Below are 50450 nucleotides of genomic sequence, written 5' to 3'. Positions count from 1 at the left end.
TACCCGGCTCCAGGGTGCCGATGCTGTCTGCAAGCGAGAGCGCTTCCGCGTTGCCGAGCGTCATGTAGTAATAGCTCTCTAGTGGGTTGAGGCGTTCGCCGAGCAACTGCTGGATCTTGTAGGCCTCATCCATCGTGCGCAGCATGGAATAGCTGGAGCCGCCGCCGATGTCGGTCGCGACGCCGATGCGCACGGACTTCTGGCGGCGCGCCAGTGTCTTCAGCGGAAAGAGGCCGGAGCCGAGGAAGAGGTTGGACGTCGGGCAGTGCACGGCAATTGAACCCGCCTCGCTCATCGCATCCGCTTCGCGGTCCGAAAGATGAATGCAGTGGCCAAAGAGGCTCTTTTCGCCGAGCAGGCCGTAGCGGGCGTAGATATCGGTGTAGTCGGTCGCTTCCGGATAGAGGCCGCAGGTGAACTTGATCTCGTCGTGGTTTTCCGAGAGATGCGTCTGGATGTGCAGATCGGGAAACTCGCGGGCAAGCGTGGCTGCGGCTTCCATCTGCTCAGGCGTCGAGGTGATTGCAAAGCGCGGCGTGATCGCCACGTGGTTGCGGCCCTTGCCGTGCCAGTCGGCAATCACCTGCCTCGTTTCATCATAGCTCATCTCCGGGGTATCGAGCAGGCCCTGCGGCGCATTGCGGTCCATCATCACCTTGCCGCCAACCATGCACATGTTGCGACGCATGGCCTCTGCGAAGAAAGCATCGGCGGAGGTCTTGTGCACGGAGCAATAGGCGACCGCCGTCGTCGTGCCGTGGCGGACGAGCTCATCGTAGAAGCGCGTGGCGATCTTCTGCGCATGCGCGCTTTCGACGAAACGGCATTCTTCCGGGAAGGTATAGGTATTCAGCCATTCGAGCAGGTCGGCGGCGTAGGAGGCGATCACCTGCATCTGCGGGAAATGCAGGTGCGTGTCGATGAAGCCCGGCATGATCAGGTGCGGGCGGTGATCGATTTCTTCCGTCCCCTCAGGTGCCTTGGCCCTGATCTCAGCATAGGCGCCGGTCGCGGCGATCTTGCCACCTTCGATCAACAGGCCGCCGTCGGTCTCGTAGCTGTAGCTGTCCGTATCGGTCAGGCTTTGCGGGGCGCGCTTGAACGAGAGCAGGCGCCCGCGCAGGAGTTTCGTCGTCATTGCTGTTTGCCTTCGACTGCGCTTTCGAACCAGGCGACGAGCAGCTTGCGCTCGTCCGGCGTGATATCCGTCAGATTGCCGGGAGGCATGGCATGGCTGCGGCCCGCCTGTATATAGATTTCGCGCGCGTGGGCGGCGATGTCCGCGTCATTGTCGAGGATCACGCCGTTCGGCGGGCGGGCAAGACCCTCATAGACGGGCTCGGCGGCATGGCACATCGTGCAGCGCGTCGAGATAAGCTGCTTGACGGCCGGAAAATGAGGGTCACCGGCAAATTGCTGGAAAGCGGGCGCGACGGCAGCAGTATCGCTTTCGCCGGTCAGCAGTTTCGGCACGGTGGAAAGCCACATGATGAGGATGAAGAGGATCACGGTCGCGATCCAGGTCCAGGTCGGCCGGCCCTTCCGCGCATGCGTGGTGTTGAACCAATGGCGGATGGTCACGCCCATCAGGAAGACGAGAGCGGCGATGACCCAGTTGAATGCGGTGCCGAAGGCCAGCGGATAGTGGTTCGACAGCATGAAGAAGATGACGGGCAGCGTCAGGTAGTTGTTGTGCAGCGAACGCTGCTTGGCAATCTGCCCGTATTTCGCATCGGGGGTGCGGCCGGCGATCAGGTCGGCGACGACGATCTTCTGATTGGGGATGATGATCATGAAGACATTGGCCGACATGATCGTCGCCGTGAAGGCGCCGAGATGCAGGAAGGCGGCGCGGCCGGTGAAGACCTGCGTATAGCCCCAGGCCATGAATACCAGGACCGCGTAGAGCACTATCATCAGCCCCCAGGTGTTCTTGCCGAGCGGGGACTTGCAGAGAAGATCGTAGACGAGCCAGCCGCCGGCCAGCGAGGCCAGCGAAATCAGGATGGCGGTGACCGGGCTGATGTCCAGCACATGGCGGTCGATCAGAAAGAGATCAGCACCGCCGTAATAGACGATGCAGAGCATCAGGAAGCCGGAGAGCCAGGTAAAATAGCTCTCATACTTGAACCAGGTCAGGTGCTCGGGCATCTGGGCGGGTGCCACCAGATATTTCTGAATGTGGTAAAAGCCGCCGCCATGCACCTGCCATTCTTCGCCGTAGGCACCGGGCGGAAGATGCGGACGTTTCACCAGGCCAAGGTCGAGCGCGATGAAATAGAACGACGAGCCGATCCAGGCGATCGCGGTAATGACATGAAACCAGCGCGCCGCGAAGGCCAGCCATTCCCACGCTATGGCATATTCATACATTGAGTTCCCCTGTCTTCCTCCGACTCGCCACATTGCAGAATGTTGACGCGAGAGGGAAGGGGCAAAGATGACTGTCGATTTGCTTGGCCGGCACCATGCAAAGACACGATCGCTCCCTTCGTCGCGCTGGCGCAGGTGGGGCTACAGCACGCCGCTTGTGGCGATTGTTACTTGAACAACATCCACAAGCACGCCCATGTGAATATGCTGCGCTGCACAATTTTGTGATCATTGAAATGTCAAGATTAGGCTACAGTTTCCATTGAAGGCCGCCGGGATGAGGTGGAAACCGCATTTGAGGCGGGGCATTCATCGACGGAGAATAGCCCATGCGCAGCATTCTGGCAGGTGTGATGATTGCGTTTGCGTCGAGCGTGAGTGCCCACGACGCGCCATCAGGTTGGTCTTACGATCCCTTTTGTTGCAACGGCGATAGCCAAAATGGCGATTGCCAGATGATCCCTTCGAAAAGCGTCCAGGTTACTCCCAGGGGATACCGCGTAACGTTGCTGCCTGGCGACCATCGGCTGGTGACGCGGGCGCATGTCTTCATGCTGCCGATGACGAAGGCGATGCAATCGGGCGACGGCGACTATCACCTTTGCCTGTTCCCGAACGAGGACACACCGCGCTGCTTCTACGCGCCGGAAATGGGCTATTGAGAGCGAGCCTCCTTGCCGTGCATTTCCTCCAATATCCAGTTGCGAAATGCCTTGATCTTCGGAACGTTGCGACGGCTTTCAGGATAGGCGAGCCAGTAGCCACGGCCATCGGTGCAGGCAAGCTCGAAGGGACGGATCAGCTTTCCGCTTGCCAGCTCTTCCGGGTAGAAGTCGGGCGTCAGGATCGCGACGCCCTGGCCGGCGACCGCAGCAGCTGCCTCATAGGCCTGCGCGCCATAAAAGCTCGTGGCCCTTGTCTTCAGGCTCGTCGTGGGCACGCCCGCCGCTTCGAGCCACTGGTGCCACCACGGGTCTGTGGGGTCGAAAATCCGGAGCTTCAATAGGTCTGCCGGTTCATGGATGCCACCGATGCTGTCGGCAAGTGCCGGGCTCAGCATCGGCGTGAAATAGACGTCCATCAGTTTTTCGGCGCGCAGGCCCGGCCAATCTCCCGTGCCCGAGCGGATTCCGACATCGAATGCCTCACGGGCAAAATCGACCAGTGTATCTGACGTGTTGATCCGCACGGCGATATTCGGATGGGCGAGCTGGAAAATGCCGAGTCTGCGAGCGAGCCATTGCGACGCGAAGGTCGCGAGACAGGTGATCTGCAGCGTCACCTCCGTCTCGCCGCGTGCCTCGGCCATGGCGAGCTGCAGCATCTCGAAGGCCTCGGTGACCTGCGGCGCCAGCCTTTCGCCGGTTTCCGTCAGGCTTATCTGGCGCGGGCGCCGCAGGAAAAGCGGCTCGCCGATATTTTCCTCCAGCAGTTTCACCTGATAGCTGACGGCGGTCTGCGTCATGCCGAGCTCTTCGCCCGCCTTGGTGAAGCTGCCGAGCCGGGCAACGGCCTCGAAGACGCGCAGCGCATTCAGCGGAAATTGCTTCGACAGCTTCATGGATAAGTTCTCTTTATGCATGCAGACGGTTGTTCGATTGGAATTGCAGCATTTCTTTCGGCAGACTGCAAGCCATAGCATCAAATGAACAAAGGTGATGTCATGGACTGCAATGCTATCGAAGAGAGCGCAAGGCCCGTCAGTCTCTCGAGTTCAGCGCTTGTTTCCAGTGTCGCGGACTGGGTCCGTGCCAAGCTGTTCCACCCGTCGCGGATCGACCTCGACAGCATGCCGGACCGCGTAAAGCGCGATCTCGGCTTCCTGGATGGGCGAGACCCGCGTTACGAGGACGAGTTTTGACGGTAGGCGAAAAGTGCTGCCAATATTTCCGCGGCGGTCATGGCGGCGATCACTTCGGGCCGCTTGTCCCTGACCGCCGACCCGCCGATCGGCAGTAGGAGGCGGTCGAGCCATCGTCGCTCGCCGCCCTCCTGCGATAACCAGCTTGCGAAGGTGGCGCGCTTCGTCGCGGAGCCGATCATGCCAACATAGGACAGATCGGTTCTCGCCAGCGCCTCGCGCGCGATCATGAAATCGAGCGCATGGTCATGCGTCAGGATCACGACGGCAGAACCCGCCCGCATGGCCTTCACCAGCTCTTCCGGCATTGGCGTAAGCCGTGTCTTCGTCTCTGGCGACAGGTTTGCGAGTTCCTCCTGGCGCGTCTCAACGACGGTGACGGAAAGCGGCAGGGGCGCGAGCGCGGCTGCCAGCGCATGGCCAACATGGCCAGCACCGAAGAGATAGACGTCCGGCAGATGCGCCGCTTCGTCCGCCTGCCTGGCCTCCAGTTCCGCCACCAGTTCATCCGTGATCTTCCGGAACCGCAGCTGCGTGCGCCCGCCGCAGCATTGTCCGATCGCCGGCCCCAGCGGAATATCCATGGTCTCGCGGCCGCCGCCCTTCAGGAGCTCACGGGCGTTTGCGATTGCCATGAATTCAAGCTGCCCACCACCGATCGTGCCCCAACTGGCGCTTTCGGAGACAAGCATGAAAGCGCCAGCTTCCCGCGGGGTCGAGCCTTGCGTGCCGGTGATGTCGACCAGGATGGAAACGGGGTGGGCGGTGAGGAATCGAAATAAATCTCTCATAGAAACCAATCCATGTCGTACAGCGGAGGCTGAGTATGCCGCGCTACCCCCTCATCCGCCTGCCGGCACCTTCTCCCCTCTGGGGAGAAGAGACTCGCGGCGAGTGCCGTATTCTCCCTCTTCTCCCCAGCGGGGAGAAGGTGGCCCGAAGGGCCGGATGAGGGGGCTTGGTTCGGGCGCGTCATCTATCAATATTCCTCGGGCGCACGATCGCAGGATAAAAGCGCAGAGTGTCATCCCGCTGAAATATCTGTCCTTCAAGCACAGCTAGGATTGTCTCCAGAACCGTCCGCCTTTCCCGTGTGATCTCGTGATTCCAAAATCGAAGAATCGAATATCCATTGCCATTTAGCCAATGCGTCCGCGTGGCATCAGCGGGATCGGCGGCATGCTGAAAGCCATCGACCTCAACAATCAACCGCATCTCTCGGCAAAGAAAATCGACGATGTAGGGTCCAAGCGGCACTTGGCGCATAAATTTGTGACCGTTCAGCCGCCGATTTCGAAGTTCACCCCAAAGCCGGTATTCTTCTTCGGTGTCACTTCGGCGCAGTCTGCGTGCCTGTTCGGTCTTGCCAGCTCGTCTCTTTGTTATGTCCTCTCGGTTAGGAGAAAGTCCGCCATCCGTTCTTTCTTTCGACGAAGAGAAGGGACGTTTCGCCATCGTCACACCCGTCGCAGCCGCTCCACTGCCATCAGCACCCGCTCCGGCGTTGCCGGCGCGTCGAGCCGCGGGCAGACCTTGTAATCGGCGACGCTCGCCACCGCCATCGAGAGCGCTTCAAACACGGAAATTGCCAGCATCAGCGGCGGTTCGCCGACGGCCTTGGAGCGGCCGATGGTGGCCTCGGTGTTTTCCGACCATTCCGCCAGCCGGACGTTGAAGATTTTCGGTCGGTCCGAGGCGAGCGGGATCTTGTAGGTGGAGGGTGCGTGCGTGCGCAGCCGGCCTTTCTCGTCCCACCAGAGCTCTTCCGTCGTCAGCCATCCCATGCCTTGGACGAAGCCGCCTTCGACCTGTCCGATGTCGATCGCCGGGTTCAGTGAACGGCCGACGTCGTGCAGGATGTCGGTGCGGTCGACCAGATATTCGCCGGTGAGCGTGTCGATCGACACTTCCGAGCAGGCGGCGCCATAGGCGAAGTAATAAAACGGCGTGCCACGGCCTGCCTGCCTGTCCCAGTGGATCTTCGGCGTCTTGTAGAAGCCGGCCGCCGACAGTTGCACGCGGGCGAAATAGGCCTGCTTGATGAGGTCCGGAAAGGGGATTTCGCTATCGCCGATCTTCACGCGGTTCGGCAAGAAGATGACTTCGGCGGGATCGACGCTCCATTTTTCGGCGGCGAAGGCGACGAGCCGCTCCTTGATCTGCCGGGCGGCGTCGAAGGCGGCCATGCCGTTCAGGTCGGAGCCGGAGGAGGCGGCCGTCGCCGAGGTGTTCGGGACCTTGCCGGTGGTGGTCGCGGTGATCTTCACGCGGTCGATATCGACCTGGAAGCTGTCCGCCAGAACTTGCGCCACCTTCGTATAGAGGCCCTGGCCCATCTCCGTGCCGCCATGGTTCAGGTGGATAGAGCCGTCCTGATAGACATGCACGAGGGCGCCCGCTTGGTTGAAGGCAGTCATCGTAAAGGAAATGCCGAACTTCACCGGCGTCAGGGCAATGCCCTTGCGGATATACCGGCTGTCGCGATTGAAGCCGATGATGGCATTGCGGCGCGCCTGATAGTCGGCGCTCTCCTCCAGCTCGCCGACGATACGTTCGAGGATGCTGTCTTCGACCTCCTGATGGTAGGGCGTCAGCGTAGGCCCCGAGCCCGGCTGGCCGTAGAAGTTCAGCTTGCGGATTTCGAGCGGGTCCTTGCCGGTGGCGTAGGCGATCTCCTCGATGAAGCGCTCGGCTCCAAGCATGCCCTGCGGCCCGCCGAAACCGCGGAAGGCGGTGTTCGAGACCGTATGGGTCTTGAGCGGCTTCGACTGCAGGTGCACATGCGGATAGAAATAGCTGGAATCGGCGTGGAAGAGCGCCCGGTCTGTGACCGGTCCGGAAAGGTCGGAGGAGAAGCCGCAGCGCGCGGCATAGGTCGCGTCCACCGCGTGGATCCGGCCTTCGTCGTCGAAGCCGAGTTCGTAGTCCACCAGGAAGTCGTGGCGCTTGCCGGTCGCGGTCATGTCCTCGTCGCGGTCGGGACGGAACTTGACGGCACGCTTGAGTTTCTTTGCGGCGATCGCGGCCAGAGCGGCGAACTGGTTGCCCTGCGTTTCCTTGCCGCCGAAGCCGCCGCCCATGCGTCGCACGTTCACCGTCACCGCATTCGAGGGAATGTTCAGCGCATGCCCGACGATATGCTGGATTTCGCTCGGATGCTGTGTCGAAGACCAGACCGTGACTTCGTCGTCCTCGCCGGGGATCGCCATGGCGATATGGCCCTCGAGGTAGAAATGCTCCTGACCGCCGATGCGCATCTGGCCTTTCAGCCGGCGAGGAGCTTTGTCCATTTCGGCCTTGGCGTCGCCGCGCCGCAGCGTCATCGGGGTGATGACCAGCGGGCCGCCGTTCTCGAGCGCGCCGTCGATATCGCTCCAGTGCGGCAGGTCGCGATATTCGATCCTGGCCTTGCGCGCGGCCTTGCGGGCGGCATCGCGGGTTTCGGCGATCACGGCAAAGATCGGCTGACCGTGGAATTCGACCCTGGCTTCTGCCAGCAGCGGCTCGTCGTGGCTGCCGTTGGAGGAAACGTCATTGACGCCCGGTACGTCCTTGCCGGTGAAGACCCAGACGACGCCCGGATGCTGCCGGACCTCGGAAAGGTCCATGCTGAGGATGTCCGCATGGGCGCGGTCGGACGTGCCAAGCGCGCCATGCAGCAGGCCTGCGGGTTCTGGAATATCGTCGATATAATCAGCGGTTCCGGTCACATGCTTATGGGCTGAATCATGTTTCAGCGAACTGTGCATCGGACCTGAGATCATCGCCTTGGCGTTATCGAAGGTGGATTTATCCATGGTGAGGCTCCGTCATGATATGCGGAGCGAGCCACCCCCTCATCCGCCCTCCGGGCACCTTCTCCCCGCTGGGGAGAAGGGGGAACGAGACGGTGCGGCACATCCCTTCTCCCCTCGGGGAGAAGGTGGCGGCAGCCGGATGAGGGGGCTTGTTGAGGCAAACAGTCAAGCGATCCATCACGCCACTCCCTCGAACCGCTTCAATTCCGCCGGCGCACTCATTGTTTCCAGGTAGAAGCGCTTCAGCAGGTTCTTCGCCGTCAATTGCCGGTATTCGGCGGTTGCGCGCCAGTCGGTCAGCGGCTGGAAATCGGCGTCGAAGGCGTCGCGCGCCTTGTCGACGGTTTCCTCGTTCCATGGCTTACCGATGAGATCTGCCTCCACCGTGCGGGCGCGTTTCGGGATTCCTGCCATACCGCCGAAGGCAATGCGAATGTCATTGACGTCGCCTGCGTCATCGAGCGTCAGATAGAAGGCACCGAGCACCGCTGTGATATCCTCGTCGCGGCGCTTGGTGATCTTGTAGACCGCGAACCGGCTACCCTCGGCCGGGTAGGGCATGAAGACGCTCTCGACGAATTCGCCGGGCTTGCGGTCCTGCTTGCCGTAGTCGATGAAAAAGTCCTCCAGCCGCAACATGCGCGTGCCGGCTGCCGAACGCAGTTTCAGCGTGGCGCCGAGTGCGATCAGCGGCGGCGGGCTGTCGCCGATCGGCGAGCCATTGGCGATATTGCCGCCGATCGTGCCCATGTTTCGCACCTGCTCGCCGCCAATGCGGTTGATGAGATTGCCGAGCGTGGGCACCTTCGCGGCGAGAACGTCGAAAGCCTTCGTGTAGGTCACGCCAGCCCCGATCGTGACGCCGCCGTCGGTCGCCTTGACCGTCTGCAATTCATTCAGGTGATTGATGAAGACGGCGGGGTTCAGCGTGCGCATCTGCTTCGTCACCCAGAGGCCGACATCCGTCGAACCGGCGACGACGGTCGCTTGCGGTTCATCGGCCAGAATGCGCGCGAGCGCCTCGACGGAACCGGGGACGATCAGCCGCTCTTCGCCGGATGTGATGGTGATCGTCTCGCGCGTCTGCATCGCCCAAAGCCGGGCGACAATATCCGAGCGCGTCTTTTCCAGCGGATCGAACAGCGCGCTCGGCCGCGCGCGGCTGACGGCCTCGGCGGCCTTGACGATCGGTTCGTAGCCGGTGCAGCGACAGAGATTGCCCTGCAGCGCCTTTTCGATCTCGGCCCGGCCGGGCTTTTCGTTCGCAAGCCAGAGACCGTAAAGAGACATCACAAAACCGGGCGTGCAGAAACCGCATTGCGAGCCGTGGTAATCCACCATCGCCTGCTGCACCGGGTGCAGCGTGCCGTCTCTGGCGGCAAGGTGCTCCACCGTCACGACATGCGTGGCGTTCATCGAGCCCAGAAAGCGGATGCAGGCATTGACCGTCTCGTAAAACAGCTTGCCGTCGACAAGCCGGCCGACGAGCACCGTGCAGGCGCCGCAATCGCCTTCGGCGCATCCCTCCTTCGTCCCGGTCAACCGGCGCCTCAGCCGCAGGAAATCGAGCAGCGTCTCGGTGGGCTGGACATCGTTGAGGGCGATGTCCTCGCCATTGAGGATGAAGCGGATGCAGTCTTTCATGGTACCCCTTATTCTTGTTTTTTAAATGGTTATGCCGCGGTCCAGCCCCCGTCAATCGAGATGTGGGTGCCGGTCACCTGCCGCGCGTCGTCGCTCGCCAGATAGAGCGCCAGGGCACCGATCTCCTCGGCCTTGACGAATTCGTGCGTCGGTTGGGCCTTGAGGATCACCTCGGTCTTCACCTGTTCCTCGGTCATGCCGCGAGCCTTGGCGGTATCCGGTATCTGCTTTTCGACGAGCGGCGTCAGGACATAGCCGGGGCAGATGGCATTCACCGTCACGCCGAACTCGGCAAGTTCGAGCGCCGCCGTCTTCGTCAGGCCCAATATACCATGCTTTGCGGCCACATAGGCGGATTTGAACGGCGAGGCGACGAGCGCGTGCGCCGAGGCGATGTTGATGATGCGGCCATGCTTCTTCGCCTTCATCAGCGGGATTGCGGCGCGCATCGTGTGAAACGAACTCGACAGGTTGATGGCGATGATCTGGTCCCATTTCTCGATCGGAAAATCCTCGATCTTCTCGACGTGCTGAACGCCGGCATTGTTGACGAGCACGTCGACCGTGCCGAAGGTCTTTGCCGCTGTATCGATAAGATCGGCGATCTCGGCGGGCTTCGTCATATCGGCCGGATGGTAGAGCACGCCGGCCTTCGAGAGCGATTCAAGCCGCTCCACTATCGCCTTGATTTCATCGGCGTTTCCGAAGCCGTTGATGACGACGTTGTCACCCTTTCCGGCAAAGGCGGTGGCAATCGCAAGGCCGATGCCACTGGTGGATCCGGTGACGACAACGGTTCTCTTCATGCTCTTCTCCTTGTGGCTTGTTCCCGACGCACTACCCGGAAGGTATGCGCAAAGCGGCGCTTCTGGCAATCGCGCGCGACATGGATTTGCAATTGAAGCGAGTGGCGAAGATGGCCGGGCGAGTAGCTGCTTGTTATTTCGCTTTATTTTCTTTTCACGTTCGCTTTGGTGCCTTAATGATTTTCACCGATAGAAGCGATGCGCATGGGAGGGACAGCGTGAGCGGATATGTTTTGGCGATCGATCAGGGCACGACGTCGACACGAGCGATCATCTTCGATGGCGAGATGAAGATCGCCGGAGCGGGCCAGAAGGAGTTCACGCAGATCTATCCGCGCTCGGGCTGGGTCGAGCACGATCCCGAAGAAATCTGGGCTTCGGTGGTTTCGACCATCAAGATGGCGCTCAGGGAAGCGAAGATCAAAGCCAAGGATATCGCAGCGCTTGGCATCACCAATCAGCGCGAGACCGTCGTCGTGTGGGAGCGCGAAACCGGCAAGCCGATTCAGAACGCCATCGTCTGGCAGGATCGCCGCACGGCGACTTACTGCGACAATCTCAAGCGCCAGGGTCTCGAGAAGACATTCACGAAGAAGACGGGGCTCATTCTCGATCCCTATTTCTCCGGCACCAAGCTTTCCTGGATGCTGGCCAACGTGAAGGGCGCGCGAGCGCGCGCGGCCAGGGGCGACCTATGCTTCGGTACTATCGACAGCTTCCTCATCTGGCGGCTGACCGGCGGCAAGAGCTTCGTCACCGATGCCACCAATGCGTCACGCACGCTGATGTACAACATTGTCGAGAACAGATGGGACGAGGAGTTGCTCGAAATCCTACGCGTCCCGGCTGCCATGTTGCCGGAGGTCAAGGACTGTGCCGCCGATTTCGGTGTTACCGATGCCTCTATCTTCGGCGTCGCTATCCCGATTCTCGGCGTTGCCGGCGACCAGCAGGCCGCGACGATCGGCCAAGCCTGCTTCGAGCCCGGCATGTTGAAATCAACCTACGGCACGGGCTGCTTTGCGCTGCTGAACACCGGCGCTGACATCGTGCGCTCCAAAAACCGGCTGCTCACTACCATCGCTTATCGCTTGAACGGTGAAACGACCTATGCGCTCGAAGGCTCGATCTTCATCGCGGGTGCGGCCGTGCAGTGGTTGCGCGACGGCCTCGGTATCATCGACACCGCTGCGAAAACCGGGGAGCTCGCCGAACTGGCCGACCCGACGCAGGAGGTCTATCTCGTCCCGGCCTTCACCGGTCTCGGCGCGCCGCATTGGGATCCGAAGGCACGCGGCGCAATCTTCGGCCTGACGCGCAATACCGGTCCCGCCGAATTCGCCCGCGCGGTGCTCGAAGCCGTCTGCTATCAGACACGCGATCTGCTCGAAGCCATGCAGAAGGACTGGAAGAACGGCAAGGAGGACACGGTGCTGCGCGTCGACGGCGGCATGGTCGCGTCCGACTGGACGATGCAACGCCTTTCCGACCTGCTTGAAGCCCCCGTCGATCGCCCGGCCATCCTCGAAACCACAGCACTCGGCGCTGCCTGGCTTGCCGGAAGCCGGGCAGGGGTGTGGCCCGACCGCAAGGGCTTTTCCGCCAAGTGGAAACGCGACCGGCGCTTCGAGCCTGATATGGACGACAAGACGCGGGCGGCCAAGCTCAAGGGCTGGCGCAGCGCCGTGAAGCGGACGTTGAGCGAAGCATAAGGCGCGTTGCTTCCGCGAAAGCGGGTATCCCCGACAGCAGCCGTCGGCACAGCATCCTCAATCAGCATTGAAGTTGTGATAGAATGGCGCTGGGTTGGATTATCGGGTCTCGACTTTCCCGATCGCCAATCCTCGTTTCCTCGATGTGATTTACGGAGGGAAGGTGCCATGGCCAAGGGACAGCTGCGCAGCAACCGCGAGATACGCAAACCCAAGAAGGACAAGAGCGCTCCGAAGTCTGCGGTGGTAGCCGGATCGCAGGTTCGGCATGCCGAAAGCACGACAGTGCTCGGAAGAAAAGACAAATAGCAGGGCTCGTTCGGCGACATGCAAAACGACTTGTGCCGTTTTTTCAAATCCTGTACTGATCGGTATAGACCATGAAGATCAGTACAGGAGAAATGTCATGTCTGCTCTCGTTCCGCCATTCACGCTTGAAACCGCCATTCAGAAAGTTCGCCTCGCCGAAGACGGCTGGAACAGCCGCAATCCGGAAAAAGTCTCGCTGGCCTATACGCCCGACAGCCGCTGGCGGAACCGGGCCGAATTCGTCAACGGCCGCGCCGAGATCGTTGCATTCCTTACCCGCAAATGGGCCAAGGAGCTGGATTATCGGCTGATCAAGGAGCTGTGGACCTTCGGCGGGAACCGTATTGCCGTGCGCTACGCCTATGAGTGGCACGACGACAGCAACAACTGGTTTCGCTCCTATGGCAACGAGAATTGGGAATACGATGAAGCGGGCTTGATGCAGCGGCGTTTCGCCTGCATCAACGATCTTCCCATCAAGGAATCGGACCGCAAATTCCACTGGCCCCTCGGCCGCCGGCCGGATGATCATCCGGGCCTCTCGGACCTTGGCCTCTGAGGAAAGGCACCCGCTCTGAAAACGCTCTACGAACGCGCCGATGTGGTACCGCTGCTTGCTGAAACTTTTCGCGAGCTGGGTTTCGAGGGCACGACGCTCAGCCGGATCACCGAGCGCACCGGCATCGGCAAAGGCAGCCTCTATCACTTCTTTCCCGGCGGGAAGGAAGAGATGGCGGGTGCGGTGCTTGCGGAGGTCAATCGCTGGTTCGAGGATTTCGTCTATGAGCCGCTGCGCCGGGACGAGCCTGCTGCGGCAATCGGCGCGATGTGGCGGAACGTCGACGAGTATTTCCGCTCCGGAGGGCGCATCTGCCTGGTCGGCGCCTTTGCGCTGGACGAGACCCGTGAGCGCTTTGCCACCACTATCAATGGCTATTTCCAACGCTGGATCGATGCGCTTGCCGATGCCCTTGTTCGCAGCGGCCGCGCGGTAGGCGAGGCGAGGGCGGCGGCTGAAGATGCCGTGGTAGGAATACAAGGCGCGCTGGTATTGTCGCGCGCCCTTGATGACAAGTCGTTGTTCAAACGCGCGCTCGATCAGATGGCGAAGCGATTGAGTGTCACGGCTTGAGCCAGGGGCTCCTCACGCTCCAGAAAATGACGCTGGCACCGAGATAGTCGTCGGCGAAGGCTGTGAACTCTTCCTTGGTGAACGGCTTCTTCGTCTTCGGATTCTTGTAGGTCAGCGTCGGCTCCTGCACGGCCATGCCCACATAGGCGAGCTTACCCTTGTACTGGTTGAAGAAGGGATAGGAGTTCTTCATCTGCGCCTTGCGGTTGGGCACGATGTCCGGTCCGCCCAGCCCGATATTGTTCTTTGCCGCGAAATCGAAGAGGCGGCTCATGTACCTGTGGTCATTCTCCCATTCGCAGGGCCAGAAGTTCACATATTGAACGACCATGGACTTTGCGAAGGCCTTGCGCGCGAACCTGAGGTTTTCCATTTCGCCGGAGAAATAGGCGTCGCAGGAGAAATCCTTCGGCTCGTTCTTCGGGTCGAGATCGATCGACGTTTCGGGGAGGTTGATGCCGTAGACGCGGCCGTCGAATTTTGCCGCCAGCGCGCCGATAAGCGCCTGGTAGCGCTCGCGAACCGCCGGGTTCCATTGTTGCGCCGCCCAACCGGAACCGATGCCCTTGTTCTCGCCCGGATTGTCGAACTGCGGCGCAAGGCCACCGCCATATTTGGTGCCGGTGAGCATGTAGTCGGGGATATTGCGGGCCTTCGGATTGAAGAAGCGGTCCTGCACCTGGATGAAGAGCTTCTTGTGAAGACCGTCGGTGATGGCGAGATCTCTCTCGATTGCAGAGAAGTCGTGTTCGCCTTTAGCCGCTTCCAGCATCTTCCAATTATAGACGACCTGCGCGCCGCCGATATCCGGCCGCTGGAGCAGGGCTTTGGCGGCTTCGAGATTTCCGGAGCTGGTATAGATGAAGTTCTGCGGCGCGGCCGATGCGGCAGTGGCGCTCATGCAGATGACGGCAAATGTGGAAAGGGCGCTTGGCTTCATTGGCTTCCTAAAAATCGATTGGATATGGATTGCCTCGGCGGCCAGCGAGCCATCCACACGAAAGCAGGCGGTTCCATGGCAGACGTGCCGGGCGCACTGTGGTTAATCACGGCCGCCTCGACAGGTTAACGCGATGCGCCGAGCTTCGCATATTGTCGTCGATACTCAGCCGGTGTCACGCCGACTTGCCGCGTGAAAGCCCGTCGCAGCGTATCGGCATCGGCAAAGCCGCATTCGGAAGCGACCTGCTTCGGTGCGTGGCCCTCTTCCAGCAGGGTTCGCGCCGCCGCGATACGGGCAGCCTCCACCCAGGCGGCCGGTGTCGTGCCGACCTCATCGCGGAACAGCCGCGCGAAGTGGCGCGGGCTGAGTTCCATCCGGTGCGCCAGCGCGGCAACGCTGTGGTCTGCGGCCGGATTGGCGGCAATCCAGCGCTGCGCCTCCTGCAATGCGGACCGGCCGGCGGGCGCGGCTTCGCCCTTCCGGCTGAACTGCATCTGCCCGCCCGGCCGCTTGAAGAACATGACGAGCTGGCCCGCGACCCTCATCGCGACATCGCGTCCTAAATCCTCCTCGACGAGGGCGAGCGCCAGATCGAGCCCGGCGGTAACGCCGGCAGCGGTTCGCAACGGTCCGTCCCGGACATGGATGGCATCGGCCTCGACGGTCACGGAGGGATAGGTTTTGGCGAGCGTGTCAGCCACCGCCCAGTGCGTGGTGATCCGGCGCCCGTCAAGAAGGCCGGCCGCAGCCAGGATGAAGGCGCCGCTGCAGACCGAACCGTAGCGCCTCGCCTTCGGGGCTGCCTGGCGCAGCCAGGCAATCATCTTTGCGCCGGGTGCAATCTCCGCCGCATTGGGACATCCGGCGACGAGCAAGGTATCGATCTCGGGGATGTCGTCGCCCACGACGTAGTCCGTGACAAGCCGCGCGCCCGAGGAACTGCGGATATGGCCGTGCTCCACCGCGATCACCAGCAGCCGGTAGATCTCCTTGCCCGCTTGCACATTGGCCTCGGCGAAGACGTCGAGCGGGCCCGAGACGTCGAGGAGCTGTACGCCCGGAACGGCGAGGATGGCGATGGTCTTCGGTTTGTTTGTCACGGCAGCGTCCGCTCCGGCCAGCTTTTGGCAGTAAATGACGTGTTGCGTCGATTGAGGACAACTCCTGCCGCTTTTACTCTCGACCTTGTCCAACCGCAAGGAGATAAACCATGACACTTTCGATCGATGGCATCAGCATCCCCGACAGCAGGCTTGCTCGAGAGATAACCGCGCTGGTTCGCGATACGGAATCGCCGCTGCTTTTCCACCATTCCAGCCGCGTCTACTATTTCGCGGCGCTCGCCGGGAAACGTCGCGGCCTGAGCTTCGATCCGGAGCTGCTCTATGCCGGCGCCATGTTTCACGACATGGGGCTGACCCACCAGCACAGCAGCGCACATGAGCGTTTCGAGGTCGACGGCGCCAATGCCGCCCGCGATTTTCTCAAGAGCCACGGCATTTCGCAGGCCGATATCGATACCGTCTGGACGGCAATTGCCCTGCACACCACGCCCGGCATACCGCAGCACATGCATCCGGTCGTGGCACTGGTGACGGCCGGCGTCGAAATGGACGTGCTGGGGCTGGCCTACAAGGACTACAGCGATGCCGAGCGCGAGGCGGTGGTGCACGCCCATCCGCGCGGCGATCACTTCAAGGAAAACATTATCCAGACCTTCTATGACGGCATAAAGCACAAGCCGGAAACGACGTTCGGCAACGTCAAGGCTGACGTTCTCGCGGACAAGGATCCGCATTTCCACCGCGGCAATTTCTGCAGCGTCATCCGCTGCTCGCATTGGGCAAGCTGACGAGAGACATGGGCCGCTGCCAGCAGGTAGCGGCCCTCTCGTTAGGCTGCTCCTTTCCCGTCGATAATTTTTGCTGCACCGTGTCGGAAGCCGGGTTACTCCTTCGTCATTGAGAGGAGGAATAACAGATGCTCTACGCGATCCTTTGCTATGCCAACGAAGAGACGGTCTTCTCCTGGTCCAAGGAGGAGGAAGACGCCGTCATGGCGAAACTCCATGCAGTGCAGGCACCGGTTGCCAGGGCCGGAAAGCTTGGTCCGGTCGGAAGGCTGATGCCGACGACGGCTGCGACCACCGTGCGCAAGGGCAAGGAAGAACCGCTCGTACTCGACGGTCCCTTTGCCGAAACCAAGGAAGCGCTGCTCGGTTTCTACGTCGTCGATTTCGAGACCCTGGATGAGGCGATCGCCTTCTCGAAGGAGCTCTCGGCGGTCAATCCCGGCTCGACATCCTATGAAATTCGGCCGTTCTATGTCTTCCGGCCTGGAGAAGCAGCGGCATGACAGATATTGCCTGGATCGACGTTGCGCTGACTGCTGCCCGGCCGAAGGCTCTGGGCGCGCTGCTGCGTTACTTCCGCAATCTCGACATTGCGGAAGAAGCGTTTCAGGAGGCATGCCTGCGCGCGATCCGTACCTGGCCGGACAAGGGCCCGCCGCGTGACCCGACCGCCTGGCTGATCTTCGTCGGCCGCAACAGCGGTATCGATGCCGTGCGCAAGCAGTCGAAGACCCAAGCGCTGCCCGACGAGGACCTGATTTCCGACAAGGAGGATACCGAAGGCGAACTCGCTGACCGGTTGGACGACTCCAACTATCGCGACGATATCCTGCGGCTGCTTTTCATCTGCTGCCATCCGGACCTGCCGGCGACGCAGCAGATTGCGCTGGCGTTGCGCATCGTTTCCGGGCTTTCCGTACAGCAGATCGCGCGCGCCTTTCTCGTCGGCGAAAGCGCCATGGAGCAGCGGATCACCCGCGCCAAGGCGCGTGTCGCCAAAGCTGGCGTGCCTTTCGAAACGCCGGGGCCTGAGGAACGGGCGGAGCGGCTGTCGATCGTCTCGACGATGATCTATCTGATCTTCAACGAGGGTTACTCGCAGGGCGATCCGAAATGCGAGGCGGCTGCCTTCAGCGACGAGGCGATCCGGCTCGGACGCCTGATGCTCCGCATTTTTCCGGGTGAGCCCGAGATCATGGGTCTCTTGGCGTTGATGCTGCTGCAGATATCGCGGCGCGAGGCGCGCTTCGATGCCAATGGCGAACTAGTCCTGCTCGAGGATCAGGACCGCTTGCGCTGGAACCATGCACTGATCAACGAAGCGCTGAACCTGCTCGACAAGGCGATCCGTCACCGGCAGCCTGGTCCCTACCAGCTGCAGGCGGCGATTGCAGCCCTCCATTCGCGGGCGAAGCGCGTAGAAGATACGGACTGGGCAGAGATCGATCTGCTCTACAGCGTGCTCGAGCGCGTTCATCCGTCTCCGGTCGTCACGCTCAATCGCGCTGTCGCGGTCTCGAAGCTCAAGGGGCCGGAGGAGGCATTGCAGCTCGTCGAAACGCTCGTCGAAAAGCTTAACGGTTACTTTTACTATCATGGCCTGCGCGGCGGGCTGTTGAAGCAGATGGGGCGGGTGAAAGAGGCGCGCGAAGCCTTCGATCACGCGATCGCGCTTGCGAATTCCGCTGCCGAAGCGGCTCACATCCGCCTGCAGATCGACAAACTGCAGAGCGAGCCAGCGCATCCGGCTGCGAAATAAATTTCAAGAAGAATGACTAGTGATGTCGGGACGGCGATTGCCGGAACGTCCTTGCAACAACCTGACGGAAAACAGGTTTCGCTCAACAGGAGGAATGCCGAAAATGACTGCCGAAGCAACACATGAACTCGTTCTCGTCCGCGAATTCGATGCTCCGCGCGAGAAGATCTTCAAGGCCTGGACGGATCCTGAACTGATGAAGGAATGGTTCGTCCCGCGCCCCTGGACCATCTCAAAGGTCGAGAGCGACGTCCGCCCGGGCGGTTCGAGCCTTGTCGTCATGCGCAGTCCGGAAGGTCAGGAATTTCCAAATCGCGGCGTCTACCTGGAGGTCGTCGAAAACGAGAAGCTCGTTTTCACGGATGCCTATACCAGCGCCTGGGTTCCCTCCGAAAAGCCCTTCATGACCGCCATGGTCCTTCTCGAAGACCTGGGTAACGGCCGAACCAAGTACACAGCCAAGGTGGTGCATTGGCGCGCCGAAGACAAGGAAGCGCACGAAAAGATGGGCTTCCATGAAGGCTGGGGGAAGGCGGCCGATCAGCTCGCCGAGCTTCTCGCGCGCCTCTGACGCTCAAAGCAGTTCAAGCGGGTGCTGAAGCGGTTTCGATCCAGAATCCGCCAGCGCCCGCAACCCTTTGATTTTGGATTCGGATTGGCAAAGCCTCATATATGTAGTAACGTTTCTACATTGAGGTGGCTGCCATGACAGTTATGACCAGCAGGGAGTTCAATCAGGACAGCAGCGGTGCAAAGAAAGCGGCCGCGAAGGGGCCGGTATTCATTACCGATCGCGGCAAGCCGTCGCATGTATTGCTGACGATCGAGGAATATACCGCGCTTACGAATAAGGGCCGCAGCATCGTTGATCTGCTTGCCATGCCTGGCGCGGAGGATATCGAATTTGATCCGCCCCGCATCGAGGATTTTGGTCTCAAGCCTGTCGATTTTTCCTGATGTATCTCCTTGATACAAATGTCATCTCCGAAGTGAGAAAGGCCGGTAGCGGCAAGGAAAACATCAATGTCGTGACCTGGATCGCATCGTTTCCGGAGGAGCTGTTTTATATTTCCGCAATTACGCTTTTCGAGCTTGAACTGGGGGTCTTGCAGATGGAACGCCGCGATCCCCGGCAAGGGCTCGCGTTGCGCCGTTGGATGACAGAGGGCGTAAAGGAAGCGTTCCATGGGCGGATATTGGTGGCGGATGAACGCATTGCGCTCTGCGCCGCGACGTTCAACGTTCCTAATCCCCGCCCTCTGCATGATGCCTTCATTGGAGCGACTGCCGTCGAACACAAGTTCTCTCTGGTGACCTGCAACATCCGCGATTTTCAGGGTATGGGCGTGGAGATCATCAATCCCTGGGAACCATTACGGTAGGTCACCCATCAACTGCATCGAACGATCCGATCCAGAATTTCCGGTTGTCCTTCGCCGCCGGCATTCTTATCTCCATGGCACATTCAACAGGATTGCCGACCATGGAATTGGGTCTTTATACCTTCGCCGACGTGAACCCCGATCCGGCGCGCAGCAAGGGCGCTGAAGGAGCCGAGAGGCTCAAGCATCTCATCGAGGAAATCGAGCTTGCCGACCAGGTGGGGCTTGATGTGTTCGGGCTCGGCGAGCATCACCGGCCCGACTACGCCGTTTCGGCGCCTGCTGTTGCGCTTGCCGCGGCTGCGGTGAAGACGAAGAATATCCGGCTGACCAGCGCGGTGACCGTGCTTTCCTCCGATGATCCGGTGCGCGTCTTCCAGCAGTTTGCGACGCTTGATCTCATCTCGAACGGCCGTGCCGAGATCATGGCGGGGCGCGGTTCGTTCATCGAATCCTTTCCTCTCTTTGGCTATAACCTCGAAGATTACGAGCAGCTCTTCGAAGAGAAGCTCGATCTGTTGCTGGCGCTGCGCGAAGGCGAGGTCGTCAACTGGCAGGGCGAACTGCGTGCGCCGATCAACGGCCGAGGCGTCTATCCGCGTCCGCTGCAGGATCCGCTGCCGCTCTGGATCGCCGTCGGCGGCACGCCGCAATCCGTGGCACGCGCCGGCGCGCTCGGCCTGCCCGTGGCACTTGCCATCATCGGCGGCGAGCCGCGCCGCTTTGCGCCGCTGTTTGATCTTTACCGCGAGGCCGCGCGCCGGGCCGGGCAGGATCAGTCGAAGCTGAAGACGAGCATCAATGTCCATGGGTTTATCGCCGATACGACGGATGCGGCAGCCGACCAATTCTATGGCCCGCAGGCCGAAGTGATGAACCGCATCGGTCGCGAGCGGGGCTGGGGACCGACGAGCCGGGCGCATTTCGACATGTCGCGTGAGCCTTCCGGAGCGCTCTTCGTCGGAGACCCGGAAGTGGTGGCCGAGAAGATCGTCGCACACCACAAGATCTTCAAGAACGATCGCTTCCTATTGCAGATGGCGATCGGCCTCATGCCGCATGACCAGATCATGCGGGGTATCGAACTCTACGGCACGAAAGTGGCTCCGCTTGTCAGAAAGGCATTGACTGACACCGGCGAAGGGGCGAAAGCCACGGCCTGAACCCCGCGATGGCCTGCGCCTTGCGGCAGGCCGGGAAAAAAGATGGTAATCGAAAACGACGACGAACTGATAAAACTGAAGGACATCGGTCGCATCTGCGCCAACGCGATTCAGGTGATGGCAGCGTCCGTGGAACCCGGTATGACGACGCTCGAGCTCGACGAGATTGGGCGCAAGGTGCTGGAGGATGCCGGCGCCCGTTCGGCGCCGGAAGTCTGCTATCAGTTTCCGGGTGCGACCTGCATCAGCGTCAACGAGGAAATCGCTCACGGCATTCCCGGTGCGCGGGTGATCCGTCCGGGCGATCTCATCAACATCGATGTCTCGGCCGAAAAGGACGGCTTCTTTTCCGATACCGGCGCCTCCTTTACCGTGCCACCGGTCAAGCCGAAGATCGAGAAGCTCTGCCGCGATGGCAAACGCGCGCTCTGGGTGGGTCTCAATCAGGTGAAGGCCGGCGAGCCGCTGGCGAAAATCGGTAAGGCTGTCGGCGCTTTTGCCGCAAAGAACCGGTACACGCTGGTCGCCAACCTAGCGAGCCATGGTATTGGCCGTTCGCTGCACGAAGAGCCCGGCGAGCTTTCCACCTGGCCGGACCCTTCCGAGAAGCGGATGATGACCGAAGGCCTCGTCTTCACCGTCGAACCGTTCCTGTCGCTTGGGGCGACATGGGCAGAAGGCGGCGACGATGCGTGGACGCTCTATGCCGATCCACAGGCTCCGACCGTCCAGTTCGAGCATACGGTCGTCGCAACCCGGAACGGTCCACTGATCTTGACGCTGCCGGATGGTGCCGCATAGGCAGCGCATGCTGCCTATGCGTTTGCGCTCAGCTGCGTTCCTCCGGCTTGCCGCCCTGTAGAATTTCCGTCGCGGCGCGTTCCAGGATGCCGGCGATGCGGGCGGCTTCAGCCTTCGACCACGGATAACGCACACGGAGTGCCGAGCGCAGCAGCAAGCGGGCGTCGCGGATGTTGCCGCTGTCGCGCATGAAATCCTCTTCATCATCAGCGTCGCGGTGGCGGCCATGGCGCTCCGCATCGAACATGCGGTTGACGAAAGCCATCTTCTCGCCGATGCGCTCGAGCCTGTTCAGTGTCTGCATGATCATCGCGCGATTTTCCTCGACCTTTTGCCTGCCGCGCTCGGTAATCTTGTAAAGCTTCTTCGTGCCCTCGGCTTCCACCTCGGCCAGTTCCATTTCCTCGAGATAAGTCAGCGCCGGATAGATGACGCCGGGGCTCGGAACGTAAAAGCCGCCTGAGCGCTCCTCCAGCGTCTTGATCAGCTCGTAGCCGTGGCGCGGGCGCTCGTCGAGCAGCGCCAGCAGCACGAGTTGAAGATCGCCCGCCGAAAACTTGCGGCCCATTCCCATCCGGATCGCTTCGCCGAACATGCCGCCGCGTTTGAAACCTCTCATGGTTTGCTCCTTTATCGTTCGATGTATCATTTGTTATATCGTAAAATATATATCGTAAGATACTCTTTCAAGAGACACCCAAGGATTTGTGGAATTGATCAATCGATCAGATTTTCTCGTTTGTCGCTGTCGTTGTGCGGCGCCATAAAGCCACGCATGTTGGCACGCAGCGGAAATGAATCAGTGAGCCTGTTCGGGACGGCGCTTGCCGGCATGATCGCGATGTCGGCGGCCATGGGTTTCGGACGGTTTTCCTACACACCGATCCTACCCGGCATGTTGAGCGGCGTGCCTCTTTCTCCGGCGGATGCAGGGTTCATCGCCTCGGCAAATTTTGCCGGTTACCTGGCGGGTGCCGTGCTCGCCGCCTACGGCTGGGCCGCAGGGCGTGAACGAAAGATTGCCCTTTTGGCGCTTCTGGCGAACGCCCTGCTGCTTGATGCAATGGCCGCGACCGATTCCGTGCTCGTCTTCGCGGTAATCCGCTTTCTTGCCGGATTGGCAAGCGCCTTTGCGATGATCTTCACCTCGTCGATCGTGTTGAGCCACGGCATGGCCGCCGGTAACGATCACGTTCAGGCGGCGCACTTCGGCGGTCCCGGGGTGGGTATTGCGCTCTCTTCCGTCATCGTGATGCTGATCGGTCTCATCTTTGCCGACGGGGCCAGCTGGCGTGCTGATTGGATTACCGGCGCGCTGTTCTCGGCGCTCAGCCTCGTGGCCGTTTGGGCCCTGCTGCCATTGGAGCCGGTGCGCGCGGGCAATTCAGGCAAGGAGCCGCCGATAGCCTGGAAGCTGCCGACGGTTCTGCTGACGCTATCTTATGGCATCTTCGGATTCGGCTACGTGATCACGGCGACCTTCCTCGTCACCATCGCACGCATGGATGCCGCAGGGCGGACGGTCGAATTTCTCTGCTGGTTCATCGCCGGCCTGACCGCAGCCGTCGCGCTCTTTGCGTGGCGACCGCTGGTGCGTCCGCTCGGCCTTGGCTGGGTTTATGTCGCCACTTTTCTGGTGCAGGCGGTGGGAGTTCTCGCGACGGTGCTTCTGCCGCACTCGATAGCGCCGCTCATCGGCGGAGCTCTTTTCGGCGTAACCTTCCTCGCCATTACCGCCTATGGACTTCAGATCGGCCGCAAGCTGGTGCCGGAAAGCGCGCGCCGCATCTTTGCAACAATGACCGCGGCCTTCGGTCTCGGCCAGATCATCGGCCCCATCGTCGCCGGCTGGATCGCCGAGCGAACCGGCAGCTTCACGGTGCCGACCTATATCGCCGCAGCGGCTCTCATTCTGTGCGCAGCGCTCGTGCTGCCGGTGATCAAGAGGTTGCACTAGGCCGTTACAATTACGTAACGATGGGGTGAGCCCATTGCCGCACCTCGCGAACTGCCGTAGTTTTCGCCGCAATTGGTCTGTTTAGAGACTCCGAAAACTCCAGTTCAGGAAAGCAAGCTCTCCCGTGTTCGTATCCTATTTTCCCAAGCCCAGGCTTTTCTTCACCTCAGCTGTAGCTTGGGCGCTTGTGGCCGTTCTCGTTTGGTATTTCGTGGGTTCCGGACTCGGATCCCTGATTGGCCTGCCGCCGCTGCCCCCGGGCCAGGACGCGCCGATCGGCGTCTCGGTCTTCTGGTCGGCACCGTTCCTGTGGTTTTACGTCTACTATGTTTTGGCGGTCGCGCTCTTTGCCGCCTTCTGGTTCACCTACAGCCCGCACCGCTGGCAGATGTGGTCAGTGCTCGGTTCTGCGCTGATCATCTTCAATACGTATTTCTCGGTTCAGGTGAGCGTGGCCATCAATGCCTGGTACGGACCGTTCTACGATCTGATCCAGCAGGCTCTCGCGAAGACGGCGCCGGTGACTGCATCTCAACTCTATCTCGGCATGTTGGGTTTCGCCGGCATCGCCTTCGTGGCGATCACCGTCGGCGTCCTCAATCTCTTCTTCGTCAGCCACTGGATCTTCCGCTGGCGCACGGCGATGAACGAATACTATATGTCGTACTGGCCGAAGCTTCGTCATATCGAAGGCGCCTCACAGCGTGTTCAGGAAGACACGATGCGCTTCTCGTCCACGGTGGAAAGCCTCGGCGTGAGCCTCGTCAGCTCGGTCATGACGCTGATCGCCTTTCTGCCGGTGCTCTTCAAGATCGGCGCCAGCATCACCGAACTGCCGCTGATCGGCGAGGTACCGCATGCGCTTGTCTGGGCGGCGCTCTTCTGGTCGATCTTTGGAACGGTCTTCCTCGGTCTTGTCGGCTTCAAGCTGCCGGGACTCGAATTCCGCAACCAGCGCGTCGAAGCGTCTTATCGCAAGGAACTCGTTTACGGCGAAGACCACGCCGACCGCGCCACGCCGCCGACAGTGGCGGAGCTCTTCGCCAATGTGCGGCGCAACTACTTTCGTCTCTATTTCCATTACATGTATTTCAACGTCGCCCGCATCTTCTACCTGCAGGCAGACAACCTTTTCAGTCTGATCGTGCTCGTTCCTTCGATCGTGGCCGGCAAGCTGACGCTCGGCCTGCTGACGCAAATCAACAACGTTTTCGATCAGGTGCGCGGTTCGTTCCAATATCTGGTCAATTCGTGGACGACGATCGTTGAGCTATTGTCGATCTACAAGCGCCTACGCACCTTCGAATCCGCGATAGAAGGCGAGCCATTGCCTGACATCGACCAGCGCTATCTGGAGCGCGAAGCGGGAATCATCCACGTCGACGGTTAAGCGGAGTGTGCTGATCTTGTGACGGGTAGCGGCGTTATTCGCCGCTCCCCTTCATTCCGCGGGATAGGTGCAGAAGGACGACCTAAAGCCCCGACGTCTGCGTCTGTTCTTTCAGCTTCACCCGCGCCTCGATCATCGGGGTCGCTTCCGAATAGCTGACGCAGGCGACATCCGCGCGGTGGCAGACGTCGCTCACCAGCCGGTCGAGCGCCCGCCAATAGGCGCCGCTGTTCATTTCCACGAAGTGGAAGCCGAGCTGGAGGGGAATGCGGTCTCCGGCATACTGCTTGTCGAAGGCGTTCTTGAACGCGGCATAGGAGCGCTCTTCGAAGGCCTTGCTGTCGGCCTTGTCTTCCTTGCCTTTGGATTGGCGGACGAACAGGTTGTAGTCCATGCCGATGACCGGCTTGTCATTCGGTCCCTCGGGAATGAGAGGCAGACCGAACCGGACGACGCCGTCTTCCATCACCGGCATCGCGGGACCCTTGGTGACCAGGCTGGCGTCATAGGAAAAGCCGGCTTTCCTCTCCGCAGCAACCATGTCGCCGCCCGCCGTTGCAGATAGGTAGGGAGCGCGAAAACCCTTGATGCCATGCTCGACCAGATCCTGCCAGCCTTGCGGCTCTTCGAGGTCGACGCTTTTCCATGCGCTCTTCAGCGTCGCCTTGAATGTCGCGTATTCCTGGGACCAATCGGCCTCGCTCCATTGGCGGCCGTCGAAATGGCCGCAGGCGTGGCTGGAAATGTCGTGACCCTCGAGATGCGCATGCCAGATGTTGCCGAGCCGCTCGCGGATTTCGTCGTCGCTCTGCGCAAAACCGACATTGGATTTTCCGCGTTTCTGATGAGGGGCTTGGTAAGCTTTCTTCGCAGCCTGATTCATCAGGAAGGTGCAGGAGAGAAAATAGGTGAAGTGGGCGCCGTTCCGGGCAGCCATCTCGCGGCTCTTCTGCCAGAGCGCGTTGTCATGCGCGCCGTCGAAGGAAACGATCAGTAGCTGCTTCGGCGGCTGGTCAGCGGCCAGCGCGGGGAGGGAAGCGACAAGGCAAAGCGCCAGCGAGGCAGGAAAAATAGGATGAAGCATGGATACCGTGATAATTTGTTTGCGGTTTTCCTGTTACAGAATTGCGGCAAAGCTGCGGTCTCGCTGGCGTTTTTCGACAGCTGCCGCTAAGCCTCGGTAAACGGACAGGAGACGCGCCATGGCATTGCTTATCATCGGCATCATACTTTTTCTCGGGCTCCATCTGGTGAGGGTGATCGCGCCCGGATTTCGCCAATCGATGATCGCAAGTCTCGGAGAGAACGGCTGGAGGATCGCCTACTCGGTCGCAAGCATTCTGTCGCTGATCGTGCTGATCTACGGGTTCGGCCAGGCGCGGCAGGTAACCGGCATGCTGTACAATCCGCCGGTGTGGATGGCGCATATCGCCATCGCCCTGATGCTGATCGCGCTGATCTGTCTTGCCGCCTCGCTGCTCCCCGCGGGTCACATTGCGGTCAAGACAAAGCATCCGATGGTGCTGTCGGTGAAGATCTGGGCATTCGCGCATCTTTTGGCGAACGGCGAGACCTCGTCGGTGCTGCTGTTTGGTGCCTTCCTTGCCTGGGGCGTCATTCTCCGTATCTCGCTGAAGCGGCGCCAGCGGGCAGGCGAGCTGAAGCTCCGGCCCTTCGTTTCCGGCAAGTTCGATCTCTACGCCATCGTCATCGGCGCCATTGCCTGGGCGTTGTTGATCTGGAGGGTGCACGAGTGGCTGATCGGCGTTTCGCCGCTCGCTATGTGACGAATCTTTGGCATCCCCCTTACAAGTGCTGCAAAATGGAGTAGAAGGCCGCAGAATATGCGGGAACGCATGGACTGGGCTTATCCGCGCCGGAGACGAGAATGGTATTCAACGACGACAGCTTCATCCGTGAAGTCAACGAGGAACTTCGTTCCGACCAGATGAAGAGCGCGTGGCACAGGTTCGGCCGGTATGTCATCGCCGCCGCTGTTCTGATCGTGCTCGGGACGGCTGCGAAGGTGGCCTATGAATACTGGGACGAGAACCAGTCTTCCGGCACCGGCGATCAGTTCCTGGCGGCCATGAAGCTTGCCGACGAGAACAAGAGCGACGAAGCGCTTGCCGCTCTCGCAAAACTGGAAAAGGATGGCCACGGCGCCTATCCGGTTCTCGCGCGCATGCGTGCGGCGACCGTCCAGGCACAGAAGGGCGACACCGCCGCCGCCGTCGCCGCCTTCGAAGCGATCGGCAAGGATCAGGCCGTTCCGGAAGCTGTCCGCGATGCCGCGAAGATTCGCGCGGGATGGCTGCTGATCGACAACGGCACCTATGAGCAGGTTTCTGCAGCCGTCGAAGAGTTGGCCATTCCGGCAAGCGCCTTCCGTCACTCGGCGCGCGAAGCGCTCGGCCTTGCTGCCTATAAGGCAGGCAACATGGCGCAGGCCCGTCAGTGGTTCCAGGCGATCGCCGACGATGCCGCCAGCCCGCGCAACGTTGCAAACCGCGCCCAGATGATGCTTGATAACATCACCGCATCCGGCAAGGCACCAGCTGCTCAAGGCTGAAACTAAGGATCTATAATGAGCTTCACGGTCGCCATCGTCGGTCGCCCGAATGTCGGCAAGTCGACGCTTTTCAACCGCCTGGTTGGAAAGAAGCTGGCGCTCGTCGATGATACGCCGGGCGTCACCCGCGACCGCCGTCCGGGCGATGCGCGGCTCGTCGATCTCAAGTTCACGATCGTCGACACTGCCGGTCTGGAAGAGGCGGACGCCGAAAGCCTTCAAGGCCGCATGCGTGCGCAGACGGAAGCGGCAATCGATGATGCGGACCTTTCGCTTTTCGTCGTCGATGCAAAGACGGGCCTGACGCCGGTCGATACGGCGCTTGCCGAAATGCTGCGCCGCCGCGGCAAGCCGGTCGTGCTCGTCGCCAATAAAGCCGAAGCGCGGGGCTCGGACAGCGGCTTCTACGATGCCTTTTCGTTAGGGCTCGGCGAGCCGACGCCGATTTCCGCCGAGCACGGGCAGGGCATGCTCGACTTGCGCGATGCGATCGTGGCAGCGCTCGGCGAGGAGCGCGCCTTTCCGCCGAAGGAAGACGTTGCCGTCACCGACGTGGATGTGCCGCAGACGGGCGTCGACAGCGAGGACGACGAGGAGCCGGTCTACGACGACACGAAGCCGCTGCGCGTTGCGATCGTCGGGCGCCCGAACGCCGGCAAGTCGACGCTCATCAACCGCTTTCTCGGAGAAGACCGGCTGCTGACCGGTCCGGAAGCAGGCATCACGCGCGATTCCATCTCCGTCGAATGGGATTGGCGCGGCCGCACGATCAAGATGTTCGACACCGCCGGCATGCGCCGCAAGGCGAAGGTCATCGAAAAGCTGGAAAAGCTTTCCGTTGCCGATACCTTGCGGGCGATCCGCTTTGCCGAACTCGTCGTCATCGTTTTCGACGCAACGATCCCCTTCGAAAAGCAGGATCTGCACATCGTCGATCTGGTGCTGCGCGAAGGCCGCGCTGCGGTACTCGCCTTCAACAAGTGGGATATGATCGAGGACCCGCAAGTGGTCCTCGCCGACCTGCGCGAGAAGACCGACCGGCTGCTGCCGCAGGCTCGCGGTATCCGCGCCGTACCGATTTCCGGACAGACGGGCCGTGGTCTCGACAAGCTTATGCAGTCGATCATCGATACAGACAAGGTCTGGAACAAGCGCATTTCGACGGCGCGCTTGAATAGGTGGCTCGAACAGCAGCAGGTTCAACATCCGCCTCCGGCTGTTTCCGGCCGGCGTATCAAACTGAAGTACATGACGCAGGTGAAAGCCCGTCCACCGGCATTCATGATTTCCTGCACGCGTTCCGACGCGCTGCCGGAATCCTACACGCGCTACCTGATCAATGGATTGCGCGAGGATTTCGACATGCCGAGCGTGCCAATCCGCATCCACTACCGCTCGCCGGACAATCCCTACGAGTCGAGGAAGAAGCGCTAAGGCTCGGCAGCTGTGCGTTTATGCCATGCGCAGGCTATGCACATGGCAAACGCCTGGAGCTGCTGATGCCGAGCAAACGGCCAGCAGCAGCGTCCATTCCATGACAGTCCTTGCGGCACGAGCCGCTTCGGCAATGATCCTTCGAAACCTCGGCGACCCTACTCGAGGAACGTCGTCCGGAATCGCTCGAACATGCTCCGCTTTCCTTCAGTCGCGAAAGAGCGGATGTGCCGGGCGGCCGTCGCGGCATTCACCGTGGCGCCGAAGTGGCAGTAGCAGATGACCTTGTGCAGTTCCCTGTCGGTCAACTCGAAGAACCGCTTCGCTTCACCATAAGTGTCGTTTTCCATCCCGGCCGCACGCAGCACAGGATCCTTGAAAGCGACGGTGATCGGTGAGTTGTCGGCGCGCATGATTTCGCGTCCGGCTTCTGACTGATACTCTGTCTGGTGAAGTGTCGAGAGGTGCCGGTTGGGAAACTGCTCGAGAACTTCTGCCCAGCGTAGCAGACGGTCCCGACGCGACATCGGTGCGCGCATATGGTCTTGGTTGACATTTGCGACAGTACGCAGTTGGTCAAGCGCCTGATGTTTCATTTCTGCCTCCGTTTCAGACGATGGCTGCTTCGCCCCCTTACTTCTTGCCCTGACGTAAGATTGACTCTTGCCGCCGCGGAAGTCCAATCACGATGATAACCGGCGGCTATTTTGTGTAGTTGGAACCCCTTCTGCGCAGCTCTATTGCGGGAAGCGGCGATGCAAAGGCGCGGTGACTGAAATGGACCGCAGGACTTGTTCTGAAGGCTCAAGTATAAAGTGAACTGGAATAGATCTGCACAAGGGCGGGCGCGAGGATGGCCGTCGCCGCGCGTTCTCGTTGCTTCCAATTTGCGCTATGCTTAGCGAATGGAACGCCGGCACGCCAAACTGGTGGCAATGTTGTTGCTGGCAGCCGCCGCCGTGGCTGCCGATAGCGCTACTGCGGCAGAGCCGGAGGTGCGTTGCGCCTGCCGCAATAAGGACGGCTCGAAATACACCCTTGGCCAGATCGCCTGCATCAGGGTAGGCGAAGTGTCTTATCTCGCTCGCTGCGAAATGAACCTGAATGTCCTGACGTGGCGGAAACTGCGGGACGGCTGCCCGACGGCCCAAGCGCCGACCGGGGCGTTCTCCTCCATTGAGAGTGCTGGCAGGAACCTGGGAGTTCCATCTCAGGGGACCGTCGGGGCAACATCCGCCTCGATCCAAAAGCCGAAACTGGTGACAGCTGCCGCCGAGTAGTCAAACTGCGCTCTTGTTCAGCGCCTCACGCAGCGCCACGATCTCGGCTTCCAGGCGCGCAAGACCGGTTGCATCCCGGCCGGTAGCATTTGCGATGCAGTTCGGGATCGCGGCGGCTTTCTCCTTCAGTCTGATCCCTTCGTCGCTCAGGCGGGCAATGACGACGCGTTCATCCACCTTGCTGCGGTCGCGACGGATATAGCCAGCGGCTTCGAGGCGCTTCAGCAGCGGGGTGAGAGTGCTCGATTCCAGGAAGAGCTTTTCACCAAGGCCGCCGACGGTCTGTCCGTCTTCCTGCCAGAGCGAGACCATTACCAGGTATTGCGGGTAGGTTAGGCCAAGCGCGTCCAGCAACGGCTTGTAGACGCGATTCATCGCGTGGCCGGCCGTGTATATGGCGAAACAGATGGAACCGTCGAGTTTCAGCTGGTAGTCATTCATGGCCTGTCTCCGAAAATGCATAAACTTACATCGTACGATAAAGAATCGGAAGCGCTTTTGTATGCATGGCAGCTATGCCCAAAGTATAGGTTGCTCAATAAATAATCGTTCGCGATATAAATAGGCGTGTTCAGGACGAACCGCAACCCGAGAGGACAAGACGATGTCGACCATCAAGACCACACTTTCAGCAGCAACCATCCTGGCAGCCTCGACCCTTGGCGCCGCTGCCGATCCGGTGCTCGAACCGACGACGCAGAAATTCATCGATGCGCTTGCCGGCAGCAAGCCGATCTACACGCTGTCGCCTACTGATGCTCGCGACGTTCTGGCAGGCGCGCAGAAGATCGACGTGAAGAAGCTTCCGGCGTCCATTGAGAACAAGGTCATCAAGGCCGGCCCGACCGGCAGCATCAAGCTTCGGATCGTTCGTCCGGAAAACGCCAAGGGTACGCTGCCTGTCGTTATGTATTTCCATGGCGGCGGCTGGGTGCTCGGCGATGCTGATACGCATGACCGCCTCGTTCGCGAGATTGCCAATGGTGCCGATGCGGCGGTTGTCTTCGTCGATTACGAGCGCTCGCCGGAGGCCCGATATCCGATCGCAATCGAGCAGGCCTATGCCGCCACCAAATATGTCGCGGAGCATGCCAAGGAGTTCAAGGTCGATACGAGCCGTTTGGCTGTCGTTGGCGATAGCGTCGGCGGCAACATGACGGCTGCCGTAACGCTTCTTGCCAAGGAGCGCGGCGGTCCCGCGATCGGCCAGCAGATCCTCTTCTACCCTGTTACCGACGCCAACTTCGAGACCGGCTCCTATAATGAGTTTGCCAATGGACCCTGGCTGACGAAGGAAGCCATGAAGTGGTTCTGGAATGCTTATTTGCCGGACGAAGCCAAGCGCAAGGAGCCGACGGCATCGCCGCTGCAGGCATCGCTGGAACAGCTGAACGGCCTGCCGTCGGCACTCATCATCGTCGATGAGAACGACGTGTTGCGCGACGAAGGCGAGGCCTATGCCCGTAAGCTGTCGCAGGCCGGCGTGAACGTCACATCGGTCCGCTTTAACGGCACGATCCATGATTTCGTGCTTCTGAATGCCATCAGCGAAACGCCGGCCGTCCGTGGCGCGATCAAGCTCGCCAACGATACGCTTCGCAGCGCCTTGCACAAATAGAAGGCTCAGGTTCCGGAAGAGAGAGGCCCGGCGGTTTCGCCGGGCTTCCTGTTTTTCGGAAGCGACTTGGCGGCAAACTGCCAGGCCTTTTTCCATTTCGGCGTGATGACGCCATTGGCGGCGCGGATATTGTTGATGAACTGCTGCGTTGCCGCTTCCCAGGAATATTGCAGCGAAAGTTCACGCGCCTTTTCACGCGACGCCGAAAGGGCGGCGAGGCAGGCGGTCCGCAGGTCCTCGTTCAACGCGCCGACTTCACCATCCTCGCCGATGATGTCGAGTGGGCCGGTGACGGGGTAGGCGGCAACCGGAACGCCGCAGGCCAGCGCTTCCAGGATCGTGTTGCCGAACGTGTCGGTCTGCGACGGAAAGACGAAAACATCGGCCTGTGCGTAGATGCTGGCGAGCTGTTCGCCGAATTTAAGCCCGGTGAACAGCACATCGGGATAGCGCTTCTCCAGCTCGACCCGGGCAGGGCCATCGCCGACGACGACTTTTGAGCCGGGCAGGTCGAGGTCGAGAAAGGCCGGCAGGTTCTTTTCCAGCGCAACGCGGCCGACGGTCATGAAGATCGGGCGTGGCAGGCCGAACGGCCGCTCTTCCAGCTCCGCCGGTCGGAACTGCGTGGCGTCGATGCCGCGGCTCCAGGGCATCAAGTTGCGGATGCCCTTTTCGGACAGCTCGCGCGCAAGGCTAGGGGTTGCCACCATGCAGCCGGCGCCGGAATTGTGGAACCATCTCACGAAGGCATAGAGCCAACTCTTCGGCACGGGGAGGCGGGCCGAAACATATTCTGGAAAACGCGTATGATAGCTCGTGGAGAACGGCATGCGGTTCTTGATGCACCAGCGCCGTGCCGTCAGGCCGAGCGGGCCTTCGGTGGCGATATGCACATAGGACGGGTTGTGGTTTTCGATCTCGCGGGCAACGCGGCTGTAATTGGCGATCGAGAGACGAATTTCCGGATAGGTCGGGCAGGGAAAGCTGTTGAAGCGCTCGGGCGTCACCATCGACACCTCGACCCCTAGTTTCGCAAGTTCGCGGTTGGTGTTTTCGATCGAGCGTACGACGCCGTTCACTTGCGGATGCCATGCGTCGGTGACGATCACCAGCCGCTCCGGCAGGCTTCCCGGCGCAGCATTCGCCCAGGCCTCGCCGCTATAGCTTTTCGACGGACGTTGCAGCATGTCCTGTTTTCCATCCACGCCGCACCGGATGGGATTGCGGCGGCTTTAACCCCGGCGGGCATACGGAACGTGATTCCCGCATGCCTATTTTGAGGCTTTTCCATGATGGATTTATTACAGGACGGCTTTCGGCTGTTGCCTATAGACCGAGCTTGTCCTTCGCCACCAGCGCCCCATGTTCGCCGATGACCCGAGCGGCGATTTTCGCCGCAAAATGCGCGCTGGCTACCGCATCCTTCGTATCGAGATATTTTGAAAGGAAGGAGCCGTTGAAGCTGTCGCCGGCGCTGGTTGTATCGACGACGGTCTCGACCTTTTCGGCGGGCACGAAGCTTTCCTGGCCAGCGAAGTTCAGGGTCGCGCCTTCCGCACCATTCTTGATCAGGACGTTTGGCGCGCCGAGAGCGCGGTAGCGGCGGATGGTGGCTTCGATGGAATCGTCACCGAAATGCGAGGCTTCGTCATCGAAGCTCGGCATGACGAGGCTGGAGGAGCGGGCGCCTTCGCTGATGGTCGTGTGCATGACGTCGTAGCTCGACCAGAGGCGCGGGCGGATGTTCGGATCGAAGACGACGAACTTGCCGGCCGCCTTGGCGCGACGGGTTTCAGCCAGCAGCGTGTCGGCATCTTCGCGCGGCAGGATCGCCAGCGTGATGCCTGAGAAATACACCACGTCCGATGCTTCGATGGCTTCGCGCAGGCGATCGGGATCGGCGGCGAGGAGCTTGGCTGCCGAGTTGTCGCGCCAGTAACTGAAGGAGCGCTCCCCGTCCTTCAGGCTGATCATGTAGAGACCCGGCGCCTTGCCCCTGATACGGCGGATAAAGCCGGTGCCGATGCCCGCGTCTTTGAAGAACGCGATCATTTCCTCCGACATCGCATCGTCGCCGAGCGCCGTGAAATAGTCGACGTTCCAAGACGGCTGCATGCAGGCACGCGCGTACCAGGCGGTATTGAAGGTATCGCCGGCGAAGCCCTTTCTCAGCAGGCCGCGGCCTGCCTGAGAAAGCTCCACCATGCATTCGCCGATCGACAGAAAACGTCCGCCCAAAGTTGCCTCCTGAAATTCCGTGTTTGCTGATTACGCGGACAGGCGTTTGGAGGCAAGCGCTGACACGCCTGTTGGCGAGGCAACCTTAGCCGATTTCTGGGCAGCCGCGACGGTTGGCGAAGACGATACGGTCGGGACCATAACGCGTCCAGCCACGAACCGTTACGCTGCGGTCCGTAACACGAACGACCTCCGCACGGCGTAATCCGGAGTCACGAGCGGCCATCACTGCCTCGCGCGGGCTGCAGCCTCTGCGGTAGTCAGGGTAGCGATCGTATCGATCGTATCGATCGCGGTCGCGATCATAGATACGGACGCCATCGGGACCGATGCGGAACTGAAGGTCCTGAGCCTGAGCAAAGGATATCGGCGCTGCCACGCCGCTGAGAGTGAGTGCCAGTACGAGGCCAGTCTTGGCAATCAGTTTGAGCATTTTGTTCTCCTTTCGCGCCCTATCCAGACCCCGCGCACTACGCAAAAACAACTGCCCCGGCGCTCAAATTGTTCCGCTCGGAAGGGCGCATTGGACCTAGGTCGCATGTCGCCAGCGACCTAGCCATTTAGACGCGTAGCTATCGATCCATGTGGTAGCAGGCCGCCGTTTGATTTGGCCGCACCTGTTCGGTCGGTGGCATTTCGGTGCGGCAGATGTCCGTCGCCTTCCAGCAGCGCGGCGAGAAGACACAACCTTTCGGCGGGTTGAGAGGTGAGGGCGGATCGCCTTGCAGGCGGATGCGCGTACGCTGGCGGGCAAGCTTCGGGTCGGGGATCGGTGCGGCCGAAAACAAGGCCTGCGTATAGGGATGCGCAGGCCTTTCGAACACCGTCTGGCAATCGCCGGCTTCCACGACCTTGCCGAGATAGAGCACCAGCACGTCGTCTGAAATCAACCGGACGACGGAGAGGTCATGGCTGATGAAGATCAGCGTCAGGCCGAATTCCTTGCGGAGCTTGCGCAGCAACGTGATGACCTGGCCCTGGATCGAGACGTCGAGCGCCGAGACGGGCTCGTCGCAAATGATTAGCTTCGGCCTTGTGACGACGGCGCGGGCAATGCCGATGCGCTGCGCCTGGCCGCCGGAAAACTCATGCGGGTACCGATTGATCATTTCCGGCACGAGACCGACGGCGCTCATGATTTCGCGCACGCGCTCCAGTCTCTGTGCCTTGTTGAGTTTCGGTTCGAAGACGGTCAGTGGTTCGGCAATAATGTCGCCCACGGTCATGCGCGGATCGAGCGAGGCGATCGGATCCTGGAAGATGATCTGCATGTCGCGGCGCGCGGCACGCATTTCCTCTTCGGAAAGATCGAGAAGATTGCGGCCCTGCCAGAGGATGCGGCCGTTCTGCGACTTCAACAGTCGCAGGATGGACCGGCCGAGGGTGGATTTGCCGCAACCGGATTCACCGACGATACCGAGCGTGCGGCCTTCCTTGAGGTCGAAGCTGACATTGTTGACGGCGGTCAGGACCAGCGGCGGCTTGAAGAAGCCCTTCGCGGGCAGTTCAAACTGGGTCGTCAGGTTTTCGACCCTCAGAAGCGATCGCTCAGACATGATTCAAGAGCTCCTCCGTGCGCGGGAAGGGGTGGAAACAAGCGGCGCAGTGCTGCGGCGCCAGCGTTTCGAGCGGCGGGGGACGATCGATACAGTCTTCCTCAACCTTGGGACAGCGCGGGGAGAAGTTGCAGCCCTTCGGCAGGTGCTGCAGATTCGGCGGCCTGCCGGGAATGACGACGAGCTGGTCGACGTCCTGGTCGGGGCGCGGGATCGCGGCATGCAACGCGGCCGTATAAGGATGCGCCGGATTTTCGAAGAGCTCGTCCACGGGTGCTTCCTCGACGATGCGCCCCGCATACATGACCGCCACGCGATCGGCGAGGCCCGCGACGACGCCGAGATCGTGGGTGATCATCGCCAGCGCCGTATTCATCTCGGCCGTCAGATCGTTGAAGAGATCGAGGATTTGCGCCTGTATCGTGACATCGAGCGCCGTCGTCGGCTCGTCAGCGATCAGGAGCTTCGGTTTCGTAAGCAGCGCCATGGCAATCACGATGCGCTGGCGCATGCCGCCCGACAGTTCGTGCGGAAAGAGATTAAAGCGGCGGGCAGGGTCGGGAATGCCAACACGTCTTAGCATATCGAGCGCCTCGGCGGAGGCGGCGCGGGCCGTGAAGCCGCGGTGAATCTCAAGCTGTTCCGTCAGTTGCCGGGAAATCTTGAGAGACGGGTTCAAGGCGGTCATGGGATCCTGGAACACCATGGCCATGTCCTTGCCGCGCACCCGATCGAGTTCGCGCGGCTTCAGCGATAGCACATCCTTGCCTTCAAGCAGAGCCTGGCCGGTGGTCTTGCCGTTCTTCGCGAGCAGTCCCATGATCCCCAGGAAGGTCTGGCTCTTGCCCGAGCCGGACTCGCCAACGATCGCGATGCGCTCGCCGCGCTTGATCATGAGGTTCATGTTGGACACGGCTTTCACCTCGCCGTCAGGCGTCTTGAAGGTGATCGCGTAATCCTTGAGTTCGAGAAGGACGTCAGTCTTCGTTTCCTGGGGCATATCAGCGATCCTTCGGGTCGAACGCGTCGCGCAGGCCATCGCCGATGAAGAGCAGGCCGAGCAACAGTGCGACGAGGAAGCTCGCCGGGAAGATCAGCAGCCAGGGCATGCTCTCCATGGCATCCGTGCCTTCGGCAATCAGCGTGCCGAGCGATGTCAGCGGCTCCTGGACGCCGAAGCCGAGATAGGAGAGGAAGCTCTCCGTGGCGATGATTTCGGGAACCGTCAGTGCCGCGAAAATGACAACCGGGCCGACGAGGTTTGGAATGATGTGCTTCAGGATAATCTTGAACGGCCGCTGCCCGGAGGCGCGGGCGGCCTCAATGAATTCCCGCTGCTTGATCGACAGTGTCTGGCCGCGCACGATGCGGGCCATCGTCAGCCATTCCAGTGCGCCGATCGCTGCAAACAGCAGATAGACGTTGCGGCCGAAGATCACCATCAGCAGGATGACGAAGAGGATATAGGGAAGCGCATACATGATGTCGACGAAGCGCATCATGACCGCATCCAGCTTGCCGCCGATATAGCCGGAGATGGCGCCGTAGAGCACGCCGATGACGACGGAGACCAGGGTCGCCGTCACGGCGACCGCTAACGAAACGCGGGTACCGTAAAGCGTGCGGGCCAGCAGGTCGCGGCCGTTCGGATCGGTGCCGAAATAGTGTCCGGTTTCGATCGACGGTGGAATGCGAAAGGCGGCCCAGTCCGGATCTTCATAGTTGAAGGGAATGACATAGGGGCCGAGGAAGGCGACGAGGACGAGCAGCACCAGCACGGCGATGGAGATCACCGCGGCCTTGTTGCGCGACAGGCGCCTGAGCGCATCCCTGGTCAGCGAACGGCCCTCTGGCGCAAGGCCCTCGGCTTCCAGCAGCTCGGCGGCGAGCAGTTCCCGTTTTGCGGGGTTGAGGATCATCTGTTTCTCACTTTCGGATCGAGCCACGCATAGGCGATGTCGACGAGAAGGTTGAGGAACACGATCAGCACCATGTAGAAGATGACCGTTCCAAGAACCATGCCGTAGTCGCGGTTCAGGGCTGCATTGACGAAATAGCGGCCGATGCCGGGCAATCCGAAGATGCTTTCGACAACCAGCGAGCCGGTGAGAAGGTAGCTGGCCGCCGGCCCGAGATAGGAAACGACCGGCATCATGGCAGGTTTCAGCGCATGCCGCATGATGGTGAGACGCGGGCCGATGCCTTTCGACTTGGCGGTGCGGATGAAGTTCTGGTTCATGACCTCGATCATCGAGCCACGGGTGATACGCGAGATGCGCCCCGCATGCGGCAGCGCAAGAACGATGATCGGCAGAATGAGAAATTTGATCGATCCGTCACCCCAACCGCCGACGGGAAACCAGCCGAGATGAATACCGAAGACAAGCTGCAGAATGGGGGCGATGAGGAAGTTAGGCAGCACGACGCCAACGAGCACCATTGCACCCAGCCAGTAGTCCGGAGCGCGGTTCTGATAAAGGGCTCCAAGACAGCCTGCAGTGATGCCGACGAGGATGGCGAGCAGAAAAGCGGCGGTACCAATCGTGAATGTGTAGGGCAGGCCGAGCATGATCTGCTGCGCGACCGTGAAATCTTCGCTGGCAAAAGAAGGGCCGAGATCGCCTCTCAAGAGATCGCCGACATAGATCAGGTATTGCTGGATCAGCGGCTTATCCAGATTGTAGTGGGCCGCAAGGTTCTTCAGGATCACCGGCGGCAACGGTCTTTCGCTATCGAAGGGACCGCCGGGGGCAAGGCGCAAAGTAAAAAAGCAGGCTGTGACGGCGATCCAGAGGACAGGGATCGTCGACAGCAGACGACGGAGTGCATATTTGATCATGGGCGTGGACCGGCCCTTCCCGCAAGCGGCGGGAAGGGCCGTTTTTCCTTACTCTTTCATCGACAGCCAGCGCGTGCGGTGGATGTCCTGCACGTTGTCGACGAAGCCGTCTATCTTCGGCGAGACGACGTTCTTGGAGACGTAGTAGTAGATCGGAAGGGCGGCGGAATCATCCAGTGCGATCTGCTCGGCCTTCTTGAAGAGTTCGGCCCGCTTCGTCAGGTCGCTCTGAGCATTACCGTCCTTGATCAGCTTGTCATATTCCGGATTCGACCAGCGGCCGTAGTTCATCTGAACGCCGGTGACGAGCAGGTTCAGGAAGTTGTCCGGGTCATTGTAGTCGGCGAGCCATCCGGCGCGGCCGATCTGCACTTCGCCGCGCTGCAGCTGGTCGTAGTGCACCTTGGTTTCGGCGTTGACGAGCTCGACATTGACGCCCAGCGGCTTCCACATGGAGGCGATCGCCACGGCGATGCGCTTGTGGTTGTCGTTGGTGTTGTACTTCAGCTCAGCCGTCAGCGGGTGGTCAGGACCGAAGCCGGCTTCCTTGAGAAGCTTCTTGGCTTCTTCGACCTTGTCCTTGTAGGGCATGTCCTTCCAGGACACGTACGCCGGCTCGCCATAGTTTGCCGTGCCCGGCGGGACCCAGGAATAGGCCGGCAGTTCGCCGGTTCCGAGGATCTGCGGGCCGATGACTTCGCGGTTGATCGCCATGGAGAGAGCCTGGCGGACGCGCTTGTCGCTGAAGGGCGGCTTGGCGGAATTGATGACGTAGTAGTAGAGGCCGGAGAACGGCGCCACGTGCGCCTGGCCCGGCAGGTTCTTCTTCATCCACTCGTACTGGTCGGTCGGGAAGTCGGTGAGGATGTCGAACTCGCCGGCGCGATAGCGCTTCAGCGCGGCTTCCTGGTCCTCGAGCACGAAGAATTTCGCGCCGTCGATCTTGAGATCCTTCACGCCGTAATACTGGTCGTTCTTGACGGTGGTGACGTGAGAGCCCGGAACCCACTCAACCGGCTTGTAGGGGCCGTTGGTGACGATGTTGCCGATCTTCACCCAATCCTGCCCCTTGGCTTCGACCACATGCTTCGGCAGCGGATAGGCCGTGTAGTGCATCAGGGCGTTGATGAAGTAGGGGGTGGGGTTTTCGAGGGTGATTTCCAGCGTCTTGTCGTCGATTGCCTTGACGCCGAGCTGGTTGGGATCGGTGATCTCGCCCTTGTTGATCTTTTCCGCGTTCTTGATGGTGAACTGGAGATAGGCGTAGTCGGCGGCGTTCTTCGGGTCGACGAGGCGCTGGAAGGCGAAGACGAAGTCTCCGGCCGTTACCGGCTGGCCATCCGACCATTTGATCCCGTCACGAAGCTTGAAGGTGTAGACCTTGCCGTCGTCGGAAACCTTCCAGCTTTCGGCTTGGCCGGGAATCGGATTATCCTTGGCGTCTTCAGTGACCAGGCCTTCAAAGATGTCGCCGGCAATGCGATTCTCCCAGTCGCCGGACAGCTTTTGCGGATCGAGCGACGTAGGATCGCCGCCGTTATGGATGTTGAGCGTGGCCGCATGGGCCGAGAACGCCAGCAATGTGCCAAGCATTGCCGAAGCTAGAAATTTTTTCGTTAAATGGTTCATGATGGCCCCACCTTTCTAGGCTTTTTCGCCTATTCTTAGTGATTTTTTCCCGGTTTTGACCTGTTACGTGCAAGTCAAACGCAGCTTATCCCAAAGGCTTGGCGTTGCAACCCCCAATTACCGAGCGTCGATCGACATGTGGACAAGCCCGTGAGCGGCATTTGCTTTGCCGTCCGCGTCTCTCCCAAAAGAGGTCGCTGGTGCAGTTGTTTTTTGTTTTCCGGGCTTTAGTCTGTGGGCCTTCTAACGATACGGGAGATCCGGCAAATGGCAATTCAGGCAGCGGACTGGTGGCGAGGGGCGGTTATCTATCAGGTTTATCCACGCTCGTTTCAAGACACGAACGGTGACGGCCTCGGCGACCTGAAGGGCATTACCCGTCGCCTCCCGCATATCGCCAGCCTCGGCGTCGACGCGATCTGGCTCGCGCCGTTCTTCAAGTCGCCGATGGCGGACATGGGCTATGACGTTTCGGACTATTGCGATGTCGATCCGATCTTCGGGACGCTTGCCGATTTCGATGAGATGATGGCTGCCGCCCATTCGCTGGGCTTGAAAGTCATCATCGACCAGGTGATCTCGCATACGTCCGACCAGCATCCGTGGTTTGTGGAGAGCCGCTCCAGCCGAACGAATCCCAAGGCGGACTGGTACGTCTGGTCCGATCCGAAGCGCGACGGCACGGCGCCTAACAACTGGCTTTCGATCTTCGGTGGGCCGGGCTGGGAATGGGACGGGGTGCGGCGTCAATACTACCAGCACAATTTCCTGACGTCGCAGCCCGACTTGAACTTCCATAACAAGGAGGTGCAGGAAGCAGTGTTGAAGACGGTGAAGTTCTGGCTCGATCGCGGCGTCGACGGCTTCCGGCTCGATACGGTCAACTACTACTTCTGCGACAGGCTGCTTCGTGACAATCCGCCTCATGAGCCGGATGTCAGCGACGGTGGCCTCGATGCGCCCGATAGCAATCCCTACGGCATGCAGAACCATCTCTACGACAAGACGCAGCCGGAAAATCTTGGATTCCTGAAGCGTTTGCGTGGCCTGCTCAATCAGTATGAGGCGCGAACGACGGTCGGAGAGGTGGGCGACGGGGCGCGGTCGCTGAAGACTGTCGCTGCTTATACGGCCGGCGGCGACAAGCTCCACATGTGCTACACCTTCGATCTGCTCGGTCCGGATTTCACGGCCGCACATATCCGCAATTGCGTCGAAAGCTTTCAGAGTATGGTCGTCGACGGTTGGGTTTGCTGGGCCTTCTCCAACCATGATGTCCAACGCCATGTGAGCCGGTTCTCAAGGACCGTGGAAGAGCGGCCGCTGATCGCCAAGCTGGCGATTTCGGTGCTTGCGGCGCTGCGCGGCTCGATTTGCCTCTACCAGGGAGAAGAGCTCGGATTACCCGAAGCGGAGCTTGCATTCGAGGATCTGCGCGATCCCTACGGCATCCGCTTCTGGCCCGCCTTCAAGGGCCGCGACGGGTGCCGGACGCCAATACCCTGGGAAGCCGGCAAGGCGCATGCGGGGTTCACCTCGGCGGAGAAAAGCTGGCTGCCGGTTCCTTACGAGCAGGCTGCCCTTTCCGTCGATACGCAGATTGCAGACGCCGACTCCGTGCTCACGCACTATCGGCGGACACTGGAATTCCGGAAGCGGTATCCGGCGCTCATCGACGGCGACATGGAATTCGTCGGGACCAACAAGGATCTTCTGACATTCACACGCGGGAAGGGCGCAGAGAAACTGCTCTTCGTGTTCAACCTGACGCGAGAACCGGTGGAGTTCCGGCTGCCCACCGGTATGAAGCTCGGCGAGCCGGTCGACATGCCGGGTACCGGCGGCGACATTGTCGCGGCGGGAACTGTGAAGCTCGGAGCGCTGGATATGTTTTGTGGAGGAATAAGCAATTATCTCGAATAGCTCGAACGCAACCCTGCGTCTACTTCAGCAGCTTGTCGTAGTCCCCGTGTGAGCCGATCCACCACCAGATGAAGTCATCTCCATCTCTGACAGCCAAAGCTCTCCATGAACTGCCAATGCGCGCGGACCAGAAACGTCCCACGTTCTTGAAATGCAAAGACGGGTGCTTCGGATTCGATTTAAGTAGAGCAAAACTCTCGTCGGCTACCTTTCGGACTCGCTCCGGCAAGCCATCGTATGCTTTCCAGAAGTCAGCGGTGGCGTGGTGTTTCAAAGCTCGCGCGTCTTTCCCATACGAAAGTCGGCCAGCGCTTTGTCTGCAAGATGATCGAGCTTCCCGCTGACAGCATCTGCTTCGATCTGCCTGTCCCAACGTTCCGCCTGAAGGGCTTCGAACCATGCAGAAAAGGCTTCGAACTCCTTGGGTCCAAGTTCGCTGACGGATTTCTCAATCTGTTCAAGCTTCGTCATGAGTAGTTCCTCCGAACCCTTTAATTAAGCGCTCGCTTTGCATTTGCCAACATATGTCACCCGATCAAAACGAACCGGTCCACGTCCACCATGCCCCTGTCAGAAATCTTCAGATGCGGGATCACCGGCAGCGGCAGGAAGGCGAGCTGGAGGAACGGTTCTTCGAGCGTGGCGCCGAGTGCGAAGGCAGCCTGGCGGAGATGGTGGAGGGTGTCGCGGACTTTCTCGTAGGGTTCGAGGCTCATCAACCCGGCGACGGGGAGCGCGATTTCGGCGGTGACCTTGCCGCCCTCCGCGACGACGAAGCCGCCCTTGATTTCTCCGAGGCGGTTGGCGGCGAGTGCCATATCATCCTCGTCGACGCCGACGACGCAGATATTGTGGCTGTCATGACCAACGGTCGAGGCTATCGCCCCTTTCTTCAAGCCAAAGCCCTGGACGAAGCCATTGGCGTGGTTGCCGTTCTTGCCGTGGCGCTCGATGACCGCGACCTTGATGATATCGTTCACCAGGTCGATATCGGTCTGGTTGCCCTTCACAGGAAGGCGATGGCGGCGGAATTCGGTGATGATTTTGCCGGGCGTGACACCGATCACCGGTGTTTCGCCCTCCGCGACCGGAACGCCGAAATGCATGGCCTGAACGGGCCGTGCCTTGACGCTGTCGAGGCCAATCGGCGCGACCGGCTTGCGGGTGGCGAAGAGTTCGTCCGAAACGCGGCGGCCTGCGGAAAAGACGATTTCCGCCTTGCAGCGCTCAAGACTGTCGATGACGGCGAGATCGGCCCGCCAACCGGGAGCGACAAGGCCGCGATCCATCAGCCCGAAGGCGCGGGCGGCGGAGATCGAGGCGGCCCGGTAGATCGCCAGCGGTTCTACGCCATTGGCGATTGCGGTGCGGATCATGTAATCGAGGTGGCCCTGTTCGGCGATGTCGAGCGGATTGCGGTCGTCGGTGCAGAGCGCCAGATAGGGCGACAGACGCTCGGTGATGATCGGCATCAGCGCATGCAGGTCCTTCGAGACCGAGCCTTCACGCACCAGGATGTGCATGCCCTTGCGGATTTTTTCGAGGGCTTCCGCTGCCGTGGTGCACTCGTGTTCCGTCCGGATCCCTGCTGAGAGATAGCCGTTGAGGTTCATGCCGCGCAGAAGCGGCGCGTGACCGTCAATATGGCCGCCCTGGAAGGCTTCGAGTTTTTCCATGCAGACCGGATCCTTATGGATCACGCCGGGAAAATTCATGAACTCGGCAAGGCCGATAACTTTGGGATGGCCGCGGAAGGGCAGAAGCTTTCCGATCGGCAGATCGGCGCCCGATGTTTCGAGGTGTGTGGCGGGAACGCAGGAGGAGAGCTGGACGCGGATGTCCATGATCGTCTCAAGCGATGAATCGAGAAAGAAGCGGATGCCTTCCTCGCCCAGCACATTGGCGATTTCGTGCGGATCGCAGATGGCCGTGGTGACGCCGTAGGGCAGGACGCAGCGGTCGAATTCATGTGGCGTCACGAGCGAGGACTCGATGTGCAGGTGGGTGTCAATGAAGCCCGGAACGACGATCTTGCCTGAGATGTCGATCTCGGTTGTGCCCTCATATGTCCCGCATGTGCCGACGATACGATCGCCGCCGATGGCGATGTCGGATTCGACCAGTTCGCCGGTTACGAGTTCAAAGAACCGTCCGCCCTTCAGGACGATATCGGCCGGGATCCGGCCCGTGCCCTGATCGATGAGGCGTTCGAGGTTGGTGGTCATGGGCATCCTCACTTCGGGTTATGCGCCCGTTATAGCCGATGTGCTGGACAAAATGACATAAACAGGCTGCTCCACAAACGAAAACGGGCGCCGACAGGCGCCCGTTCGCGAAAATACCGATATCAGCCCTTATTCGGCCGGTACGATCTTGCCGCCTTCCCACTTGTAGAGCGAGAAGCTCTGCGAGGTGAGGTCGCCGGTTTCGCCATAGGTGAGTTTGCCGATTGCGGTTGCGACGGGCTCGCCGCTCTTGAGGGCGGTTGCAACAGCTTCGGCATCCTCGGCGCTGCCTGCCTTCTCGATGCCGGCCTTCAAGACTTCCACGGCGGCATAGGCGTTCAGCGTAAAGGCTTCCGCCGGGATGTTCTTGGCTGCGAGCGCATCGGAAGCGGCCTTCGAATCCGGGCTCTTCGTCGCATCGGAGGCGTTGGTGAAGACCGTGCCTGCGGCAGCTTCCGTTCCGATGTTCCAGAATTCGGTGTTCGACAGCCCGTCACCGCCGATGATCGTCGCCTTGACGGCAAGGTCGGCCAGCTGGCGGGCCAGCAGGCCGCCTTCCGGATGGTAGCCGCCGAAGTAGACGACATCGACCTTCTCGGCCTTCAGACGGGTGGTGAGCGCGCTGAAATCCTTGTCGCCGGGGGTGACCGCGTCGTCGATTACTTCCTTGATGCCGCCGGCGTTCAGTGTCGCCTTGAAGGCATCAGCGAGGCCTTTGCCATAAGCGCCCTTGTCATTGATGATGGCGATGCGCTTGTCCTTGAAATTCTTCAGGACGTATTGAGCGGCAACTTCGGCTTGTTGGTCGTCGCGGCCGCAGGTCCGCAGAATGTTGGTCAGGCCGCGCTTGGTGAGGTCCGGTGCGGTCGCCGTCGGGGTCACCATCAGGATGCCGTTTTCGGCCAGAACGTCGGAAGCCGGAATGGCGACGCCGGATGTCACGGGGCCGACGACGAAGCGAATGCCTTCGCCGACGAGCTGGTTTGCGGCGGAAACGCCCTGCTTCGGCTCACCCGCGTCATCGGCGGTCTTCAGGACAACCTTTTCGCCGAGAATGCCGCCTTTCTTGTTGATCTCGTCAACGGCCGTCTGCGCGCCGTTCTTCACCTGGTCGCCATAGGCGGCAACCGGACCGGTCAGCGGCGCGATGAGGCCGATGGTGATATCGGCATGGGCAAGTGGCGCAAAGGCCAGCGATGCGACAAAGGTCGCGCCAGTCAAAGTCTTCAGATTCATTTTCTCTCTCCTTGGGTGGGGCTTGCGCCCGCGATGACTGCCGCGACAGCGAAACCAGTTCGTTCAATAACCCCAAGGGGTGCGCCAATGGACGACGGTTACGGTGCGGTCAATGCGTCCATCCGGCCACGTTTGGCTTCGAAGGATGCAGCGCAATTCTCTATGAATTTTGCTGAGATTCCGCAAGGAAATAACAAAAAGCGGCCCGCAATCGTCCGATCCGGACGCTGCGGGCCGCGAAATCTTCAATTTAGATGTTGTTTTGCAGAATTTCGCGCAGTTTTCCGAAGAGCTCGTCGATATGCTTCTTCTCGATGATGAGCGGGGGAGACAGCGCGATGATGTCGCCGGTCGTGCGGATCAGCAGTCCGTTTTCATAGGCTCTCAGGAAGGCGGTGAAGGCACGCTTGGTCGGCTGGCCGGCGATCGGATCGAGCTCGATTGCGCCGATCAGGCCGGTGTTGCGGATGTCGATGACGTTCGGGCAATCCTTCAGCGAGTGAAGGGCGTCGGCCCAGTAGTCCGAGAGTTTGGCAGCGCGGGTGAGCAGTCCTTCTTCCTTGTAGGTGTCGAGCGTTGCGAGAGCCGCTGCAGACGCGATCGGGTTACCGGAATAGGTGTAACCATGGAAGAACTCGATCATATGCTCCGGGCCGCTCATGAACGCGTCGTGGATTTCCGAGGTCACGAAGACGGCGCCCATTGGGATCACGCCGTTGGTCAGGCCCTTGGCGGTCGTGATCATGTCCGGCTTGACGTCGTAATATTGAGCCGCGAAGGGGGCGCCGAGACGGCCGAAGCCGGTGATGACTTCGTCGAAGATCAGCAGAATGCCGTGCTTGGTGCAGATTTCGCGCAGCTTCTGCAGGTAGCCCTTCGGCGGAATAAGAACGCCGGTCGAGCCGGCGACCGGCTCAACGATGACGGCGGCAATTGTCGAAGCGTCGTGTAGCGTAACAATGCGTTCCAGCTCGGTTGCGATATCGCCGCCATGCTCAGGTTCGCCGCGTGTGAACTGGTTCTTGCCCGGCAGGTGGGTGTGCGGCATGTGGTCGACGCCGGTCAGCAGCGTGCCGAACATCTTGCGGTTGGAGACAATGCCGCCGACGGAGATGCCGCCGAAGTTGACGCCGTGATAGCCGCGTTCGCGGCCGATCAGGCGGAAGCGTGAGCCATTGCCTTTCACGCGATGATAGGCGAGGGCCACCTTGAGCGCGGTCTCGACGGACTCGGACCCTGAGTTGGTATAAAGAACGTGGTTCATGCCTTCCGGCGCGATGTCGACAAGGCGATTTGCCAGTTCGAAGGCCTTGGGGTGGCCGAGCTGGAAGGCCGGGGCATAGTCGAGTTCACCGGCCTGTTCGCGGATCGCCTCGGTGATCTTGGGACGGCAGTGGCCGGCATTGACACACCAGAGGCCAGCAGTGCCGTCGAGAACCTGACGGCCATCATGCGTCGTGTAGTACATGTCCTTGGCGCTGACGAACAGGCGCGGTTCCTTCTTGAATTGCCGGTTTGCCGTAAACGGCATCCAGAAGGCGCGAAGATCGTTTGGTGTATTGAGGCGATTGGACATGCTGTTCTCCTGGCTGCGGCGAGCTGTTCCCGAGGGGTTTGAACCCATATTTTTACTGTCCGGTCAAAGTATCAGGGCTTCTTGGGGCGTCAAGCCACGGTAGTCGTCTCTTATGCGGTATTCCCGGTGGTCGGTGCACAAGGTACCCCGGGAAGGAGTGTGGCTTCCGGCGGGTCGTGGGCTCACGTGAAAACAAACAAGACCGGCAAGCGGGAACTTGCCGGTCCAAGAAAATCCTATCGTGCTGAAATACTGCTTACCGTGCCATTCCGGATACATCCCTTTGTCGGCACGGCTTTATGGCGGACATTATGTCTGCGCTAAGTATCAGGCTGCGGATCTGCTGCGGTCCTGTACCGCATAGATATCCTCGAGCGTCGCCAGTATCTTCATTACCGGTTCCGAGTTGCTCGAGTAGTAAATGGTCTGGGCGTCGCGGCGCGTCTTTACCAGTTTTTGTGCTCGGAGCTTCGAGAGGTGCTGCGAAAGGGCAGACTGGCTAAGACCAACTTGCGTCGCAAGTACGCCGACAGGAATTTCACCTTTGACGAGGCTGCAGAGGATCAGGAGGCGCTTGGGATTCGCCATCGCTGACAGAAGGGCGGCCGCGGCGTTAGAGTGGTCTGACAAATCGATAGTTTCCATAATTACATTCTTCCTAGGCGAATCGCATATCCGTGCAGGCACAGGGCGTTAAGGGGCTGGGGCTGGACCTGCAAAAACTAGCAAGTCGCTCAGAAGATTGTATATACCTAAATTTCACGTATCTAGTATGCTGTTTTAGATATATGTGACACAATGTCCGCCGGGTCGTCGACGGGTGCCTTGAATTCACAACGTCTAAGCAAATCACCGGAAATTGCGTCGAACCCGCCGCAATCTACTCCGCATATGCGCCATGCCGCGCCATATGGCCCCTTAAACAGCCTTGCAAGCGCCTCGGATAGATTGGGATCCCGCTCTAGTAAATCTTGCACTATTCGCTGTGCTTGAGCGGCGACGGCTTCGTTGGCCGCTGAAAGAATCACCAGATCGGCACCTTCCAGAATATAGGCGCGGCCAAAACCGCCGTTGAGGCTCGCCGATTGCGGCACAAGGCGGAAGAAGCGGAAGTCCGCGAAATCGATGTAGAGCTTAGCCTTCGCATGCCGGTCGAGGAAGCGCGTACGAATGCGATCATGAACCGCGCTTTCTCTTTCAACCGGCTCGGCTATGCATTGGGTGGTGAGCCTCGGATGCGTTAGCGGATCGCCACTGCCCGGCTCGCCGGTCAAGAGAGATGAGCGCGGATCGGCGTCGAGCGCTTTCGTATGCGCCGACAACGCCGAAACGAGAATGACGGGAACGCCGTCGATATCGGTGCCCAGCAGCACACGGCTTGCGACGGGAAAGCCGGTCCCGGGATCGAGGACCGCGAGGCTGCCGTAGCGCGCGCCGCGCAGCAGGACGCGGGCAAGCGTGCGGGCTTCGTCGTCCGTCTCCCGCAAAACCGAAGCTCTATCTTTCATGTCCACTTTTCTGACGGAAGCGGATGGGAGGATCAAGCCTGTTCTTTGCGCCGGTGGCGGGTCAGGCCGCTGACGATATCCTGTGCCGAAATCGTGCCGATGACCGCGCCGTTGTCGACGACACCAATGCTGCCGGGCTGGCGGGCGAGGGCGTCGAGAATATCGACGAGCGGCGTTTCGGCGCGTGCCGTGGCGCTGACGGTCGATCCCGCGGCATGGCTGAGGCCAGGCTGCATGACGTCCTTCGCGGTCAGCATCGTGATCGGGTTCATGTGCTGCACGAAGTCCGCGACGTACTGGTCCGCCGGATTTTTCACGATGTCCTGCGGCGTACCGCACTGGATGATGCGGCCGCCCTCCATGATGGCGATGCGGTTGCCGATGCGGAAGGCCTCGTCCAGGTCATGGCTGACGAAGAGGATCGTCTTTTTCAGGCGCCGCTGGAACTCAAGCAGCTCGTCCTGCAGGCGGGTGCGGATGAGCGGATCGAGCGCAGAGAACGGTTCATCCATCAGCAGGATCGGCGCGCCCGTGGCAAAGGCACGTGCGAGGCCGACGCGCTGCTGCATGCCGCCTGAAAGCTCGTTGACCTTGCGGTTCGCCCATTTCGTCAGGTTGACGAGTTCCAGTTGTTCGCCGACGCGCTTCTTGCGTTCGGCCTCCGGGACTCCGGCAAGTTCGAGGCCGAAGCCGACATTGTCCGAAACGGTCCGCCAAGGCAGCAAGGCAAACTGCTGGAACACCATGGAGACGGTGTGCATGCGCAGATCGCGCAGCGCTTTCGGGCTGCATTTATAAGGGCTGACCGGGCCATTCGCGGTTTGCACCGAAACCCCGCCCCGCACCACCGGTGCGAGGCCGTTGACCGCGCGCAGCAGTGTCGATTTGCCCGAGCCGGAAAGCCCCATGAGCACAAGGATTTCGCCTTCCTCGACGGTGAGCGAGGCATCGGCGACGCCCAGCACCAGGCCGGTCGAGGCGCCGATCTCGTCGCGGGTTTTTCCCTGATCGACGAGCGGGAGTGCGGTTTCCGGCTTGTCACCGAAGATGATGCTGACATTGTCGAAGCGGACCGAGGTCATGCGCCATCTCCTTCACCCGCGGTGCGGAACATGCGGTCGAGAATGATTGCCAGGATGACGATGCAGAGACCGGCTTCGAAGCCCTTGGCGACGTTGACGGTATTGAGCGCGCGCACCACCGGTACGCCCAACCCGTCGGCACCGACGAGCGCAGCGATGACCACCATCGATAGCGACAACATGATCGTCTGAGTGAGGCCCGCCATGATCTGCGGCGTGGCGAAGGGAAGTTCGACCTTTCTAAGCACCTGCATCGGCGTCGCGCCAAAGGATTCAGCTGCTTCGACAAGCGAAGGCGGCGTGGAGATGATGCCGAGACGCGTGAGGCGGATAGGCGCGGGGATCGCGAAGATGACGGTTGCGATCAAACCCGGAACCATGCCGAGGCCGAAGAGGATCAGCGCCGGGATCAGATAGACGAAAGTTGGAATGGTCTGCATCAGATCGAGAACCGGGCGCAGCACCGAATAGACCCAGGCGCGGCGCGCAGCCGCGATGCCAAGCGGAATGCCGACGATCATGCTCACGAAGGTTGAGGCGAGAACGAGCGCAAGCGTCTCCGTGGTTTCCTTCCAGTAGCCCTGGTTCATGATGAGCAGCAGGCCGAGACAGGTAAAGACGGCAACGGTGACCGACCGCCGCAGCCACCATGCAATCGCACCGATCGCGACGATGACGATCAAGGGGTTCGGCGCCTGCAACACGAAGAGTAGCGCGTCGATGACGTGCGATAACAGGGAGGCGAGCTGGTTGAAGAACCAATCAGCGTTGGTTGTCAGCCAATCCACAAAGGACTTGGCCCAAGGACCAATCGGAATTTTAGCGTCGGTAATCCAGTTCAAGGGCTCGCCTA

General features: G+C 60.5%; 52 protein-coding genes and 1 pseudogene. 22 read left to right on the top strand and 31 right to left on the bottom strand.

What is annotated here, in order from left to right:
• Together guaD and puuD are read right to left on the bottom strand one after the other, a co-directional pair.
• The coding region (guaD, locus tag ACPYOI_RS02885) for a guanine deaminase (RefSeq protein ID WP_481422522.1) at positions 1-1138 on the bottom strand (1138 nt) is incomplete at its 3' end.
• The gene (gene puuD / locus ACPYOI_RS02880) at positions 1135-2373 is read right to left on the bottom strand and encodes a urate hydroxylase PuuD (protein ID WP_481416681.1); all 1239 of its coding nucleotides are present in this window, start codon (positions 2371-2373) and stop codon (positions 1135-1137) included. The genes guaD and puuD, both read right to left, overlap by 4 nt.
• A 329-nt stretch (positions 2374-2702) precedes the next feature.
• Between puuD and ACPYOI_RS02875 the strand changes: the two genes are divergently transcribed.
• The gene (locus tag ACPYOI_RS02875) at positions 2703-3035 is read left to right on the top strand and encodes a hypothetical protein (RefSeq protein WP_168830387.1); all 333 of its coding nucleotides are present in this window, start codon (positions 2703-2705) and stop codon (positions 3033-3035) included.
• On the opposite strand, the gene ACPYOI_RS02870 is transcribed toward ACPYOI_RS02875, so the two are convergent.
• The gene (locus tag ACPYOI_RS02870; RefSeq protein ID WP_481416682.1) at positions 3029-3934 is read right to left on the bottom strand and encodes a LysR substrate-binding domain-containing protein; all 906 of its coding nucleotides are present in this window, start codon (positions 3932-3934) and stop codon (positions 3029-3031) included. The two genes, ACPYOI_RS02875 and ACPYOI_RS02870, sit on opposite strands and share 7 nt — an antisense overlap.
• A 102-nt stretch (positions 3935-4036) precedes the next feature.
• Between ACPYOI_RS02870 and ACPYOI_RS02865 the strand changes: the two genes are divergently transcribed.
• A complete protein-coding gene (locus tag ACPYOI_RS02865) occupies positions 4037-4234 on the top strand; it encodes a hypothetical protein (RefSeq protein WP_481416683.1) in 198 nt (65 codons plus the stop codon).
• On the opposite strand, the gene xdhC is transcribed toward ACPYOI_RS02865, so the two are convergent.
• The 5 genes from xdhC to ACPYOI_RS02840 all read right to left on the bottom strand — a co-directional run bounded on the left by xdhC (position 4216) and on the right by ACPYOI_RS02840 (position 10481).
• The gene (gene xdhC, locus ACPYOI_RS02860) at positions 4216-5025 is read right to left on the bottom strand and encodes a xanthine dehydrogenase accessory protein XdhC (RefSeq protein WP_481416684.1); all 810 of its coding nucleotides are present in this window, start codon (positions 5023-5025) and stop codon (positions 4216-4218) included. The genes ACPYOI_RS02865 and xdhC overlap by 19 nt on opposite strands.
• A gap of 181 nt (positions 5026-5206) precedes the next feature.
• Positions 5207-5764: an endonuclease domain-containing protein gene (locus ACPYOI_RS02855; protein WP_481416722.1), complete on the bottom strand. Its 558-nt coding sequence runs from the start codon at positions 5762-5764 to the stop codon at positions 5207-5209.
• On the bottom strand, positions 5692-8031 hold the full coding sequence (gene xdhB, locus ACPYOI_RS02850) for a xanthine dehydrogenase molybdopterin binding subunit (RefSeq protein WP_481422521.1): 2340 nt from the start codon (positions 8029-8031) through the stop codon (positions 5692-5694). The genes ACPYOI_RS02855 and xdhB overlap by 73 nt, the downstream gene beginning before the upstream one ends.
• Positions 8032-8208: 177 nt before the next feature.
• Positions 8209-9675: a xanthine dehydrogenase small subunit gene (xdhA, locus tag ACPYOI_RS02845; protein WP_481416686.1), complete on the bottom strand. Its 1467-nt coding sequence runs from the start codon at positions 9673-9675 to the stop codon at positions 8209-8211.
• A gap of 29 nt (positions 9676-9704) precedes the next feature.
• Positions 9705-10481 carry a 3-hydroxybutyrate dehydrogenase gene (locus tag ACPYOI_RS02840; RefSeq protein WP_481416687.1) on the bottom strand — a complete coding sequence of 259 codons (777 nt, stop codon included), beginning with the start codon at positions 10479-10481 and terminating at the stop codon, positions 9705-9707.
• Positions 10482-10699: 218 nt separating this feature from the next.
• Between ACPYOI_RS02840 and glpK the strand changes: the two genes are divergently transcribed.
• From glpK to ACPYOI_RS02820, 4 genes are all read left to right on the top strand, one after another.
• Entirely contained in the window at positions 10700-12193 is a 1494-nt protein-coding gene (glpK, locus tag ACPYOI_RS02835) for a glycerol kinase GlpK (protein ID WP_481416688.1), read from the top strand.
• Between the two features lie 168 nt (positions 12194-12361).
• Entirely contained in the window at positions 12362-12502 is a 141-nt protein-coding gene (locus ACPYOI_RS02830) for a hypothetical protein (protein WP_168830395.1), read from the top strand.
• Between the two features lie 97 nt (positions 12503-12599).
• Positions 12600-13061 (top strand): nuclear transport factor 2 family protein, encoded by a 462-nt coding sequence (locus ACPYOI_RS02825; RefSeq protein WP_481416689.1) that lies wholly within the window; start codon positions 12600-12602, stop codon positions 13059-13061.
• 15 nt (positions 13062-13076) lie between these two features.
• Positions 13077-13634, top strand: a complete 558-nt coding sequence (locus ACPYOI_RS02820; protein ID WP_481416723.1) for a TetR/AcrR family transcriptional regulator — start codon at positions 13077-13079, stop codon at positions 13632-13634.
• On the opposite strand, the gene ACPYOI_RS02815 is transcribed toward ACPYOI_RS02820, so the two are convergent.
• Both ACPYOI_RS02815 and ACPYOI_RS02810 read right to left on the bottom strand, forming a co-directional pair.
• Positions 13624-14574 (bottom strand): hypothetical protein, encoded by a 951-nt coding sequence (locus tag ACPYOI_RS02815; protein WP_481422520.1) that lies wholly within the window; start codon positions 14572-14574, stop codon positions 13624-13626. The two genes, ACPYOI_RS02820 and ACPYOI_RS02815, sit on opposite strands and share 11 nt — an antisense overlap.
• Positions 14575-14699: 125 nt before the next feature.
• Positions 14700-15677, bottom strand: a complete 978-nt coding sequence (locus tag ACPYOI_RS02810) for a GlxA family transcriptional regulator (RefSeq protein ID WP_481416691.1) — start codon at positions 15675-15677, stop codon at positions 14700-14702.
• Positions 15678-15787: 110 nt separating this feature from the next.
• Here ACPYOI_RS02810 and ACPYOI_RS02805 point away from each other — a divergent pair, with 110 nt between their 5' ends.
• The 8 genes from ACPYOI_RS02805 to map all read left to right on the top strand — a co-directional run bounded on the left by ACPYOI_RS02805 (position 15788) and on the right by map (position 21534).
• A complete protein-coding gene (locus tag ACPYOI_RS02805; RefSeq protein ID WP_481416692.1) occupies positions 15788-16429 on the top strand; it encodes an HD domain-containing protein in 642 nt (213 codons plus the stop codon).
• Positions 16430-16557: 128 nt separating this feature from the next.
• Complete coding sequence (locus tag ACPYOI_RS02800; protein WP_168830400.1) at positions 16558-16932, top strand: YciI family protein; 375 nt, start codon at positions 16558-16560, stop codon at positions 16930-16932.
• Entirely contained in the window at positions 16929-18188 is a 1260-nt protein-coding gene (locus ACPYOI_RS02795) for an RNA polymerase sigma factor (protein WP_481422519.1), read from the top strand. Before ACPYOI_RS02800 ends, ACPYOI_RS02795 begins: the two co-directional genes overlap by 4 nt.
• Positions 18189-18291: 103 nt before the next feature.
• On the top strand, positions 18292-18759 hold the full coding sequence (locus ACPYOI_RS02790; RefSeq protein WP_481416694.1) for an SRPBCC family protein: 468 nt from the start codon (positions 18292-18294) through the stop codon (positions 18757-18759).
• A gap of 134 nt (positions 18760-18893) precedes the next feature.
• Complete coding sequence (locus tag ACPYOI_RS02785; RefSeq protein WP_481416695.1) at positions 18894-19145, top strand: type II toxin-antitoxin system prevent-host-death family antitoxin; 252 nt, start codon at positions 18894-18896, stop codon at positions 19143-19145.
• Positions 19145-19570, top strand: a complete 426-nt coding sequence (locus tag ACPYOI_RS02780) for a PIN domain-containing protein (RefSeq protein WP_481416696.1) — start codon at positions 19145-19147, stop codon at positions 19568-19570. Before ACPYOI_RS02785 ends, ACPYOI_RS02780 begins: the two co-directional genes overlap by 1 nt.
• A gap of 101 nt (positions 19571-19671) precedes the next feature.
• Positions 19672-20733: an LLM class flavin-dependent oxidoreductase gene (locus tag ACPYOI_RS02775; RefSeq protein ID WP_481416697.1), complete on the top strand. Its 1062-nt coding sequence runs from the start codon at positions 19672-19674 to the stop codon at positions 20731-20733.
• 42 nt (positions 20734-20775) lie between these two features.
• The gene (gene map, locus ACPYOI_RS02770; RefSeq protein ID WP_481416698.1) at positions 20776-21534 is read left to right on the top strand and encodes a type I methionyl aminopeptidase; all 759 of its coding nucleotides are present in this window, start codon (positions 20776-20778) and stop codon (positions 21532-21534) included.
• A gap of 28 nt (positions 21535-21562) precedes the next feature.
• On the opposite strand, the gene ACPYOI_RS02765 is transcribed toward map, so the two are convergent.
• Entirely contained in the window at positions 21563-22153 is a 591-nt protein-coding gene (locus tag ACPYOI_RS02765; protein ID WP_481416699.1) for a PadR family transcriptional regulator, read from the bottom strand.
• A gap of 156 nt (positions 22154-22309) precedes the next feature.
• Between ACPYOI_RS02765 and ACPYOI_RS02760 the strand changes: the two genes are divergently transcribed.
• Both ACPYOI_RS02760 and bacA read left to right on the top strand, forming a co-directional pair.
• A complete protein-coding gene (locus tag ACPYOI_RS02760; protein WP_481422518.1) occupies positions 22310-23491 on the top strand; it encodes a YbfB/YjiJ family MFS transporter in 1182 nt (393 codons plus the stop codon).
• A 124-nt stretch (positions 23492-23615) separates the two neighbouring features.
• Positions 23616-24881: a bacteroid development protein BacA gene (gene bacA, locus ACPYOI_RS02755; protein WP_168830410.1), complete on the top strand. Its 1266-nt coding sequence runs from the start codon at positions 23616-23618 to the stop codon at positions 24879-24881.
• A gap of 82 nt (positions 24882-24963) precedes the next feature.
• Here bacA and ACPYOI_RS02750 read toward each other — a convergent pair whose 3' ends face one another.
• Positions 24964-25965, bottom strand: a complete 1002-nt coding sequence (locus ACPYOI_RS02750; protein ID WP_481416701.1) for a polysaccharide deacetylase family protein — start codon at positions 25963-25965, stop codon at positions 24964-24966.
• Between the two features lie 118 nt (positions 25966-26083).
• Between ACPYOI_RS02750 and ACPYOI_RS02745 the strand changes: the two genes are divergently transcribed.
• The 3 genes from ACPYOI_RS02745 to der all read left to right on the top strand — a co-directional run bounded on the left by ACPYOI_RS02745 (position 26084) and on the right by der (position 28887).
• Positions 26084-26668, top strand: a complete 585-nt coding sequence (locus ACPYOI_RS02745) for an NnrU family protein (protein ID WP_481422517.1) — start codon at positions 26084-26086, stop codon at positions 26666-26668.
• Positions 26669-26769: 101 nt separating this feature from the next.
• Positions 26770-27453 (top strand): tetratricopeptide repeat protein, encoded by a 684-nt coding sequence (locus ACPYOI_RS02740; RefSeq protein ID WP_481416703.1) that lies wholly within the window; start codon positions 26770-26772, stop codon positions 27451-27453.
• 15 nt (positions 27454-27468) lie between these two features.
• On the top strand, positions 27469-28887 hold the full coding sequence (gene der, locus ACPYOI_RS02735; protein WP_481416704.1) for a ribosome biogenesis GTPase Der: 1419 nt from the start codon (positions 27469-27471) through the stop codon (positions 28885-28887).
• Between the two features lie 158 nt (positions 28888-29045).
• Here der and ACPYOI_RS02730 read toward each other — a convergent pair whose 3' ends face one another.
• Entirely contained in the window at positions 29046-29483 is a 438-nt protein-coding gene (locus ACPYOI_RS02730) for a hypothetical protein (protein WP_168830415.1), read from the bottom strand.
• A 309-nt stretch (positions 29484-29792) separates the two neighbouring features.
• Here ACPYOI_RS02730 and ACPYOI_RS02725 point away from each other — a divergent pair.
• Positions 29793-30035 (top strand): annotated as a pseudogene (locus ACPYOI_RS02725) (hypothetical protein); the annotation flags it as partial.
• Positions 30036-30167: 132 nt separating this feature from the next.
• Here the strand turns inward: ACPYOI_RS02725 and ACPYOI_RS02720 are convergent.
• Positions 30168-30608: a MarR family winged helix-turn-helix transcriptional regulator gene (locus tag ACPYOI_RS02720; protein ID WP_481416705.1), complete on the bottom strand. Its 441-nt coding sequence runs from the start codon at positions 30606-30608 to the stop codon at positions 30168-30170.
• A 163-nt stretch (positions 30609-30771) separates the two neighbouring features.
• Here ACPYOI_RS02720 and ACPYOI_RS02715 point away from each other — a divergent pair, with 163 nt between their 5' ends.
• Complete coding sequence (locus ACPYOI_RS02715; protein WP_481416706.1) at positions 30772-31785, top strand: alpha/beta hydrolase; 1014 nt, start codon at positions 30772-30774, stop codon at positions 31783-31785.
• Between the two features lie 5 nt (positions 31786-31790).
• Here the strand turns inward: ACPYOI_RS02715 and ACPYOI_RS02710 are convergent, their stop codons facing one another.
• The 8 genes from ACPYOI_RS02710 to ACPYOI_RS02675 all read right to left on the bottom strand — a co-directional run bounded on the left by ACPYOI_RS02710 (position 31791) and on the right by ACPYOI_RS02675 (position 40047).
• On the bottom strand, positions 31791-32972 hold the full coding sequence (locus tag ACPYOI_RS02710) for a glycosyltransferase family 4 protein (RefSeq protein ID WP_481416707.1): 1182 nt from the start codon (positions 32970-32972) through the stop codon (positions 31791-31793).
• A gap of 139 nt (positions 32973-33111) precedes the next feature.
• Positions 33112-34023: a sugar kinase gene (locus tag ACPYOI_RS02705; RefSeq protein WP_481416708.1), complete on the bottom strand. Its 912-nt coding sequence runs from the start codon at positions 34021-34023 to the stop codon at positions 33112-33114.
• Positions 34024-34108: 85 nt separating this feature from the next.
• Positions 34109-34456: a hypothetical protein gene (locus ACPYOI_RS02700; protein WP_481416709.1), complete on the bottom strand. Its 348-nt coding sequence runs from the start codon at positions 34454-34456 to the stop codon at positions 34109-34111.
• A gap of 139 nt (positions 34457-34595) precedes the next feature.
• On the bottom strand, positions 34596-35579 hold the full coding sequence (locus ACPYOI_RS02695) for an ABC transporter ATP-binding protein (protein ID WP_168830421.1): 984 nt from the start codon (positions 35577-35579) through the stop codon (positions 34596-34598).
• Positions 35572-36579: an ABC transporter ATP-binding protein gene (locus tag ACPYOI_RS02690; protein ID WP_481416710.1), complete on the bottom strand. Its 1008-nt coding sequence runs from the start codon at positions 36577-36579 to the stop codon at positions 35572-35574. Before ACPYOI_RS02690 ends, ACPYOI_RS02695 begins: the two co-directional genes overlap by 8 nt.
• A gap of 1 nt (position 36580) precedes the next feature.
• Entirely contained in the window at positions 36581-37498 is a 918-nt protein-coding gene (locus tag ACPYOI_RS02685; protein ID WP_481416711.1) for an ABC transporter permease subunit, read from the bottom strand.
• Entirely contained in the window at positions 37495-38418 is a 924-nt protein-coding gene (locus ACPYOI_RS02680; RefSeq protein WP_168830424.1) for an ABC transporter permease subunit, read from the bottom strand. The genes ACPYOI_RS02685 and ACPYOI_RS02680 overlap by 4 nt, the downstream gene beginning before the upstream one ends.
• 48 nt (positions 38419-38466) lie before the next feature.
• On the bottom strand, positions 38467-40047 hold the full coding sequence (locus ACPYOI_RS02675) for a peptide ABC transporter substrate-binding protein (protein ID WP_481422516.1): 1581 nt from the start codon (positions 40045-40047) through the stop codon (positions 38467-38469).
• Positions 40048-40314: 267 nt separating this feature from the next.
• Here ACPYOI_RS02675 and bglA point away from each other — a divergent pair, with 267 nt between their 5' ends.
• Positions 40315-41970: a beta-galactosidase BglA gene (gene bglA / locus ACPYOI_RS02670; RefSeq protein ID WP_481416713.1), complete on the top strand. Its 1656-nt coding sequence runs from the start codon at positions 40315-40317 to the stop codon at positions 41968-41970.
• 19 nt (positions 41971-41989) lie between these two features.
• Here bglA and ACPYOI_RS02665 read toward each other — a convergent pair whose 3' ends face one another.
• The 9 genes from ACPYOI_RS02665 to choW all read right to left on the bottom strand — a co-directional run bounded on the left by ACPYOI_RS02665 (position 41990) and on the right by choW (position 50439).
• Positions 41990-42199 (bottom strand): ParE family toxin-like protein, encoded by a 210-nt coding sequence (locus ACPYOI_RS02665; RefSeq protein WP_481422523.1) that lies wholly within the window; start codon positions 42197-42199, stop codon positions 41990-41992.
• 41 nt (positions 42200-42240) lie between these two features.
• Positions 42241-42441, bottom strand: coding sequence for a hypothetical protein (locus tag ACPYOI_RS02660; RefSeq protein ID WP_481416715.1), 201 nt, complete (start codon positions 42439-42441; stop codon positions 42241-42243).
• A 56-nt stretch (positions 42442-42497) separates the two neighbouring features.
• Complete coding sequence (gene ade, locus ACPYOI_RS02655) at positions 42498-44195, bottom strand: adenine deaminase (protein WP_481416716.1); 1698 nt, start codon at positions 44193-44195, stop codon at positions 42498-42500.
• Positions 44196-44324: 129 nt separating this feature from the next.
• A complete protein-coding gene (locus ACPYOI_RS02650; RefSeq protein WP_481416717.1) occupies positions 44325-45431 on the bottom strand; it encodes a branched-chain amino acid ABC transporter substrate-binding protein in 1107 nt (368 codons plus the stop codon).
• A 250-nt stretch (positions 45432-45681) separates the two neighbouring features.
• A complete protein-coding gene (gene aptA / locus ACPYOI_RS02645; protein WP_481422515.1) occupies positions 45682-47007 on the bottom strand; it encodes an omega-aminotransferase AptA in 1326 nt (441 codons plus the stop codon).
• A gap of 327 nt (positions 47008-47334) precedes the next feature.
• Complete coding sequence (locus tag ACPYOI_RS02640; protein WP_168830432.1) at positions 47335-47652, bottom strand: ArsR/SmtB family transcription factor; 318 nt, start codon at positions 47650-47652, stop codon at positions 47335-47337.
• Between the two features lie 122 nt (positions 47653-47774).
• A complete protein-coding gene (locus ACPYOI_RS02635) occupies positions 47775-48515 on the bottom strand; it encodes a HugZ family pyridoxamine 5'-phosphate oxidase (RefSeq protein ID WP_481422514.1) in 741 nt (246 codons plus the stop codon).
• A gap of 32 nt (positions 48516-48547) precedes the next feature.
• A complete protein-coding gene (choV, locus tag ACPYOI_RS02630; RefSeq protein ID WP_481416720.1) occupies positions 48548-49597 on the bottom strand; it encodes a choline ABC transporter ATP-binding protein in 1050 nt (349 codons plus the stop codon).
• Complete coding sequence (gene choW, locus ACPYOI_RS02625; RefSeq protein ID WP_168830435.1) at positions 49594-50439, bottom strand: choline ABC transporter permease subunit; 846 nt, start codon at positions 50437-50439, stop codon at positions 49594-49596. Before choW ends, choV begins: the two co-directional genes overlap by 4 nt.
• Between the last annotated feature and the right edge of the window lie 11 nt (positions 50440-50450).

Source organism: Rhizobium sp. SVR5-2C (assembly GCF_056755115.1).
Note: the sequence above shows the minus strand (reverse complement) of the source record. Positions and strands in the feature narration are given on the sequence as shown.

Bases quoted from the DNA above. Each gene is read 5' to 3' on its own strand.
- puuD (WP_481416681.1), bottom strand. From the start codon at position 2,373: ATGTATGAATATGCCATAGCGTGGGAATGGCTGGCCTTCGCGGCGCGC.
- ACPYOI_RS02875 (WP_168830387.1), top strand. From the start codon at position 2,703: ATGCGCAGCATTCTGGCAGGTGTGATGATTGCGTTTGCGTCGAGCGTG.
- ACPYOI_RS02870 (WP_481416682.1), bottom strand. From the start codon at position 3,934: ATGAAGCTGTCGAAGCAATTTCCGCTGAATGCGCTGCGCGTCTTCGAG.
- ACPYOI_RS02865 (WP_481416683.1), top strand. From the start codon at position 4,037: ATGGACTGCAATGCTATCGAAGAGAGCGCAAGGCCCGTCAGTCTCTCG.
- xdhC (WP_481416684.1), bottom strand. From the start codon at position 5,025: ATGAGAGATTTATTTCGATTCCTCACCGCCCACCCCGTTTCCATCCTG.
- xdhB (WP_481422521.1), bottom strand. From the start codon at position 8,031: ATGGATAAATCCACCTTCGATAACGCCAAGGCGATGATCTCAGGTCCG.
- xdhA (WP_481416686.1), bottom strand. From the start codon at position 9,675: ATGAAAGACTGCATCCGCTTCATCCTCAATGGCGAGGACATCGCCCTC.
- ACPYOI_RS02840 (WP_481416687.1), bottom strand. From the start codon at position 10,481: ATGAAGAGAACCGTTGTCGTCACCGGATCCACCAGTGGCATCGGCCTT.
- ACPYOI_RS02830 (WP_168830395.1), top strand. From the start codon at position 12,362: ATGGCCAAGGGACAGCTGCGCAGCAACCGCGAGATACGCAAACCCAAG.
- ACPYOI_RS02825 (WP_481416689.1), top strand. From the start codon at position 12,600: ATGTCTGCTCTCGTTCCGCCATTCACGCTTGAAACCGCCATTCAGAAA.
- ACPYOI_RS02815 (WP_481422520.1), bottom strand. From the start codon at position 14,574: ATGAAGCCAAGCGCCCTTTCCACATTTGCCGTCATCTGCATGAGCGCC.
- ACPYOI_RS02805 (WP_481416692.1), top strand. From the start codon at position 15,788: ATGACACTTTCGATCGATGGCATCAGCATCCCCGACAGCAGGCTTGCT.
- ACPYOI_RS02800 (WP_168830400.1), top strand. From the start codon at position 16,558: ATGCTCTACGCGATCCTTTGCTATGCCAACGAAGAGACGGTCTTCTCC.
- ACPYOI_RS02795 (WP_481422519.1), top strand. From the start codon at position 16,929: ATGACAGATATTGCCTGGATCGACGTTGCGCTGACTGCTGCCCGGCCG.
- ACPYOI_RS02790 (WP_481416694.1), top strand. From the start codon at position 18,292: ATGACTGCCGAAGCAACACATGAACTCGTTCTCGTCCGCGAATTCGAT.
- ACPYOI_RS02785 (WP_481416695.1), top strand. From the start codon at position 18,894: ATGACAGTTATGACCAGCAGGGAGTTCAATCAGGACAGCAGCGGTGCA.
- ACPYOI_RS02780 (WP_481416696.1), top strand. From the start codon at position 19,145: ATGTATCTCCTTGATACAAATGTCATCTCCGAAGTGAGAAAGGCCGGT.
- ACPYOI_RS02775 (WP_481416697.1), top strand. From the start codon at position 19,672: ATGGAATTGGGTCTTTATACCTTCGCCGACGTGAACCCCGATCCGGCG.
- map (WP_481416698.1), top strand. From the start codon at position 20,776: ATGGTAATCGAAAACGACGACGAACTGATAAAACTGAAGGACATCGGT.
- ACPYOI_RS02765 (WP_481416699.1), bottom strand. From the start codon at position 22,153: ATGAGAGGTTTCAAACGCGGCGGCATGTTCGGCGAAGCGATCCGGATG.
- ACPYOI_RS02760 (WP_481422518.1), top strand. From the start codon at position 22,310: ATGTTGGCACGCAGCGGAAATGAATCAGTGAGCCTGTTCGGGACGGCG.
- ACPYOI_RS02750 (WP_481416701.1), bottom strand. From the start codon at position 25,965: ATGCTTCATCCTATTTTTCCTGCCTCGCTGGCGCTTTGCCTTGTCGCT.
- ACPYOI_RS02745 (WP_481422517.1), top strand. From the start codon at position 26,084: ATGGCATTGCTTATCATCGGCATCATACTTTTTCTCGGGCTCCATCTG.
- ACPYOI_RS02740 (WP_481416703.1), top strand. From the start codon at position 26,770: ATGGTATTCAACGACGACAGCTTCATCCGTGAAGTCAACGAGGAACTT.
- der (WP_481416704.1), top strand. From the start codon at position 27,469: ATGAGCTTCACGGTCGCCATCGTCGGTCGCCCGAATGTCGGCAAGTCG.
- ACPYOI_RS02730 (WP_168830415.1), bottom strand. From the start codon at position 29,483: ATGAAACATCAGGCGCTTGACCAACTGCGTACTGTCGCAAATGTCAAC.
- ACPYOI_RS02720 (WP_481416705.1), bottom strand. From the start codon at position 30,608: ATGAATGACTACCAGCTGAAACTCGACGGTTCCATCTGTTTCGCCATA.
- ACPYOI_RS02715 (WP_481416706.1), top strand. From the start codon at position 30,772: ATGTCGACCATCAAGACCACACTTTCAGCAGCAACCATCCTGGCAGCC.
- ACPYOI_RS02710 (WP_481416707.1), bottom strand. From the start codon at position 32,972: ATGCTGCAACGTCCGTCGAAAAGCTATAGCGGCGAGGCCTGGGCGAAT.
- ACPYOI_RS02700 (WP_481416709.1), bottom strand. From the start codon at position 34,456: ATGCTCAAACTGATTGCCAAGACTGGCCTCGTACTGGCACTCACTCTC.
- ACPYOI_RS02695 (WP_168830421.1), bottom strand. From the start codon at position 35,579: ATGTCTGAGCGATCGCTTCTGAGGGTCGAAAACCTGACGACCCAGTTT.
- ACPYOI_RS02690 (WP_481416710.1), bottom strand. From the start codon at position 36,579: ATGCCCCAGGAAACGAAGACTGACGTCCTTCTCGAACTCAAGGATTAC.
- ACPYOI_RS02685 (WP_481416711.1), bottom strand. From the start codon at position 37,498: ATGATCCTCAACCCCGCAAAACGGGAACTGCTCGCCGCCGAGCTGCTG.
- ACPYOI_RS02680 (WP_168830424.1), bottom strand. From the start codon at position 38,418: ATGATCAAATATGCACTCCGTCGTCTGCTGTCGACGATCCCTGTCCTC.
- ACPYOI_RS02675 (WP_481422516.1), bottom strand. From the start codon at position 40,047: ATGAACCATTTAACGAAAAAATTTCTAGCTTCGGCAATGCTTGGCACA.
- bglA (WP_481416713.1), top strand. From the start codon at position 40,315: ATGGCAATTCAGGCAGCGGACTGGTGGCGAGGGGCGGTTATCTATCAG.
- ACPYOI_RS02660 (WP_481416715.1), bottom strand. From the start codon at position 42,441: ATGACGAAGCTTGAACAGATTGAGAAATCCGTCAGCGAACTTGGACCC.
- ade (WP_481416716.1), bottom strand. From the start codon at position 44,195: ATGACCACCAACCTCGAACGCCTCATCGATCAGGGCACGGGCCGGATC.
- ACPYOI_RS02650 (WP_481416717.1), bottom strand. From the start codon at position 45,431: ATGAATCTGAAGACTTTGACTGGCGCGACCTTTGTCGCATCGCTGGCC.
- aptA (WP_481422515.1), bottom strand. From the start codon at position 47,007: ATGTCCAATCGCCTCAATACACCAAACGATCTTCGCGCCTTCTGGATG.
- ACPYOI_RS02640 (WP_168830432.1), bottom strand. From the start codon at position 47,652: ATGGAAACTATCGATTTGTCAGACCACTCTAACGCCGCGGCCGCCCTT.
- ACPYOI_RS02635 (WP_481422514.1), bottom strand. From the start codon at position 48,515: ATGAAAGATAGAGCTTCGGTTTTGCGGGAGACGGACGACGAAGCCCGC.
- choV (WP_481416720.1), bottom strand. From the start codon at position 49,597: ATGACCTCGGTCCGCTTCGACAATGTCAGCATCATCTTCGGTGACAAG.